This window comes from Ruegeria sp. N10 (assembly GCF_056531545.1).
The window spans coordinates 1-54,104 of the sequence record NZ_JBQFLY010000020.1; the positions used below are offsets into that span (position 1 = coordinate 1).

Annotated in this window: 67 protein-coding genes, 1 tRNA gene and 1 pseudogene (1 of these 69 running past the window's edge); 43 read left to right on the top strand and 26 right to left on the bottom strand. The window is 58.0% G+C overall.

The window, feature by feature from the left end:
* The 3 genes from ACR0JI_RS19010 to ACR0JI_RS19020 form a co-directional block, all read left to right on the top strand.
* The coding region (locus ACR0JI_RS19010; RefSeq protein ID WP_480495988.1) for an isocitrate/isopropylmalate family dehydrogenase at positions 1-963 on the top strand (963 nt) is incomplete at its 5' end.
* Positions 964-974: 11 nt separating this feature from the next.
* The gene (locus ACR0JI_RS19015; protein ID WP_480495990.1) at positions 975-1,313 is read left to right on the top strand and encodes a tRNA-binding protein; all 339 of its coding nucleotides are present in this window, start codon (positions 975-977) and stop codon (positions 1,311-1,313) included.
* Entirely contained in the window at positions 1,313-2,197 is an 885-nt protein-coding gene (locus tag ACR0JI_RS19020) for a DMT family transporter (RefSeq protein WP_480495992.1), read from the top strand. The genes ACR0JI_RS19015 and ACR0JI_RS19020 overlap by 1 nt, the downstream gene beginning before the upstream one ends.
* Before the next feature lie 671 nt (positions 2,198-2,868).
* Here the strand turns inward: ACR0JI_RS19020 and ACR0JI_RS19025 are convergent.
* On the bottom strand, positions 2,869-3,891 hold the full coding sequence (locus tag ACR0JI_RS19025; protein WP_480495994.1) for a helix-turn-helix domain-containing protein: 1,023 nt from the start codon (positions 3,889-3,891) through the stop codon (positions 2,869-2,871).
* 155 nt (positions 3,892-4,046) lie between these two features.
* Between ACR0JI_RS19025 and ACR0JI_RS19030 the strand changes: the two genes are divergently transcribed.
* Genes ACR0JI_RS19030 through ACR0JI_RS19055 form a run of 6 tightly spaced genes read left to right on the top strand, consistent with a single transcriptional unit; the run spans position 4,047 to position 9,408 of the window.
* Positions 4,047-4,259 carry a YMGG-like glycine zipper-containing protein gene (locus ACR0JI_RS19030; RefSeq protein ID WP_480495996.1) on the top strand — a complete coding sequence of 71 codons (213 nt, stop codon included), beginning with the start codon at positions 4,047-4,049 and terminating at the stop codon, positions 4,257-4,259.
* Positions 4,260-4,297: 38 nt separating this feature from the next.
* The gene (locus tag ACR0JI_RS19035) at positions 4,298-4,678 is read left to right on the top strand and encodes a hypothetical protein (RefSeq protein ID WP_480495998.1); all 381 of its coding nucleotides are present in this window, start codon (positions 4,298-4,300) and stop codon (positions 4,676-4,678) included.
* Complete coding sequence (locus ACR0JI_RS19040) at positions 4,675-5,511, top strand: transporter family protein (protein WP_480496000.1); 837 nt, start codon at positions 4,675-4,677, stop codon at positions 5,509-5,511. Before ACR0JI_RS19035 ends, ACR0JI_RS19040 begins: the two co-directional genes overlap by 4 nt.
* Before the next feature lie 45 nt (positions 5,512-5,556).
* Positions 5,557-6,615 (top strand): DUF1254 domain-containing protein, encoded by a 1,059-nt coding sequence (locus ACR0JI_RS19045; RefSeq protein WP_480496002.1) that lies wholly within the window; start codon positions 5,557-5,559, stop codon positions 6,613-6,615.
* 17 nt (positions 6,616-6,632) lie between these two features.
* Positions 6,633-7,634 carry a DUF1214 domain-containing protein gene (locus tag ACR0JI_RS19050; RefSeq protein ID WP_480496004.1) on the top strand — a complete coding sequence of 334 codons (1,002 nt, stop codon included), beginning with the start codon at positions 6,633-6,635 and terminating at the stop codon, positions 7,632-7,634.
* 55 nt (positions 7,635-7,689) lie between these two features.
* Positions 7,690-9,408 carry an alkaline phosphatase family protein gene (locus tag ACR0JI_RS19055; RefSeq protein WP_480496006.1) on the top strand — a complete coding sequence of 573 codons (1,719 nt, stop codon included), beginning with the start codon at positions 7,690-7,692 and terminating at the stop codon, positions 9,406-9,408.
* Between the two features lie 546 nt (positions 9,409-9,954).
* Here the strand turns inward: ACR0JI_RS19055 and ACR0JI_RS19060 are convergent.
* From ACR0JI_RS19060 to ACR0JI_RS19075, 4 genes are all read right to left on the bottom strand, one after another.
* Positions 9,955-10,031: transfer RNA gene (locus ACR0JI_RS19060), tRNA-Arg, on the bottom strand.
* 64 nt (positions 10,032-10,095) lie between these two features.
* Positions 10,096-11,478 carry an ATP-binding protein gene (locus ACR0JI_RS19065; RefSeq protein ID WP_480496008.1) on the bottom strand — a complete coding sequence of 461 codons (1,383 nt, stop codon included), beginning with the start codon at positions 11,476-11,478 and terminating at the stop codon, positions 10,096-10,098.
* Positions 11,479-11,496: 18 nt separating this feature from the next.
* Positions 11,497-12,915, bottom strand: a complete 1,419-nt coding sequence (locus tag ACR0JI_RS19070; protein WP_480496010.1) for a dihydrolipoyl dehydrogenase family protein — start codon at positions 12,913-12,915, stop codon at positions 11,497-11,499.
* 3 nt (positions 12,916-12,918) lie between these two features.
* Positions 12,919-13,650 (bottom strand): TVP38/TMEM64 family protein, encoded by a 732-nt coding sequence (locus tag ACR0JI_RS19075; RefSeq protein ID WP_480476831.1) that lies wholly within the window; start codon positions 13,648-13,650, stop codon positions 12,919-12,921.
* Between the two features lie 296 nt (positions 13,651-13,946).
* Here ACR0JI_RS19075 and rpmH point away from each other — a divergent pair, with 296 nt between their 5' ends.
* The 3 genes from rpmH to yidD are packed head-to-tail and all read left to right on the top strand — an operon-like array spanning position 13,947 to position 14,763.
* Complete coding sequence (gene rpmH / locus ACR0JI_RS19080; protein WP_005980833.1) at positions 13,947-14,081, top strand: 50S ribosomal protein L34; 135 nt, start codon at positions 13,947-13,949, stop codon at positions 14,079-14,081.
* A gap of 26 nt (positions 14,082-14,107) precedes the next feature.
* The gene (gene rnpA, locus ACR0JI_RS19085) at positions 14,108-14,533 is read left to right on the top strand and encodes a ribonuclease P protein component (RefSeq protein ID WP_480474021.1); all 426 of its coding nucleotides are present in this window, start codon (positions 14,108-14,110) and stop codon (positions 14,531-14,533) included.
* Positions 14,530-14,763 carry a membrane protein insertion efficiency factor YidD gene (gene yidD, locus ACR0JI_RS19090; RefSeq protein ID WP_480474022.1) on the top strand — a complete coding sequence of 78 codons (234 nt, stop codon included), beginning with the start codon at positions 14,530-14,532 and terminating at the stop codon, positions 14,761-14,763. The genes rnpA and yidD overlap by 4 nt, the downstream gene beginning before the upstream one ends.
* Here yidD and ACR0JI_RS19095 read toward each other — a convergent pair.
* A complete protein-coding gene (locus tag ACR0JI_RS19095) occupies positions 14,760-15,695 on the bottom strand; it encodes an alpha/beta fold hydrolase (protein WP_480496012.1) in 936 nt (311 codons plus the stop codon). The two genes, yidD and ACR0JI_RS19095, sit on opposite strands and share 4 nt — an antisense overlap.
* Positions 15,696-15,809: 114 nt before the next feature.
* Between ACR0JI_RS19095 and ttcA the strand changes: the two genes are divergently transcribed.
* The 8 genes from ttcA (at position 15,810) to ACR0JI_RS19135 (ending at position 23,771) form a co-directional block, all read left to right on the top strand.
* The gene (gene ttcA, locus ACR0JI_RS19100; RefSeq protein ID WP_480496014.1) at positions 15,810-16,703 is read left to right on the top strand and encodes a tRNA 2-thiocytidine(32) synthetase TtcA; all 894 of its coding nucleotides are present in this window, start codon (positions 15,810-15,812) and stop codon (positions 16,701-16,703) included.
* A gap of 44 nt (positions 16,704-16,747) precedes the next feature.
* Positions 16,748-18,304, top strand: a complete 1,557-nt coding sequence (locus tag ACR0JI_RS19105) for a putative bifunctional diguanylate cyclase/phosphodiesterase (RefSeq protein ID WP_480496016.1) — start codon at positions 16,748-16,750, stop codon at positions 18,302-18,304.
* 126 nt (positions 18,305-18,430) lie between these two features.
* Complete coding sequence (gene yidC, locus ACR0JI_RS19110) at positions 18,431-20,260, top strand: membrane protein insertase YidC (protein ID WP_480496018.1); 1,830 nt, start codon at positions 18,431-18,433, stop codon at positions 20,258-20,260.
* Positions 20,257-20,994, top strand: coding sequence for an MOSC domain-containing protein (locus ACR0JI_RS19115; protein ID WP_480496020.1), 738 nt, complete (start codon positions 20,257-20,259; stop codon positions 20,992-20,994). The genes yidC and ACR0JI_RS19115 overlap by 4 nt, the downstream gene beginning before the upstream one ends.
* Complete coding sequence (gene yihA / locus ACR0JI_RS19120; RefSeq protein WP_480474029.1) at positions 20,991-21,644, top strand: ribosome biogenesis GTP-binding protein YihA/YsxC; 654 nt, start codon at positions 20,991-20,993, stop codon at positions 21,642-21,644. The genes ACR0JI_RS19115 and yihA overlap by 4 nt, the downstream gene beginning before the upstream one ends.
* 60 nt (positions 21,645-21,704) lie before the next feature.
* Positions 21,705-22,568: an acetylglutamate kinase gene (argB, locus tag ACR0JI_RS19125; protein ID WP_480474030.1), complete on the top strand. Its 864-nt coding sequence runs from the start codon at positions 21,705-21,707 to the stop codon at positions 22,566-22,568.
* Positions 22,569-22,590: 22 nt separating this feature from the next.
* A complete protein-coding gene (locus ACR0JI_RS19130; RefSeq protein WP_480496023.1) occupies positions 22,591-23,277 on the top strand; it encodes a ferredoxin in 687 nt (228 codons plus the stop codon).
* Positions 23,274-23,771, top strand: coding sequence for a SixA phosphatase family protein (locus tag ACR0JI_RS19135; RefSeq protein WP_480474032.1), 498 nt, complete (start codon positions 23,274-23,276; stop codon positions 23,769-23,771). Before ACR0JI_RS19130 ends, ACR0JI_RS19135 begins: the two co-directional genes overlap by 4 nt.
* A gap of 44 nt (positions 23,772-23,815) precedes the next feature.
* Here ACR0JI_RS19135 and ACR0JI_RS19140 read toward each other — a convergent pair whose 3' ends face one another.
* The 18 genes from ACR0JI_RS19140 to rplO form a co-directional block, all read right to left on the bottom strand.
* Positions 23,816-24,607, bottom strand: a complete 792-nt coding sequence (locus ACR0JI_RS19140; RefSeq protein WP_480474033.1) for an amino acid ABC transporter ATP-binding protein — start codon at positions 24,605-24,607, stop codon at positions 23,816-23,818.
* A 12-nt stretch (positions 24,608-24,619) separates the two neighbouring features.
* Positions 24,620-25,924 (bottom strand): amino acid ABC transporter permease, encoded by a 1,305-nt coding sequence (locus ACR0JI_RS19145; protein WP_480484763.1) that lies wholly within the window; start codon positions 25,922-25,924, stop codon positions 24,620-24,622.
* Between the two features lies 1 nt (position 25,925).
* On the bottom strand, positions 25,926-27,194 hold the full coding sequence (locus ACR0JI_RS19150; RefSeq protein ID WP_480474035.1) for an amino acid ABC transporter permease: 1,269 nt from the start codon (positions 27,192-27,194) through the stop codon (positions 25,926-25,928).
* Positions 27,195-27,322: 128 nt separating this feature from the next.
* Positions 27,323-28,339, bottom strand: coding sequence for an amino acid ABC transporter substrate-binding protein (locus tag ACR0JI_RS19155; protein ID WP_480474036.1), 1,017 nt, complete (start codon positions 28,337-28,339; stop codon positions 27,323-27,325).
* A 205-nt stretch (positions 28,340-28,544) separates the two neighbouring features.
* Positions 28,545-29,252, bottom strand: coding sequence for an ATP12 family chaperone protein (locus ACR0JI_RS19160; protein WP_480474037.1), 708 nt, complete (start codon positions 29,250-29,252; stop codon positions 28,545-28,547).
* 3 nt (positions 29,253-29,255) lie between these two features.
* A complete protein-coding gene (locus ACR0JI_RS19165) occupies positions 29,256-29,927 on the bottom strand; it encodes an HAD-IA family hydrolase (protein WP_480496025.1) in 672 nt (223 codons plus the stop codon).
* The gene (locus ACR0JI_RS19170; protein ID WP_480474039.1) at positions 29,924-30,967 is read right to left on the bottom strand and encodes an RluA family pseudouridine synthase; all 1,044 of its coding nucleotides are present in this window, start codon (positions 30,965-30,967) and stop codon (positions 29,924-29,926) included. The genes ACR0JI_RS19165 and ACR0JI_RS19170 overlap by 4 nt, the downstream gene beginning before the upstream one ends.
* A gap of 186 nt (positions 30,968-31,153) precedes the next feature.
* Complete coding sequence (locus tag ACR0JI_RS19175) at positions 31,154-32,464, bottom strand: replication-associated recombination protein A (protein WP_480496027.1); 1,311 nt, start codon at positions 32,462-32,464, stop codon at positions 31,154-31,156.
* 3 nt (positions 32,465-32,467) lie between these two features.
* The gene (locus ACR0JI_RS19180) at positions 32,468-33,853 is read right to left on the bottom strand and encodes a trypsin-like peptidase domain-containing protein (protein ID WP_480496029.1); all 1,386 of its coding nucleotides are present in this window, start codon (positions 33,851-33,853) and stop codon (positions 32,468-32,470) included.
* 65 nt (positions 33,854-33,918) lie between these two features.
* Positions 33,919-34,326: a glycosyltransferase gene (locus tag ACR0JI_RS19185; protein ID WP_480496031.1), complete on the bottom strand. Its 408-nt coding sequence runs from the start codon at positions 34,324-34,326 to the stop codon at positions 33,919-33,921.
* Between the two features lie 109 nt (positions 34,327-34,435).
* Positions 34,436-34,858 (bottom strand): 50S ribosomal protein L17, encoded by a 423-nt coding sequence (gene rplQ, locus ACR0JI_RS19190; protein ID WP_480474043.1) that lies wholly within the window; start codon positions 34,856-34,858, stop codon positions 34,436-34,438.
* A gap of 175 nt (positions 34,859-35,033) precedes the next feature.
* The gene (locus ACR0JI_RS19195; RefSeq protein ID WP_480474044.1) at positions 35,034-36,050 is read right to left on the bottom strand and encodes a DNA-directed RNA polymerase subunit alpha; all 1,017 of its coding nucleotides are present in this window, start codon (positions 36,048-36,050) and stop codon (positions 35,034-35,036) included.
* A gap of 114 nt (positions 36,051-36,164) precedes the next feature.
* The gene (rpsK, locus tag ACR0JI_RS19200; protein WP_170462414.1) at positions 36,165-36,554 is read right to left on the bottom strand and encodes a 30S ribosomal protein S11; all 390 of its coding nucleotides are present in this window, start codon (positions 36,552-36,554) and stop codon (positions 36,165-36,167) included.
* Positions 36,555-36,569: 15 nt separating this feature from the next.
* Positions 36,570-36,938, bottom strand: a complete 369-nt coding sequence (gene rpsM, locus ACR0JI_RS19205; RefSeq protein ID WP_209505862.1) for a 30S ribosomal protein S13 — start codon at positions 36,936-36,938, stop codon at positions 36,570-36,572.
* Between the two features lie 192 nt (positions 36,939-37,130).
* Positions 37,131-37,508, bottom strand: coding sequence for a hypothetical protein (locus tag ACR0JI_RS19210; RefSeq protein WP_480496033.1), 378 nt, complete (start codon positions 37,506-37,508; stop codon positions 37,131-37,133).
* The gene (locus ACR0JI_RS19215) at positions 37,505-38,149 is read right to left on the bottom strand and encodes an adenylate kinase (protein ID WP_267363761.1); all 645 of its coding nucleotides are present in this window, start codon (positions 38,147-38,149) and stop codon (positions 37,505-37,507) included. The genes ACR0JI_RS19210 and ACR0JI_RS19215 overlap by 4 nt, the downstream gene beginning before the upstream one ends.
* Positions 38,146-39,510, bottom strand: coding sequence for a preprotein translocase subunit SecY (secY, locus tag ACR0JI_RS19220; protein WP_480496035.1), 1,365 nt, complete (start codon positions 39,508-39,510; stop codon positions 38,146-38,148). Before secY ends, ACR0JI_RS19215 begins: the two co-directional genes overlap by 4 nt.
* 110 nt (positions 39,511-39,620) lie before the next feature.
* Positions 39,621-40,094, bottom strand: coding sequence for a 50S ribosomal protein L15 (gene rplO / locus ACR0JI_RS19225; protein WP_480496037.1), 474 nt, complete (start codon positions 40,092-40,094; stop codon positions 39,621-39,623).
* A gap of 319 nt (positions 40,095-40,413) precedes the next feature.
* On the opposite strand from rplO, the gene ACR0JI_RS19230 reads away from it, so the two are divergent.
* A complete protein-coding gene (locus ACR0JI_RS19230) occupies positions 40,414-41,448 on the top strand; it encodes a fatty acid desaturase (RefSeq protein WP_480487316.1) in 1,035 nt (344 codons plus the stop codon).
* Positions 41,447-41,545, top strand: a pseudogene (locus ACR0JI_RS19235) (50S ribosomal protein L23); the annotation flags it as partial. The gene ACR0JI_RS19230 and the pseudogene ACR0JI_RS19235, both read left to right, overlap by 2 nt.
* A 74-nt stretch (positions 41,546-41,619) precedes the next feature.
* Here ACR0JI_RS19235 and ACR0JI_RS19240 read toward each other — a convergent pair.
* Entirely contained in the window at positions 41,620-42,741 is a 1,122-nt protein-coding gene (locus tag ACR0JI_RS19240) for a hypothetical protein (RefSeq protein ID WP_480496039.1), read from the bottom strand.
* A 295-nt stretch (positions 42,742-43,036) separates the two neighbouring features.
* Here ACR0JI_RS19240 and rplB point away from each other — a divergent pair, with 295 nt between their 5' ends.
* The 21 genes from rplB (at position 43,037) to ACR0JI_RS19345 (ending at position 53,664) form a co-directional block, all read left to right on the top strand.
* On the top strand, positions 43,037-43,879 hold the full coding sequence (gene rplB / locus ACR0JI_RS19245; RefSeq protein ID WP_480474051.1) for a 50S ribosomal protein L2: 843 nt from the start codon (positions 43,037-43,039) through the stop codon (positions 43,877-43,879).
* A 3-nt stretch (positions 43,880-43,882) separates the two neighbouring features.
* A complete protein-coding gene (gene rpsS, locus ACR0JI_RS19250; protein WP_005980699.1) occupies positions 43,883-44,161 on the top strand; it encodes a 30S ribosomal protein S19 in 279 nt (92 codons plus the stop codon).
* A 3-nt stretch (positions 44,162-44,164) separates the two neighbouring features.
* Complete coding sequence (gene rplV, locus ACR0JI_RS19255; protein WP_209505855.1) at positions 44,165-44,545, top strand: 50S ribosomal protein L22; 381 nt, start codon at positions 44,165-44,167, stop codon at positions 44,543-44,545.
* Positions 44,545-45,255 carry a 30S ribosomal protein S3 gene (gene rpsC / locus ACR0JI_RS19260; RefSeq protein ID WP_209505853.1) on the top strand — a complete coding sequence of 237 codons (711 nt, stop codon included), beginning with the start codon at positions 44,545-44,547 and terminating at the stop codon, positions 45,253-45,255. The genes rplV and rpsC overlap by 1 nt, the downstream gene beginning before the upstream one ends.
* Positions 45,256-45,267: 12 nt before the next feature.
* A complete protein-coding gene (gene rplP / locus ACR0JI_RS19265) occupies positions 45,268-45,681 on the top strand; it encodes a 50S ribosomal protein L16 (protein WP_267364819.1) in 414 nt (137 codons plus the stop codon).
* Between the two features lie 235 nt (positions 45,682-45,916).
* Positions 45,917-46,537, top strand: a complete 621-nt coding sequence (locus tag ACR0JI_RS19270) for a 2OG-Fe(II) oxygenase family protein (protein WP_480496041.1) — start codon at positions 45,917-45,919, stop codon at positions 46,535-46,537.
* Positions 46,538-46,790: 253 nt separating this feature from the next.
* The gene (locus ACR0JI_RS19275) at positions 46,791-46,997 is read left to right on the top strand and encodes a cold-shock protein (RefSeq protein WP_480474053.1); all 207 of its coding nucleotides are present in this window, start codon (positions 46,791-46,793) and stop codon (positions 46,995-46,997) included.
* Positions 46,998-47,181: 184 nt separating this feature from the next.
* On the top strand, positions 47,182-47,685 hold the full coding sequence (locus tag ACR0JI_RS19280; RefSeq protein WP_480496043.1) for a hypothetical protein: 504 nt from the start codon (positions 47,182-47,184) through the stop codon (positions 47,683-47,685).
* A gap of 202 nt (positions 47,686-47,887) precedes the next feature.
* Positions 47,888-48,094, top strand: a complete 207-nt coding sequence (gene rpmC / locus ACR0JI_RS19285) for a 50S ribosomal protein L29 (protein WP_209505847.1) — start codon at positions 47,888-47,890, stop codon at positions 48,092-48,094.
* 4 nt (positions 48,095-48,098) lie between these two features.
* On the top strand, positions 48,099-48,329 hold the full coding sequence (gene rpsQ, locus ACR0JI_RS19290; protein ID WP_209505845.1) for a 30S ribosomal protein S17: 231 nt from the start codon (positions 48,099-48,101) through the stop codon (positions 48,327-48,329).
* 75 nt (positions 48,330-48,404) lie between these two features.
* On the top strand, positions 48,405-48,773 hold the full coding sequence (rplN, locus tag ACR0JI_RS19295) for a 50S ribosomal protein L14 (RefSeq protein WP_005621870.1): 369 nt from the start codon (positions 48,405-48,407) through the stop codon (positions 48,771-48,773).
* 2 nt (positions 48,774-48,775) lie between these two features.
* On the top strand, positions 48,776-49,087 hold the full coding sequence (rplX, locus tag ACR0JI_RS19300) for a 50S ribosomal protein L24 (protein WP_480484776.1): 312 nt from the start codon (positions 48,776-48,778) through the stop codon (positions 49,085-49,087).
* The gene (gene rplE / locus ACR0JI_RS19305) at positions 49,080-49,640 is read left to right on the top strand and encodes a 50S ribosomal protein L5 (protein ID WP_480484777.1); all 561 of its coding nucleotides are present in this window, start codon (positions 49,080-49,082) and stop codon (positions 49,638-49,640) included. The genes rplX and rplE overlap by 8 nt, the downstream gene beginning before the upstream one ends.
* A gap of 19 nt (positions 49,641-49,659) precedes the next feature.
* Positions 49,660-49,965 carry a 30S ribosomal protein S14 gene (rpsN, locus tag ACR0JI_RS19310; protein ID WP_142639784.1) on the top strand — a complete coding sequence of 102 codons (306 nt, stop codon included), beginning with the start codon at positions 49,660-49,662 and terminating at the stop codon, positions 49,963-49,965.
* 13 nt (positions 49,966-49,978) lie between these two features.
* Positions 49,979-50,371 (top strand): 30S ribosomal protein S8, encoded by a 393-nt coding sequence (rpsH, locus tag ACR0JI_RS19315; protein ID WP_209505841.1) that lies wholly within the window; start codon positions 49,979-49,981, stop codon positions 50,369-50,371.
* Positions 50,372-50,382: 11 nt separating this feature from the next.
* The gene (gene rplF / locus ACR0JI_RS19320; protein WP_039523384.1) at positions 50,383-50,916 is read left to right on the top strand and encodes a 50S ribosomal protein L6; all 534 of its coding nucleotides are present in this window, start codon (positions 50,383-50,385) and stop codon (positions 50,914-50,916) included.
* An 11-nt stretch (positions 50,917-50,927) separates the two neighbouring features.
* Positions 50,928-51,287, top strand: a complete 360-nt coding sequence (gene rplR, locus ACR0JI_RS19325) for a 50S ribosomal protein L18 (protein WP_010437103.1) — start codon at positions 50,928-50,930, stop codon at positions 51,285-51,287.
* A 186-nt stretch (positions 51,288-51,473) separates the two neighbouring features.
* On the top strand, positions 51,474-52,043 hold the full coding sequence (gene rpsE / locus ACR0JI_RS19330) for a 30S ribosomal protein S5 (RefSeq protein WP_480474056.1): 570 nt from the start codon (positions 51,474-51,476) through the stop codon (positions 52,041-52,043).
* A 12-nt stretch (positions 52,044-52,055) separates the two neighbouring features.
* Positions 52,056-52,244, top strand: a complete 189-nt coding sequence (rpmD, locus tag ACR0JI_RS19335; protein WP_480496045.1) for a 50S ribosomal protein L30 — start codon at positions 52,056-52,058, stop codon at positions 52,242-52,244.
* Between the two features lie 132 nt (positions 52,245-52,376).
* The gene (locus ACR0JI_RS19340) at positions 52,377-53,204 is read left to right on the top strand and encodes a VOC family protein (RefSeq protein ID WP_480496047.1); all 828 of its coding nucleotides are present in this window, start codon (positions 52,377-52,379) and stop codon (positions 53,202-53,204) included.
* Between the two features lie 247 nt (positions 53,205-53,451).
* The gene (locus tag ACR0JI_RS19345) at positions 53,452-53,664 is read left to right on the top strand and encodes a DUF1127 domain-containing protein (RefSeq protein ID WP_209505835.1); all 213 of its coding nucleotides are present in this window, start codon (positions 53,452-53,454) and stop codon (positions 53,662-53,664) included.
* Positions 53,665-53,945: 281 nt separating this feature from the next.
* Here ACR0JI_RS19345 and ACR0JI_RS19350 read toward each other — a convergent pair whose 3' ends face one another.
* Positions 53,946-54,104 carry the 3' portion of a 50S ribosomal protein L23 gene (locus ACR0JI_RS19350; protein ID WP_170609990.1) on the bottom strand. 138 nt of this gene lie beyond the right edge of the window, so 159 of the gene's 297 nt are visible here — the last part of the coding sequence; its start codon lies beyond the right edge, outside the window; it ends in the stop codon at positions 53,946-53,948.

The window sequence follows — 54,104 nt, forward strand, 5'->3', positions numbered from 1 at the left end:
ACGAAAACGTCGGGGCAATGTGCTCACATGGGTCAATTCTCAGTGAAAATTATCTGGCTTACCGGGTCACTTCTCAGCGGAAATCAACAGATCAAGACCTTCGACAGTATCTATCTGGGCGCAGTTGGCTATCCTGGCGTGCCCGATCACGTTTCCCTTTGGGGTTTGCTGATCCCATTGCGGAGAGAGCTGGATCAATATGCCAATGTGCGTCCTGTGCGGCTTTTGAAGGGGATCACCTCTCCACTCGCAAGCCGCGGGCCCGAGGACATCGATTTCATCGTCGTGAGGGAAAACGTCGAAGGGGAATACTCCGAGATTGGCGGGCGTGTCTATCAAGGCACCGAACACGAAGCTGCAATCCAGGAAAGCATCCTAACGCGTCGCGGTACAGACCGGATCATGGATTATGCCTTTGAACTGGCCAAGACGCGCAAACGCAAGCACGTGGCTTCAGCTACCAAATCCAACGGCATTATTCATACGATGCCTTTCTGGGACGAGCGTTTCGCGGCTGCTGCGCAACGCCACCCGGGCGTCGAAACTGCACAGTTCCACATTGACATTATGACAGCCCATTTCGTCCTGCATCCCGATTGGTTCGACGTGGTGGTCGCCTCGAACCTCTTTGGTGACATCCTCTCGGATCTCGGGCCCGCTGTCGCCGGGTCGATCGGCATCGCACCCTCGGCAAATATCAATCCGGAGGGCAAGTTCCCTTCGATGTTTGAGCCTGTCCACGGGTCCGCTCCCGATATCGCAGGCAAGGGCGTAGCTAACCCTGTTGCGGCTGTGTGGACCGCCGCCATGATGCTGGATCACTTGGGCGAAACAGAAGCCGCCGCAGAAATCGAACATGCAATCGAAACTTCGCTGGAACACCCGGATACCAAGACCCGCGACTTGGGCGGCACTGCTGATACCTCCGGGTCCGAAGCCGCCATTCTGGCAGCTCTTTCATAAGGAGAACAGACATGCAGAAAGCTGAGATCGTCTATGACGACTTCGCCAAAGTGGAAATGCGCCTTGGCAAGATCGTGGAGGTCAAAGATTTCCCCCGCGCCCGCAACCCGTCCTACAAGGTTTGCGTCGATTTCGGAGAGTTGGGGCAACGATGGTCGAGTGCTCAGATCAAGAATTACTCCGAAAGCGAGCTGATCGGTCGCCACGTGGTGTGCGTCGTTAACATGCCGCCCAGAAATATCGCTGGGTTCAAGTCGGAAATCCTGATCATGGGTGTTCCCAACGACGCCGGAGAAACCATCCTCTTGCAACCGTCTGCAGACGCAGTGCTCGGAAGTGAAGTCTTTTGATGTCAGCGAAGCATACAGGACTCGGCGCTTTGGCTATTCTGTTATGGGGCACTTTGGGGGCCCTCGGTGCCCTTTCAGCATCGTTGCCTCCCTATCTGGTTCTGACCTTCTGCTTCGCAATAGCGGCAGGTCTGGGGCTAATTATATGCGTCGTCACAGGGCGCGAGCCTGCGCGCATTTGGGATCGTCGTACGAGCCTGTTTGCTGGCCTTTTGGCTGCCTACCATCTTGCATACCTTGAAGCCTTTCACCACGCAGCGCCCATTCCAGTATCACTCATAAACTACCTTTGGCCTGCCTGTTTGATCATTCTTGGAAACTTATTCTTTCATCTGCGTAGTGGAACGTCGGGATATGTCGGAGCCGCGCTTGGCTTTATCGGCGTTCTGATATTGATCGGCAAAGATGGTTTTGCACTCCAAATATCGGAAGCATTTGGCTATGGTCTTGCATTCCTTGGAGCCATTTTGTGGGCGTTGTTTTCTAACCTGAGACGTCACGATCAGTCTGACGCCATATCCGCAATGACGACAATCTGCTTTGTATCCTCATTGTTTTGCCTGCTTTGGTGGATAGCAAAAGGGATGAATATACCAACATTCAGCGCTTTGGATGTTTGGGTTATCCTTGCGCTCGGCTTGGGGCCAGCGGGTGGTGCTTTTTTCCTTTGGGACTTAGGGATGCGCCACGGCAACGCGGCTTTGCTTGGTGTTTTAGGTTACTCCGCGCCAGTAGTTTCCACCATTCTCATGCTGGCTCTGGGTTTGGGTCAACCGGGATGGGAAGTATTTGCAGCGATAGGATTGATAACTTTGGGCGGTATAGTGGTTCAAAGGGGTTCCAAAGGTGCCGAACCATACGAACCGGCAAAAACCGCAGAGTGACGAGAAAATGGAGCAACGACCAAGGTTACCACAAGACCAAATCCCAATACCAAGGAAGAGAGACAAGGCGCTATGTTTGGTTTTCTGCGTCTTAGTTTTGGCGTCCGTGAGTTTTGCTGTTTTTGTTTAACTTTTTCGAAGCTGATCGCTTCTCGGTTGGTATTCTCTTCGGCCCTTTCCGGACCTTCACCCCGTTTGCAGTCTCCGCGGTGCGGCATCACCGGGCCAGCCATTCGCCGCGACCGCAAAATCTCAAGAACGGCAAGTTGACAGACCGTCCGCGCATCCGAGTCGAAACGAAGGGCCTGATACCTAAGACCTTCTTCCAGACACCGTCGAGGCAGCAGGAGCATGCAACGTAACCCCGGATCAACTTGGGGCTGGAATGCGTAGGGCTCTGTAGTCGTTCTAGGAATGACCTTTGCCACTGCCCTCCTCGGTTTCTTCATCGCGAAACCGGAAATCTTTACGGAATGGAAGGGACTGAGCCAATGCTTCTCCCCACTCAGCGGCTGCCGGGGCGTCTTTCAGGGCCGCAGGCATCCCACCTGGCAGAGGTCGTCGAGGGGCGAGTTCCTTGGCACAGTGGATCGCTTTCCCATTCGGCCAGAGGGACGTTTGTATCTACCTGTGCTTCGAAAACCGGGCGCCGCCGGCAATGTGAAACCAAGCTATTCGCCTGACTCCCTGTTTTCCTGAAACTCCCCTTCGGACCGGTATCGCATCGGTGACACCCCGACCCAGCGCTTGAAAGCACGCCTGAAACTCTTGGGTTCGGCGTATCCAAGGCGCGCGCCGATTGCCTCGATCGGCAATTCAGTCTCGCGCAGGAGTTCGAGCGCGCGTCGCTGGAGCACTTCTGCGCGAATCTTGCGGAAGGACACGCCTTCGGTCTTCAGCGCGCGCTGCAAGCTTCTGGGTCCAACGGCCAGAAAGCGCGCCGCAGCTTCTTCCGATAGAATGACGTTAGGATGCATGATGTCCATGATCTGTCCGACGGATTCTCGCATCGTTTGAACCGGTTTGACCCCCATAAGCGCTCCCAGTTCCTCCAGCGACAAGTCGCGGTCCGATCTGGCTCTCCCGGGATTGAGCGCGGCCAAGTCGGACCTTCGGATTGCGATGCCCGGCACAGCGCATCCCAGGCGGACCGGAGCCCCTGTCAATTCTTCAAGAGCTTTTACTTCACCAGCATCGGTCTCGGGGAGCTCGACCCAGTCAGGTCGCCAATCGGGGCCTAGGAAATAACGCGCCACATGGCCGATCACGAACAGTGCGCCTTCGTCGAGATGCCTGTGTCCGATCACTGAAAACTCGCGGGAATCACGACCAACAACGAGGTGCGCGTGGGTTTCCCGAAGCACTATTGTCGATCCAGGATGGGTCAGGCACAACGCCCGCCGTCCCCGGTCAAGTGCCGTTGCCAGGTCGGGGGCGCCCAAAACATAGCTGGAATAGGCCCCATAGGTCCCATAATCGAACTCGCGCCCAAGCCGCGCCCCCAGGTACCGGTCGCCGATAGAACGCGCAACGGATTCGACCACGATGGCTTCGGATGCATAAGGCAAGAAACCTTTCGCTTTCAGAAACATGCCCCGGTTAAGCCCCTCGGACTGCAACGCCCTGTCGACTATGTCGCGAGGGGCGTAGCGATCCAGCAATTCGATCACGTGGCCGACTTCGATAAGGTTCACCAGATTTCTTTGCATGCCTCGACATTGTCGGAAAATGACCGGTAGGACAATGTTAAGATTCTCCTTGAAATAGAGTCCCACCCTCTCGCAGGACCGACCGGTGACGGAAAGGTCGGCTGACGGGCGAAACACCAAGCAAGAAGGAGATAAGAGGAATGGGTATGAATCGAAAAAACCTCATCGCAACGTTCGGCGTTGCCTTGGCCTTGCTCATGGCAATGCCCATGCCGGCGGATGCAAACCGACAGCGCGCCAAGAACACGATCGGCGGCGCGGTCATCGGGGCTGGCGTCGGATCTCTGGTTGGGGGCAGCAGCGGTGCCCGGGCCGGAGCGATTGTCGGCGCCATCGCAGGCGCCACGAAATAAACCGGGGACCTGAACTGGTCGGGAAAGGAAGTTTTTTAATGCCGAATTCTGTTTTGAAACACGCGGTCGTTGCCGCCTGTCTTGTCACTCTCGCAGGCGCGGCCCAGGCCGATGAAGAGATGGAGCGCATGCTCGACGAGGCGATGCCGCACATGCATCACAGCTGTGAAAGTGTGCTGGAAACCTATAGCAACGATGAAGAGGCGGTTGCCGGAATCGTCCGCCTGATGGTTGCGGTCTCGCTCTACAACCGCCAGATCGACGTGATTGCCATGGTTCCCGACGAAGCAAAGCGCGCCCAGCTCCGGGACGAATTCACCGAAGAGCTAGAGGACGCCTGTGACGATGATCCCGGTCGGCTTCTTGCTGGCGCGGTGGATGATGCCGTGAAGAACACGATGGCGGCCTTTGATGGATGACCGGCCAGCCTGACCCGAAAAACGCTTCCCTGAAGGCGTATCTGATGTCTATGTGTCTGCTTTTGCACCGCTGTCTTCTCGCGGCCTGCACGCTATTTCCAGTTGCCGCCGCTGCGCAAGACACAGCTGATTTGGCGCAGGATCTTGCGAACCCGCTGGCCGCCATCATCTCGGTGCCGCTTCAGCTGAACTATGACCAGAACATCGGCGTCGCCGGTCAGGGAAGCCGGACGACGCTGAACCTGCAGCCGGTGATCCCCTTTGCGTTGGACAATGGGGCGAACATCGTGACGCGCACGATCATCCCCTATGTCTGGCAGGAGGACGTGATCCCCGGCACGTCGCAGAGCGGCATCGGCGACGTGCTCTTTAGCGCGTGGTATTCGCGAACGACCGAGACGGACCTGACATGGGGAATCGGCCCCGTTGTCCGCATCCCGACAGGGTCCGACGTGTCCACGGACACCTGGGCGGCGGGCATCACCGGCATCGCCCTTCAGCAGACCGGCCCATGGACCTATGGCGCCCTGGCCAACCATCTTTGGGATGTCGAAAGCAATCCCACGACGCCCACCAGCGCCACCTTCTTGCAGCCGTTCGTCGCCTATTCGACCGAAGACGCCTGGACTTTCTCTCTGCAGAGCGAGTCAACCTATGACTGGAAGGCCGACGCCTGGTCTGTGCCGATCAACGCGTCGGTCTCGAAACTCGCCCTCATTGCCGGGCGGCCCGTCAATTTCCAGGCCGGCGCCGGCTATTGGCTTGAGAGCCCGGCCGGCGGGCCCAAGGGCTGGCGGTTCCGCCTGCAGGTCCAGTTTGTGTTCCAAAGATGACGGGAAGCGCATGTCTGCCCAAACACTTCTGAGAAGGAAAATCCGATGAAGAAACAAATTCAGAGCATTGCCATCGCGGCCGCTGTCGCAAGCCTGTGCGCCGCCCCCGCCTCGGCCCAGTTCGCCGATGACAACCTCGACGCCCTCGTGGACGCCCGCGAGATCCCGGTTAACGTCGACAACTTCATCCGCGCCGCCACCGATATCGAGTTCGGCAAATATGTTGCCCTCGCCGGAGGGGTGAACAGGTTCTACCACTTCCGCGAGATGATGCCCGTCGACAATCAGACGACCGTCAGCGCGAACCGAGATACGCTCTACAGCACCGCGATCATCGATATCAGCGAGGGCGCCACATTCACCCTTCCGGATGTCGGCGACCGCTACATGTCGGCGATGGTCATCAACCAGGATCACTACCTCAACGAGGTGTTCCACGGTGGCGGCACCTACACGCTGAATACGGAGACCTTCGATACCGACTACGTCGCGGTCTATCTGCGCATCCTCGTGGATGCGACCGACCCGGCGGACATGGCCGCCGTGCACGCGATCCAGGACCAGATGTCGATTGACGCAGCATCGTCCGAACCCTTTGTCGTACCGCCCTATAACGAAGCGAGCTACACGGGCCTCGTGAGGGCCACCGTCGGTGTTGGCGCTTACCTTCCAGACAGTTTCCGCATGTTCGGCAAGAAGGAGGATGTCGACCCGGTGCGGCATTTCATCGGCACGGCCGGAGGCTGGGGCGGTTTACCCGAGGATGAGGCGCTCTATCTCGGGATCGTGCCGGGACTTTCCGTAGGCGAGTACAAGATCGAGGTGCCTGCAGAAGTCCCGGTCAAGGATTTCTGGTCGGTCAGCCTCTATGATGCGAACCGCTATTTCGCGCCAAACGCCCTTGGTGCCTATGTCGTCAATTCCGTCAGCGGGACGTACAATGACGACGGCTCGATGACCGTGCACCTGGGCGGTTGCGAGGACGGGCGCGTGAACTGCCTGCCGCTTGTCGAGGGTTGGCAATACACCGTGCGGCTCTATCGGGCGGCGCCGGAAGTCCTCGACGGATCGTGGACCTTCCCCGGCGTCGAGCCAGCAAACTAACGGAAAGGACAATGAACATGAGATATCTTCTTCTTGCCATTGCGCTTTGTGCACCTGCGCCAGTCCTCGCCGAGGACATTACGATCCAGAACCTTATGCGTGCCGAGAGCGATACGATGTTCCGGCTCACCATGCAGGGCAACGGAACCAGCGTCGGCGAGATTGCCCACGAGCGCCAGGTTGCCTCAGCCGACGCGCCGCAACCGATCATCCGACCCAATCAGGACACCATGTATTCGGCCGCCATTATCGACCTGTCCGAGCCGGTAACGGTGACGCTACCCGAGGGCGACGGGCGGTTCCAGTCGGTGCTGGTGATCAGTCAGGACCATTACAACTTCGCCTATGCTGAACCCGGTGCCTATGAACTGACAGAGGACGAAGTCGGGACTCGCTTCGCGATGCTCCTGTTCCGCACCTTTGTTGACGCGGGAGATCCCGACGATGCCACGCGAGCCCATGCCGTGCAGGACGGAATACGCCTCGAAGGCGGCGGAACCGGCCCTTTTGAGGCTCCAAACTGGGACCTTGAAAGCCTTGAGGCCGCGCGGAAGGCGGTCAGCGACCTCGCCGCTGCCGTCGGCCTTGATGCCAGCATCGCCTTTGGCCGTCGCGGTGAGGTGGACCCCCTGGGCCATCTGATCGGGATGGCAGGCTGGGCGGGGCAGCCGGCCACGACGGCCAGTGCGTTTGTCGACGCCGTCGATATGAATGACGGCGAGACCCCCCATGCCGTGACGTTGCATGACGTGCCGGTGGACGCGTTCTGGTCGATCACCGTCTACGACGCCGACGGTTTTCTCGCGCCCAACGATCTGGGGCGGAACAGTTATAACAACACCTCGGCCACCCCAAACGAAGACGGCTCTTACACCATCCATTTCGGCGGCTGCGAGGACGGCCGGATCAACTGCATCCCCCTCACGCCGGGCTGGAACTACACGATCCGGCTCTACCAGCCACGTGCCGAAATCCTCGACGGAAGCTGGACCTTCCCGGATGTCGTGCCCGTAAACTGATGACGCAACGGCCCGCGCACCGCGCGGGCCGACCGACGAGAGCAAGGAGTCTTTGATGTCGAAAAAGCCACTTGTCCAAACGGCCAGTTGCGCCGTCTTCCTGGCGTTTTCCTTGGCGAACGCGGCAATAGCCGAGGGCAAGCCGCGCCTCATCCTCCAGATCACTGTAGATCAGCTGCGGGGCGATCTGCCCTTCCGCCACTACGACCAATTCGGCCCGGGCGGTTTCCGCTATCTGATGGATCAGGGCGTCTACTATGACAACGCCCACCACGCCCACGCCAACACCGAAACCGTTGTCGGCCATACCACGCTGGCCACCGGCGCGCATCCCGCCGCTCATGGCATGGTCGGCAACCTCTGGTACGACCGCGCCACCGGGCGCACCATCTACAATGTCGAGGACGCCGATTATCCGCTCCTCACCCAGGGCGCCGACGTCAACCCCGAGACCGAGGTCGACCCCACCCAGCTTGCCGCCAGCTCGGATGGCCGTTCGCCCCGCGCCATCCTGACCACCACCTTTTCCGATGAACTCACCATCGCCACCCAGGACCGCGCCAAGGTCTTTGGCGTCTCGGTCAAGGATCGCGGCGCCGTCTCGATGGCGGGCCACACCGGCAAGGCGTTCTGGTTCTCCAAATCCGCCGGCGAATTCGTCACCTCCAGCTACTACTACGACAGCTACCCCTCTTGGGTGACCGACTGGAACGCCAAGGATTTCCTGCAGAATTATCTCGGCACCTCGTGGGAGCTGATCCATCCCATCGACACCTACCTCTTCGGCGACCGAGACGATCAGGAATGGGAAACCGATCTTGCCGGGTTCGGCCGCACCTTCCCCCACCCCTATTCCACCGTCGACCCGCTGTCGTGGAAGAACGATCCCTATTTCGCCACGCTCCTCACATTCAGCCCCGCCGGAGACGAGATCACCGCCGATTTCGCCAAGACTCTGATCACTGCCGAGGGCCTGGGCCAGGATGACGTGACCGATTACCTCTCGGTCAGCTTCTCGGCGACCGATTACGTCGGCCACGGCTTCGGCCCCTCCAGCCTCGAGGCCGAGGAAAACCTGCTGCGGCTCGACCGCACCCTGGCCGATCTCTTCGCCTTCATTGACGCCGAGATCGGGCTTGAGAACACCCTGATCGCCCTCTCCGCCGATCACGGCACCCCCGAGGCGCCGGGATACCTTGCCGAGCTGGGAGAGATGGGCGGCTACGTCAGCCCCGAGCACTGGGCCACCCAGCCCGCCGCCGACCGCATCCGGGCGCGCTTTGGCCTTACCGGTCCACTGATCGCGGGCTATGACCACCCTTATCTCACCCTCTCGGACGAGGTGCACAGCCGCACCGACATCGACCTTGTCGCCCTGGAAACCGCCATCGCCGAAGAGCTTTCGGCCTTCGAAGGCATCGCCTTCGCCGTGCCCTCATCCCGCATTCGCACAGGCGCCCTGCCCGACAATGCGCTGATGCGCGCGGTCGCCAACAACTACAACCCCGACCGCTCGGGCGACATCTATCTGGTGACCAGTCCCGGCTGGTTCATCAACGATTTCGACGGCCTATCCGTCACTGTCACCCACGGCTCGCCCTGGCGCTATGACACCCACGTGCCCATCGCCTTTGCCGGGTTCGGCCTCGCGCCTCAGCGGGTCTCGCGCCGGGTGCACACGGTCGACCTAGCGCTGACGCTTGCCGCGATCGCAGATACGCGCCCACCCGACGGCGCCGCAGGAGAAGTGTTGGGGGAAGTCATCGGGTACTAGGCGCCTCGCGGCGATGCAGAGTGGAGACAGTGATTGGGTTAGATTGAACGTCGGCTTCCAGCTTTTCGAGCTGACGGGTTCGAGGTAGCAGAGAAGGACCGCTTCCCGCCCAACGTGCTGATCAAGCATGACCGCTTTGGGCTGATTGCCTCCATCGTTCTCGGCAATGGGAGCGGCGGATTTGTCCCGCATTGCGGATAATCATCGGAATGGATCGGGTGTCTGCGTGGACTTCAAAGCGGTCTTTCGTGCTAAGTGCGCCAAATGGCCAAGCAGCTGATGTACTCTCGGCGTAACGAGTTTGTAGCCGCGCGGGAGTGGCCATATCTCACCTGACCTATCAGTCAAAAAGTCCAGATACCCCGCGCTTGGTATGCGTGGGGTATAAACAAAACCGTGCGGCGTCCGGGTGAGGCCGGGGGGTGGGGTGCGACATTCGGACTCACTCGGCATCGCAGGGGTAAACCGGCAAGCGTTTCGAATTTAGTGGCAGATCAGGGGCAGGAAAACGTTGATCGGAATTTCGTCAATGTTTTCAGTACCAAATGGCGGACCGAGGAGGATTCGAACCCCCGACCCCTTGATTCGTAGTCAAGTACTCTATCCAGCTGAGCTATCGGTCCGCGTTGGTGAGGCGCTGTTTAGACCTGTGGTCAAAGACGTGCAAGCCGATTCTTCAAAAAAAAATCAAAAAGTCATGTCTCCGCGCGGAAGCCTTATTTCAAAGATCGTTCCTTCGGGCCCGGTCTCTTTCAGTGTCAGGTTACCGCCATGCCCGCGCACCAGTTCCTGAGAGATTGCAAGGCCCAGGCCAGAGCCTCCTTTGCGGACCCCACCCTGAAACGGTGTGAACAGGTTTTCACGTGCTTTTGGCGGAAGACCCGGCCCGGTGTCGCGAATTTCAAGACACCAGGCGTCCTGATATTCACACCCGTCGATGGTGATATGACCCGGCTTACCCGAAGCTTCCAACGCCTGTCTTGCGTTACGCACGAGGTTCATGATGACACGAAACAACTGCTCGGGGTCGGCGCGGGCGATCAGATCTTCAGGCACTTCGTTCACGATCTCGACGCAGCCCCCCGCGACTGCCAGCTGTTCGCTGGTAGCGACGTCAGCCGCAATTGCCCGTAGGGGCACCATCGTCAAGGTCGGCGCAGGTTCTTCTGCACGGCCGAATGCCAATGTGCTTTCACACAGCGATACAGCACGGGTGATCGAATTCACCAACTTCGGAGCCATTCGCCGGACCAGCGGGTCATCACTGGATTCGATCCTGTCCGTGAACAGCTGCGCCGATGTCAGGATGTTACGCAGGTCATGACTGACCTTTGCAACCGCCCCACCCAGTTGCGCCAGCCGCTCGCGCTGTTTGAGCGCCTGCGTCAGTTCCGTTTGCAACATCTTCAGCGCTTCTTCGGCCTCGCGCAATTCCGTCACTCTGGAATTCGGCGAGATGATGCCGCGCGCATCCTCGGGTGCGCTGGCATAGCGCTGCATATATCCCACTACGCTTTTGATTGGGCGAACAAGAACCACGCGCACCGCAAGGAACAGTAAGGACGCCGTGATGATTGAGATGACAAAGGACAGCCCCAGAATGCGCAGGCCGTAGTCAACCATCGCCATACGCAGGGGGGCGCTGTCGATCGTGACCTCAATCAGCAACCCCGCGCCCTTGACCGGCTCGCCAATGATACGGATGACTTCATTTTCGGGTATGAATATCCGGCTCACCGCATCCCGGATCAAAATCCACGGACCGGCATCCCGTAGATCGAATGTTTTGGTGATTGCCTCGGGAATTGGTGACGACAGCATGAGTTGGCGGACTTCATCCCGACGCAACACAACGTTGTAGACACCGGCATTCGCCAGCAGTTCTGCCTCAAGATCTTCGGCCAGCATATCGTCAGCCAGCAACGCCAGCGATGCGATCTGGGCGCGTTCCAGACGGTTTAGCAGGAAATCCTCGCGGAACCGGGCAATCGACGGGACAAAGATCAAGATTTCGGCCAACATAACGAAGACCGTCGTCAGGATCAGAAATCGGCCCGACAGCGAGTTCAAATTACGCTCCTCTTCAGGTCAGGGAATCCAGCGCTGGACGAACCTGACCACACGTTTAACTGTCTGATTCTCAAACAGCCTTGGAGAGAAATAAGCGCCAGCAACGCGTTTGTTAAGCTCTCCGATCGTTGGATAGGGTGAAACCATAGCAGCGATCTGTCCCATCTTCAGATTATTGGCCAAAGCCAGCGACCACATGTTGATCAACTCGCCCGCCTGATGGCCCACAATCGTGGCACCGACGGGCCTGCCCTTCACCACCATGACCTTGATGAACCCTTTAGTTTTGCGCTCGGCCAAAGCGCGGTCATTGTGGTGATAGTCAAAGCGCGCAACCTGCACCCTGTCGCCATGCCGGTCGCGGGCCTGAGTTTCGGTCAGACCAACCTGCGCCAGTTCAGGGTCGGTGAACGTTGCCCATGGGATATGCGCCGTTTTCGCCCTAGCGGGCAGGCCGAACAAGGCGGATCGAATGATGATACCCGCATGATACCCGGCTACATGGGTGAATTGCAGCCCCCCCAAGACATCGCCAATCGCATAGACCCGGCGGTTTGACGTCCGCAAGCTGTCATCCGTCTTGATCCCGGTTCGGGTGCGGTCAATTCCTGCCGCGGCCAAGTTCAGACGCTCGATATTGGCTTTGCGCCCTACGGCGATCAAAAGGTGAGAGCCCCTGTGAATATCGCCATTCTCGGTCACGATTTCCACAACGCCTTCCCTTCCGCGAATCTGGGCCACCACGGCATTTTCGTGGACCATAACACCTTCGCCGCGCAAAGCCTCCAGCACCACGGACGCGGCCTCGGGGTCGTCTTTGCCCAATGCCTTCTGCCCTTCAACAACTGTTACCTTGCTGCCCAACCTGACATGAGCCTGCGCCGTTTCCATACCCACCGGACCACCGCCAATGATCAGCAGGTGTTCCGGACGCTCGCGCAGATCGAAGATGGTTTCGTTTGTTTGATAAGGCACTGTGTCCAGTCCCGGGATCGGCGGAACCATTGGCGAGGACCCGGTTGCAATCACGATCCGGCGCGCGGTGATGACATGATCTCCGGCCTGCACCTTGGTCGGGGAGATAAAGCTGCCAAACTCGCGGATCACCTTGACACCCAAACCTTCGAAGCGTTCCTGGCTGTCCATCGGTTCGATCTGGGCAATCACATCCCGCACATGATCCTTCGCCGCCGCATAGTCGATCCGAGGGTTTACGTCGGCCACGCCAAACGCGGCGGAATGCGCCTGACCAAAGGCCGCTTTGCCGCTTGCAATCAGCGCTTTCGACGGGACGCAGCCGAAGTTCAGGCAGTCGCCGCCCATCTTGTACCCTTCCAGAAGGATCACCTTCGCACCCATCTGGCTGGCACCGGCCGCAACCGACAACCCTCCGGACCCGGCCCCAATGACCAGGATATCTGTCTTGAGGTGTTGCATGGGTCAGGCGTCCTTTCCGCCACGCAGGGACTTGATGACAATCGGCAAAGCAGCCAGCACACACAAGCCGACAATGGGGCCAATAACGAAGGGTTCCCACAACAAAGAAACGTCCGGTGTTTCACCACGGTCGAACACACCGCCCAGCCCAACGCCGATCCAGGTGTAAACGATACCCCCCGGGATAATGCCCAGCGCCGTCGTGATCAGAAAATTGCGAAATTTGACGCCCACCAGCGCAGGCACCAGATTGGCCACAAAGAACGGCACAACCGGGACAAGCCGCAGCAGGAACAGCACCGAGATTTCGTTCTCGCGCAACCTGTCCTTCAGCTTCCCAATCGTCCCCTTTGAGGCATCCAACCGGGCCGTCAATGCATTGCCCAACCCCCAGCGGGCGGCCAAAAAGATGGCCGATGCGCCTATAGTGGCCGAAAATACATTGAACACCGTTCCGGCAAACAGTCCAAACAGGAACCCACCGGTCATCGAGGCGACAGCTGCCCCGGGCAGCGAAAACGCGACGATCACGATATAGACGGCAACGAACCCGGCCACCATGGCCCAATAGTTTGCGTCCCGCCACGCCAGCAACGCTTCGCGGTTGTCGCGCAGGGTTTCGAAAGTCAGGTAATCACCCAGCGTGAAAAACCCCACCGCGGCGACACCGAGAATCACCAGCAAAGGGATTTGGCGCGCCAACCCGTTTCGTGGAACGTGGCTTGTTTCGGACATCTGGTCTTCCGGTTCTTCTTGTTTCATCTTACGCCCAACATGCGCTGCATGCGCTTTTGGCAACAGGGGGTTCACGGGGCCTTGATCTATGCGGCCGCGAACGTGACAGTTTCAGACGATAATCGACCGATTTGAAATCTTTTCAGCAATCGGTTTACAGAATTGTTGCAAAAGCCGCGAAAACCGGACCGTTGGGGTTTGACTTACACTTCGCTTGGCAGTAGAGGACGGGCTTCGAACACTAGGGCCAGGCGAATCCGCGCCGCACCCGACCGCTATAGATTGGAGACGGAGCGATGAAACGCACCTATCAGCCTTCGAACCTGGTTCGCAAACGCCGCCACGGTTTCCGCGCGCGCATGGCCACAAAAGCCGGCCGCAAGATCCTGAATGCGCGCCGCGCCCGCGGCCGCAAATCGCTGAGCGCGTAAAACCGCCCACTGATCAGGGTATGAACATGATGCCGCCGGAGGCCCCTGAGGATGGTAAGAACCACCCCGGGAATACGCCCCCGGCGGCTTCTGTTTGTCTACCCACATCTCTGACGATCCTAAAAAAAAGAGCCGATTTCCTGAAAGCCGCGCGCGCGCGCAGACAGGGAACGTCTTCGATGATGGTGCAGGCCCGCCGACGCGCTCCGGATGAAGCGGTCGGGCTGCGCGTTGGCTTTACCTGCTCAAAGAAAGTCGGAAATGCCGTGGCCCGCAATCGTGCCAAGCGCCGCCTGAGAGAAGTCGCACGGGCGGTCTTGCCTGTGTCCGGTCTTGAGGGATGGGACTATGTGCTGATCGGGCGGGCTGATGTAACCGCCGATCTCCCTTATGACGTCCTGCTGAGCGACTTGCGGTATGCGCTTCGCAAAGTGCATGCGGGCCACAAATGACCTTCCTGTCCCATATCGTCGCCCTGCCCGTTCGCGCGTACCGGCTGATTTTCAGCCCCTGGGTTGGTTTCAATTGCCGCTATCAGCCCACATGCTCGGCCTATGCGCTGGAAGCATTGGAAAAACATGGCGCGATCCGGGGATCATGGCTGGCTGCGCACCGGATATGCCGGTGCCATCCCTGGGGCAGTGACGGTTACGATCCGGTGCCCGACAATACAGACCCTTAAATCAACGCCAGATTGCCGCGGTCGGTGAAGCTGCGGGTCGGAATGACCTCTCGGTCCAGTTTTCCCATCAATGTATGGTGCAAGTATTCGAAAAACCGGGGCGAGTCAAAATACCAGTTGTGTGTCGCGGAAGGCCCGTCCCCGTATTCATCGCGGGTATTTTTGAAATAAGACCCGCAATACAGATTAACCGCTTTCTCGGGCCGGTCGTTTGGCATTCCGACACGGCCCAGTCGGCGCGATACTCCGACACGCTTAACCTCTGAAATCGACAAAACCTCGTCAAACGGGCTGTAATAGCATGTCAGCCTAGTACAACGTCGCATCAGAGAGGACGTCTTGGAACTGCCATCGCGGAACGATTTCGCGGATACATCCGCCGCGACAAACGCGATCTGGCTGGTCATCCAGCTGTGTTGCGCGGTTTCGTGGTCGTCATCGGCATAATCCATGGCTTCGCGCACCAAGAACGTGCCCATGGAATGTGCCAGAACATGGACGTTGTACCGGCAATCCGCAGTCTGCATGCGGGACAGCCGCGTGATCCCGTGACTGAACAATTTCTCAGCCGCACGCCGCGCGTCAGCCCGGTCAACGTTATAGCCCAGAACAGATCCATCGCTTGGCCAGTCATAACTGATGACCACACCGTTAAAGCCATGCATCTCAAGACCGGTGCGAATTTTGCGGTGACGTTCCAGCATCTGGTATTGCTCGGTATTGAACCCGTGCACGAAGACGACAATATGCCCGTTCTCGGTAGCCGTCGCCCCGGCTTCGGCCTGAATCCGGCTTATCCATTGAGATTGCGGTATTTCATGCTGCCGTGCCGGTTGCCCGACATTCCCCGGAATAGCCAGATATCGCGCGGCGCCCATCTTGTTTGAATAGTGATCGCCGCTTCGGGAGCGGACGGAAAAGAAATAGTCCATAATATACCTCCTGAAAAATACGCGCAGGGTAACACGGGTGTAACTACTCTCCAAATGCGGTTGATCCAGCTTCTACGCCTTGCCCGGGCCTTCGGTCCGCTGTAACCACGGCGCATGTTTGATGATGCAGACGATATCCACCCGCTGTTTGCCGGCGCGCCCTCGACAACCGAGTTCAAGAAGCTGCGTAAACGCATTGTGCGCCAGACCCGTGAAGCGATCGAGCAATACGGGATGGTGGATCCGTCCGCCCACGACAAGGAAGGCAAGCCTCCCCGCTGGCTGGTCTGTCTTTCGGGTGGCAAGGACAGCTATACATTGCTGGCCGTTCTCTACGAGCTCAAGTGGCGGGGCCTGTTGCCTGTCGATCTGCTGGCCTGCAATCTGGATCAGGGCCAGCCGGGCTTTCCGGCGACGGTCCTGCCCGAGTTTCTGGGTCGAATGGACGTGCCGCATCGGATCGAATATCAGGACACATATTCCGTTGTGATGGACAAGGTTCCGCAGGGCCGGACCTATTGCGCCCTGTGTTCCCGTTTGCGCCGTGGCAACCTCTATCGCATCGCGCGCGAGGAAGGGTGCTCGGCGGTCGTTCTGGGGCATCACCGCGACGATATCCTTGAGACGTTTTTCATGAACCTGTTCCACGGCGGCCGCCTGGCCACGATGCCACCGAAACTGGTGAACGAAGAAGGCGATCTTTTTGTATTCCGCCCGCTCGCCCATGTCGCCGAAGCCGATTGCGAGAAATTTGCCAAGGCGATGCAATACCCGATCATTCCCTGTGACCTGTGCGGCAGTCAGGATGGGTTGCAGCGCCAGCAGGTCAAACAGATTCTGGATCAATGGGAAAAGAACAGCCCGGGTCGGCGACAGGTTATGTTCCGAGCGTTAACAAACGCGCGGCCATCGCACCTTCTGGATGGAAAGCTGTTTGATTTCATTAACCTTTCACTAAATTCCGACGAAAAATCTGGGAACTTAGAAGAGATTCCGCTTCTGCGTTAACGACTGACTTAGACTGGTTTCATAGGCTTTGCCTTGTGCAGATCATGCCCAAAGCCAGAAAGCTGATGCGGAACCATCCCCTTACCGACCGTTTTGTCCATTCGTTGAAAACCGTTCTGGGCGGCCCAGCCGCGCTGGCCTTTGTTCCTGCGCTTTGTCTGAGTGCGTTCTGGATTGGGGGTGAACAGGCCCTGGTTGCACTGGCCCTGATTTTGCCTCTGATCGTCGCAGGCATCAATGCATTCGCAGCCAATCCGTCGCGTAAGGGGCTTTGGCGCCCCGGCGGTCTGCTGTCAAAGGACCAGTTTGAAACAGTTTTGGAGAAGGCATTTGCCGACGCCCGCCTGAAGGGGGAAAACTCGGCCTGTTTCGCGGTGGTTCTGGATGATTTCACGCAATTGCTTGATCTGCACGGACAGGCGGCGGCAAACCACGTTGCACAGCAATTCTGCTCGCGCATTTTGTCCATGATCCGCTCCAATGATTGCGCAACCCGGATGGGTGGAAACAGGATGATGGTTGTTCTGCACCCGGCACGGCAACTGGATCTGGAAGCATGTATTCAGATGTCGGGCCGTATGCAAAACGCCGTTGAAGACCCCATCATGTTGAATGGCACCGGCGTGTATATGTCCTGTTCCATTGGCTTTTGCCTGAGCAGCAATATCACTGACGGCTCGGCAATCGAATGGCAGGAAGCCGCAAATAACGCCCTTTTGGAGGCGCAACAAAATGGGCCTTCCACGATTCGCGCTTTTTCCTCTCAGACGCGCAGACGGGCGCAGGTCAGGATCAACTTGCGCAAAGAGTTCGAGGCGGCGCTGGACAGCGGTGAAATCCGCCCGTGGTTTCAACCCCAGATCTCAACCGATACTGGGCGTATCAGTGGGTTTGAGGCTCTGGCCCGCTGGGAACATCCGAAAAAAGGGGTTCTTGCTCCCAATGTGTTCCTGCCCTTTGCCGAACAGGCCGAACTGATGGACCGGCTGGGGCAGGCCATGCGGCATCATTCCTTCTCTGCAATGCGCGAATGGGATCGGTCCATGCTGTCGGTGCCGCGCATCGGGATCAATTTCTCATCTGACGAACTGCGCAATCCGGGCCTGATCGACCGTCTGAAATGGGAATTGGATCAATTCGATCTGACCCCTGACAGGCTGGCGGTCGAGGTGTTGGAAACCGTGTTCTCCAGACGGCCCGACGATGTCATCACCCGCAACGTCACCGGGCTTGCCGCAATGGGGTGCTGTATTGATCTGGACGATTTCGGGACAGGACATGCCTCGATCGGTTCTATCAAACGGTTCAACGTATCCCGCATCAAGATAGACAGGTCATTTGTTGCCAAAGCGGATCTGGACCCAAGCCAGCAACAGCTTGCCAGCGCCATTCTGATGATGGCGGAACGTTTGCATCTGGAAACTTTGGCCGAAGGTGTCGAAACACCGGGTGAACACGCTCTGATGGCCCAACTGGGTTGCGATCATGTTCAGGGGTTTGGCATCGGCAAGCCCATGCCATTTGAGAAAACCAAGGATTGGATCTCGTCTTACCGCAACAAGATCGAAGGAGTTCCTAAAATCGGGCGGCAAACGCGGTAGGGAACCGGAAATCGTGACAAAGAAGACCCCTCCGTGACGAAATGACGGGCGATTCCGCTTGACCTTTGGGTCTGCACTCTGTTGAACCCTGCGGGTGTCTTTCACTGCTCAAGGTGGCTGTCCCCGATGGACGATCAGAACAAGAACCTTATCCTCGCAACCGCGCTCAGCTTTCTCGTGATCCTGGTCTGGTTCGTGCTGTTCCCCCCTCCGGAACAGACGACAACGCCGGATCAGGCTGAAATAACCAGCGTCGAAGGCAATGAGGTTCAGACGCCCAGCACAGCCGATACCAGCACTGTCGGAGAGGCAACCGCGGCAGCTGCCGAAGCTGAGCCCGAGGCCGAAGCGCCCCGCATCAATATCGACACGCCCCGCCTGACCGGTAGCCTGTCCCTTGCTGGCGGTCGGATCGACGAGCTGTCTTTGAAAGACTACAAGGTCTCGCTGGCCGAGGATTCTCCTATTGTCGAGTTGTTGTCGCCGGTCGGATCGCAATCCGCCTATTACGCCCTCTATGGCTGGGCCCCCGGCGCGGGCCTGACCGGTACAGACGTACCCGGACCAAATACCATCTGGACGCTTGAGCAGGGTGAAACCCTGGGTGTTGACACGCCGGTGACGCTGGCCTGGGAAAACGGCAATGGACTGACATTCCGCCGCACCATCGCGGTTGACGAGAACTATATGTTCACGGTCACGCAATCTGTCGAAAACGCCACCGGAACCGAAGTTGGACTGGCACCTTATGGCATTCTTGCGCGCCACGGCATTGGCGAAGACGGCGACCTGCCGGACCTGAAAAACTTCTTCATTCTGCATGAAGGTGTGATCGGTATGGCCGACGGCACTCTGACCGAAGTGGATTATGGCGACGTTCGTGATTTCGATATCGATCCGGACGAACGCGCGCAGGCCGAGGTATTCCAGGTCAAGGAAAACGGCTGGATCGGGTTCACCGATCACTTCTGGATGACCACGCTGATCCCGGAACCCGGTTCTGCTTTCAAGGCGGCTGCCAAATACGACTCGCGTCGCAAGATTTACCAGACAGAAACGGTACTTCCGACGCTGACCGTGGCACCGGGAGCGACCGAGCAGGTGACAACGCAGCTGTTTGCTGGCGCAAAGGAATGGGAGACCATCCGCGAATACCAGGCTGACGGTGTGCAGAAATTCATCGACAGTATCGACTGGGGCTGGTTCTTCTTCCTGACCAAGCCGATTTTCTGGCTGCTGCACAACATTCATGCGCTGATCGGCAACATGGGTTGGTCCATTATTGGCCTGACGCTGATCATCAAGGCAATCCTGTTCCCGCTGGCCTTCAAGTCCTACGTCTCGATGGCGAAGATGAAGGAACTGCAACCGCAGATGGAAGCCCTGAAAGAAGCCGCGGGCGACGACCGCCAAAAGATGCAGCAGGGCATGATGGAGCTGTACAAGAAGGAAAAGGTGAACCCCGCTGCCGGTTGTTTGCCGATCCTGTTGCAGATCCCGATCTTCTTTTCACTGTACAAGGTGATCTTCGTCACAATCGAACTGCGTCAGGCACCGTGGTTTGGCCCCTTCCAGGACCTGAGCGCACCTGACCCGACCTCGATCATGAACCTCTTTGGCTTGCTGCCCTGGGCCGGCCCGCAACCGGATACCCTGATGGCGCTGATCTTTATCGGTATTCTGCCGCTGCTGCTGGGGATCTCGATGTGGCTGCAACAGAAACTGAACCCGGCACCAACCGATGCCACACAAGCGATGATCTTCGCGTGGATGCCCTGGGTCTTCATGTTCATGCTGGGCGGCTTTGCCAGCGGTCTGGTCGTGTACTGGATTGCGAACAACACGATCACCTTTACCCAACAGTATCTGATCATGCGCAGTCAGGGCTATTCGCCGGACGTATTCGGAAACATCAAATCCGGATTTAAGCGATTGCCGAACACGGACAAGAAATGAGCGGAACTGTTTCAGGCCTTTGGCGTCACCCGATCAAAAGCCATGGGCGTGAAGCCCTGAGCCTGATTACCCTCAACCCCGGGCAGACCATGCCCGGGGATCGCGTTTGGGCGGTTGCCCATGAAGCGACCAAGACCGACGGAACGGAATGGGCCCCGTGTGTGAATTTCAGCCGCGGTTCAAAAGCTCCCAAGCTGATGGCAATTTGGGCGAAACTGGACGGCGAGCAGGTCACTTTGTACCACCCGGACCGCCCGGATCTGAGCTTTCACCCCGACACGGAGCAATCGGTTTTCCTAGATTGGGTAAAGCCGCTTATGCCCACAGACCGTGCTGCGTCTGCCCGAATTGTCCGGGTGCCCGGGCGCGGCATGACCGATACCGATTTCCCGTCAATCAGCCTGTGCAACATGGCCTCTCATCGCGCTGTTGAACAAAAGCTGGGCCAGTCTTTGTCTGCGGCGCGGTGGCGGGGAAACATCTGGTTCGAAGGCCTGCCTGAGTGGGATGAGTTCGACTGGCTGGGCCGTGACCTTCGCATTGGCGAAACCGTACTCCGGGTTCGCGAGCGTATCACCCGCTGTCTGGCCACGACCGCAAATCCGGAAACCGGCGAACGCGACGCGGATACTTTGGGCGCGCTGAACAGCTGGGATCATCAGGATTTCGGTGTTTATGCAGAAGTTGTTCAGGGTGGTGAAATCCGCCTGAATGATACGCTGGAGTTGCTATGACCACGCTTCCGTTTCCGCTGGCTGAAGAGCCGGATGACTTCGCCAAAGAACGCGGTCGCAAACTGTTTGCCGGCCCGTCTGAATTTATCAAAGGCGTGGTCGCCATGACGGGCCTGCCCGCCCCTGACCGGTTGGAGGTTTGCTTTGCCGGACGCTCGAATGTCGGCAAATCCAGCCTGATCAACGCGCTAACCGGAACCAAGGGTCTGGCGCGTGCCTCGAACACACCTGGCCGCACGCAAGAAATCAACTTCTTCACGCAAGGCCCCGACCTCTATCTGGTGGACCTGCCGGGCTATGGGTATGCGAATGCACCGGTTAACGTGGTGGAAAAATGGCAGAAGCTTCTCAAGCAATACCTGAGCGGTCGTCAGACACTGCGCCGTGCCTTTGTCCTGATCGACGCGCGACACGGGGTAAAACCGGTCGACGCTGAAATCATGAAATTGCTGGATACCAGTGCCGTGACCTTTCAATGCGTTCTCACCAAGGCTGACAAGGTCAAGGCCAACGAGCGCGAAAAGGTTCTGGAGCAAACCCGCGCGGCCTTGTCCAAACATCCCGCAGCATTCCCGGAAATCGTCCTGACTTCGTCCGAAAAAGGCGACGGGATTCCGACCCTGCGCTCGATCATTGCACATCTGGAATAGCTTCGCCCTTGGCAGCGCGGTGCAAAGGCCCTAACACGGACGGTCAGAGGGACCTTAGCAATGAAGACACGTGACATGAACCGGGACTGGATCGCCACCGCAGCAACCCTGAACAGCGCATTGCCCTATCTGCAGCGCTATGATGGAGCCATCGTCGTCATCAAGCTGGGCGGGCACGCCATGGGCAGTGACGAGGCGATGGAGAGCTTTGCGCGCGATGTCGTCTTGATGCGTCAGGTCGGCGTGAACCCCGTCGTTGTGCATGGCGGTGGTCCGATGATCAACGCGATGCTGGACAAGCTGAATATCCAGTCCGACTTTGTGAACGGCAAGCGCGTGACCGACACGGCAACCGTCGAAGTTGTCGAGATGGTTCTGTCTGGCCTGGTGAACAAGCGCATCGTTCAGGCGATCAATGGTCAGGGCGGTTCGGCCGTGGGTTTGTCGGGCAAGGATGCAAACCTGATGATCTGCGACCAGACGGATGCGTCGCTGGGTTATGTCGGCACCCCTGCCGAGATGAACCCGAAAATCCTGCATGATCTGTTCTCACATGATGTGATCCCGGTAATCGCCCCGCTGGGTGCGGGCCGTGAGGGTGAAACGTTCAACGTGAACGGCGATACAGCAGCCGGGGCGATTGCCTCGGCATTGAAAGCTGACCGCCTTCTGCTGCTGACTGATGTCTCGGGCGTCAAGAACGCGGCTGGTGAAGTGGTGACCGAGCTGAAAGCCGGCCAGATCCGCGAGATGACCCGCGAAGGCACCATCGCAGGCGGCATGATCCCCAAGACCGAAACTGCCCTCGACGCCCTGCGCAGCGGCGTTCGGGCCGTCGTGATACTTGACGGGCGTGCGCCAAATGCGGTTCTGCTTGAACTGTTCACAGAACATGGCGCCGGGTCTCTGATACGGCCGGACTGATCACTGCAACAGCCGAGGGAAGATGACAGATTTCGCGCAACCTTCCTCTGTCCCGGATGCGGGAACTTATGGCCGCGTTGAACACGCGGCGCGTCAGGCGGGGTTGATTGTCATGGGCGCGCTGCATCCCCATCACGTGGCAGCCCGGCAACTCGACACGGGCACGCTGATCTTGTTGGGCGCGGGTTCTGATTTTTGGCCTGCTCTGAAAGCCTCGCCCGAATGGCGGGGGCCTGATCCAGTAGACCGCTGGTCAACCAGAGTCTTCGGCCAGATGGCACATGCGTTCGGTGCACAGGCCTATTTCCCCTTTGGTGGTCCGCCCTATGCGCCATTCATCGACTGGGCCCTGAAATCGGGACGCACCTTCAGCAGCCCGGTGGGGGCTTTGGTACATGACACGGTCGGTATGATGATCTCATATCGCGGCGCACTGCATTTCGCCCATGAGTTTGCCATCCCAGAGACACCCGGCGTTTCCCCCTGTGACACCTGCGCCGCCCCGTGCACGACGGCCTGCCCTGTCGGCGCGCTGAACGCGCAAAACTTCTATGACCTTGCAGCCTGCCACGACCATCTTGATACCGCTGAGGGTCAAAACTGCATGACAGGCGGCTGTCTGGCCCGTCTCGCCTGCCCGCTCAGCGTGGGCGCAGGGCGCAACCCCGAACAATCAGCCCATCATATGAAGGCTTTTCATCCGTCATGACCCGCACCCTGATCCTGACGCGACACGCAAAATCCAGCTGGGAAAACCCAGGACTTGCCGATCATGAACGCCCCCTGAACAAGCGCGGGCGCAGGTCGGCCCCGGCCATTGGTGCATGGCTGCGCGAAAACGGCTGGATGCCGGATGAAGTGCTCAGCTCGACGTCTAACCGCACCCGCGAGACATGGGATGGAATGGGGTTAAAGGCCGATAAGGTCCGCTTTCACAAAGCGCTCTACCACGCCGACGCAGAAGACATGTTGCGTGAATTGGCAGGCGCTACGGAACCCGTAATATTGATGCTGGGCCATAACCCCGGCATCGCCGAGTTCGCCAGCCAACTTGTGCGACAGTCGCCGGATCACATGCGCTTTTTAGACTATCCGACTTGTGCAACAACTGTGATGACATTTGACGCCGACAGCTGGTCGGACGTGCGCTGGCATACGGGCACTGTGCTGGGTTTCACCACCGCGCGTGAGTTGCTGGAATAGAAAAAGGCGGGACAAAACCCCGCCTTTCCACCATCTTGAAACGTTCAGTGTCCCAGAATCTGGCTGAGGAACAGTTTGGTCCGCTCACTTTGCGGGTTGTTGAAGAACTCTTCCGGTTCGTTCTGTTCCACGATCTGGCCCGCATCCATGAAGATCACGCGGTTGGCAACCTGACGGGCAAAGCCCATCTCGTGCGTCACGCACAGCATGGTCATGCCTTCCTCGGCCAGTTCGATCATGGTGTCGAGCACCTCTTTGATCATCTCGGGGTCCAACGCCGAGGTCGGTTCGTCGAACAGCATGATGCGCGGTCGCATGCACAGCGAACGCGCTATCGCCACACGCTGCTGCTGACCACCCGAAAGCTGACCCGGATACTTCAGGGCCTGTTCCGGGATCTTGACCTTCTCCAGGAAATGCATCGCCGTTTCCTCGGCCTCTTTCCGGGGCGTCTTGCGCACCCAGATCGGCGCCAGCGTGCAGTTCTCCAGAATGGTCAGGTGCGGGAACAGGTTGAAGTGCTGGAACACCATGCCAACCTCGGACCGGATCTTGTCGATGTTCTTGAGGTCATTCGACAGCTCGGTCCCATCCACGATGATCGTGCCCTGCTGGTGTTCCTCCAGCGCGTTCAGGCAGCGGATCAGGGTAGATTTCCCTGACCCGGACGGACCCGCAATAACAATCCGCTCGCCCTGATTGACGGTCAGATTGATGTCGCGCAGCACGTGAAAGGAACCGTACCACTTGTTCATGTTGGTGATTTCGATGGCGACCTCGTCGCTCACCTGCATTTTGGAACGGTCGATTTCGCGGTCAATTGCAAGTTCAGACATGTGTTGAACTCCTTAACGGTGGCCAGTCTGAAGCTTGCGCTCCAGATACATGGAATAACGGGACATAGAGAAGCAGACGATGAAGAACAGGAACGCGATGAACGCGAACAGTTCCCAATAGATGCCGTTCCAGGCTGTGTCGGCGCGGATAGCAGATGCCAATCCGATCACGTCGAACAACCCGATAATCGACACCAGCGTCGTATCCTTGAAGATCCCGATGAATGTGCTCACGATGCCCGGAATTGAGATTTTCAGGGCTTGCGGCATGATGATCAGCCTTTGCGCCTGCCAGTAGTTCAGGCCCAGACTGTCGGCGCCTTCGTACTGTCCTCGTGGCAGGGCAGCCAGACCACCCCGGATCACCTCGGCCATGTAGGCCGCCGAGAACAGGGTCATCATGATCATCACCCGCAGGATGATGTCAAAGTTGGTGCCTGGCGGCAGGAACAGGTTCAGAAGCAGCGACGCCACGAACAACAAGGTGATCAGCGGCACACCGCGAATGAACTCGATAAAGCCCACGCACAGGTATTTGACGATTAGCAGGTCCGACTGACGCCCCAGCGCCAGAACGATACCGATCGGAAGTGAGACACCAATGGCCACAACGCCCAGCAGGATCGCCAGCATGAAACCACCGAACTGACGGCTTTCAACAGCTTCGATGCCAATCGGCAGAACCGAGTCCAACGCGCCCGTGAAATAGCTGGATAGCACCAGCCACCAGATCACTGCGGCAACGACCGCACCGATCATACCCACCAGTTCACTCACCTGCTTGCTGAGGACCGAATACACGAACCAACCGACGACAAACCCAAGCGCGGCCGAGATTGGCCCCCAGATGGTTCCGCCCCACATCAGGAACGGCATCAGGAACGGGTAGATTGCCGTGAAGATCAGCATCTTGGTTGGGACGCGGTCCGAATACAGAACCGGCGCCAATGCGACCAGCAACAGAACCAGCGCTAGGATCGGTCTCCAGTACAGATGGCTTGGATAGAAGCCGAACAGCAACTGTAACCAACGGTCATTGATAACCGCCCAGCAGGCGTGCCCATGGGTCGACCCCCAGGTGGCCATCATAATCTCGCGGCACTCGTTGAGAGAGTCGGCATTCCACACGGACTGGAAAATCCATGGCAGAACACCTGACAGCACGTAGTAGATCGCATAAAGCGAAACCACCGTCAGGATCGTGTTAAACCAACTTGAGAACAGGTTGTGCTTGACCCATCCCAGCGCACCGACCTCGGAAGCAGGCGGTGCCTGCTCGGGCAGCATTTCCGTGCGGACAAATGAAACATCACTCATATTACCGCTCCACCAGTTTTACACGGTTGTTGTACCAGTTCATCACCCCTGAGATGCTCAGCGAGATGGACAGATAGACCAGCATCAACAGCAGAACACATTCCAGCTCGCGACCGGTCTGGTTCATGGTGATGCCGCCAAGGGTCCCCGTGATGTCCATATATCCGACCGCGATCGCCAGTGACGAGTTCTTGGTCAGGTTCAGGTAGTTCGAGATCATGGGCGGAATGATCACCCGCAATGCCTGCGGCAGGATCACAAGGCGCATGGTCCGGCCCGGGCGCAGACCCAGCGCCGATGCGGCTTCGGTTTGGCCTTTTGAGATGGCCAGGATACCCGCACGAACGATCTCGGCGATGAAGGCCGCCGTGTAAAGCGACAAGGCCAGCCACAGCGCGATCAACGAGTTACGCAAATGTGTGCCGCCGGTAAAGTTGAAGCCTTTCAGCTCAGGGAAACCAAGGTGAAACCCCAGGATGGTGAGAAGGACAATCATCGGCACAAACAGAATACCCAGCTGGATGTGCCAGATCGTCGGACGATCACCGGATGCCTCTTGCTTGGCTTGTGCCCAGGCGGACACCTTGCGCATCGCAAAGATGCTGCCACCAAGCACGATCAGAATGGCGATCAGGTCCAGCGAGATATCGAACCGCAGGCTCGACGCACCGAAGATGTGTATATCACCCAGGCTGCGCGAGAACAGGAACTCCGGGATATAGACCCCGCGATTGGTCACCGCGACAGAATCGAACAGATTCATCGTGGCTTCTGGGTTTTCTCCGCGGAACGCCCTTGGTGCTGGCAGGCTTTCGATCAGAATGGCCATGGCCAGAACGATCCACAGCAGCACAGGTACGTTGCGGAACATCTCGACATAGACGGTCATGATCCGCGCAACCAGCCAGTTGTTGGACAGGCGCAGAACACCAACCAAAACACCGACTATCGTTGCTGTGATACAACCAAGAACCGCCACAACCAGCGTGTTCAGCAAGCCGATAAAGGCCGCGCGCAAGTGACTGTCGCGCGAATCGTATTCAAGCAAGCGCTGGTTGATATCGTAACTGGCCGGTTCTGCGAAAAAGCCGAACTCAACCGGTTTTCCAAGCGCTTCGAGGTTTTGGATGGTATTGGAAATGATCCAGGCTGCCAGAAGCATAAAACCAATCATTGCAATGACCTGGATGGTCGCAGATCGGTACCGCGTATCATAAAGGAGCATGGACAGCCGGAACTGCTCCTTCGGCGGGTCAGTGAGAGTCGTCATGACCTATGTATATCCCCGTGCATCCCGTAAATATGTCGGCAGAGTTGATCCCTGCTCAAAACCGTACGGGCGTGATTCTTATGGATGGAAAAAGGGCGCAGGTTGCCCTGCGCCCTTCTCCGTCGATATTAGCGGAACGGCGGCGAGTACAGCAGGCCACCTTCGGTCCACTGTGCGTTCAGGCCACGTGCCAGACCGATCGGAGTTTCTTCACCGATGTTCTTGGCAAACACTTCGCCATAGTTGCCGCCGGCTTTGATCGCCTTGGCTGCCCAGTCAGCGTTCAGACCCAGCATCTCGCCCAGGGTGCCTTCGGTACCCAGCAGGCGGTTGATTTCAGGGTTTTCGGTGCCAGCGGCCAGTTCATCGATATTGGCCGAGGTTACGCCCAGCTCTTCAGCCGAGATCAGCGCGTTCAGAGTCCAGCGCACAACGTCGCCCCACTCGTGGTCGCCGTGACGGACCAGCGGGCCCAGCGGCTCTTTCGAGATGATTTCGGGCAGCAGGATGTGATCACCGGGGTTTTCGAATGTGGCGCGAGTTGCCGCCAGACCCGAAGCGTCGGTGGTGTAAACGTCACATGCGCCAGCCAGATACTGCTGCTGTGCTTCGGCGTTGGTTTCGATCGGAACCGGTTCGTAGCTGATGTTGTTCGAACGGAAGAAATCCGCCAGGTTCAGCTCGGTTGTGGTGCCGGTCTGGATACAAACGGTTGCGCCGTCCAGTTCCTTGGCCGAGCTTACGCCCAGCGCCTTGGGAACCATAAAGCCCTGACCGTCATAATAGTTCACGCCGGTGAATTCGAACTTCAGGTCGACGTCGCGGCTGAAGGTCCAGGTGGTGTTACGCGCCAGCATGTCGATCTCGCCCGAAGCCAGAGCGGTAAAACGTGTCTTACCGGTGGTCGGAACGAATTCTACCGCGCTTGCGTCGCCCAGAACAGCAGCAGCAACGGCGCGGCACAGCGATACGTCAAAGCCCTGCCATTCGCCATTGGCATCGGGAGCAGCAAAGCCAACCAGACCGGTGGTCACGCCACAGTTCAGCTTGCCGCGCGCTTTAACGTCGTCAACGGTCCCTGCCACGGCTGCGCCAGCAGCAAGACCGGCAATCGTTGCCGCGCCCAAGATTACGGATTTTTTCATTTTTACCTCTTCCTGATTTCCCGCCCCATCAGAGGCGGCTCTGCCCGGCAAGTGGATGCCGGATAGGTTACTCCAAAGGTGTCTCCCCTTTAGTGGCACTGAGTTTGGGCGTATTCATAAACAAACGTCAAGGGTCGGATCATCGAAAACGATGGATCAGACCCCAACCAATTTGAACATTTGGCCAAAAATCGGAAAATAAGGATCAAACCGACATATCAAAGAAGCGTTTAGCATGCAGAAACGCGGCTTTCTTCGTTTCGGCGACCACATGGGCCTCGTCATCGTGACCCCATTGTTCGACCTGCCAGGTTTCGTCCAGCCGCGAAATGCGCCAAATTTCGGCTGGTTCGCGCCAATCCATGGCCGCCGCAAACCCGAGAATCAATGACCCCGACAAGCTGACCAGATCGTGGAACGCCGCCAGTTGAAACGCATCCAGCGCGTGGACGCGAGCACGCAGCGCCGACAGGGCAGCGGCAGATTGCGGCTTGTGCAGCACACCGATAACCGGCTGCAAGCGAGCAGACAGCGCAGCCTCGGCCCAGTCGAGTGCCGGGTCCCATTCGGCGCTTTGACGTTCCTGCAACTCTGTTGGATGTGTCGCCCGATAGCACAGCAGATCAGAATCGCCGTAATCCGCAAGCATATCGGCAACTTCCCCGTACTGGAACCGAACCTTGTCGATTGCCGCATTCGCCGAACGGGTGCATGGCATTGTCGACGGATCTACCTCTTTCTGCTGGGCATCCCATTCTGCCGCAACCGCTTCGGCCATGGCGCGGGTCGGCAGGATCAACGCCGCTTTGGCAGGGGTCTTGACGCGGCGGCCATCCAGTTCAACCGTAAACCCGCCGTCGACTTCGGTGATCCGGCTTTCCTTCCAGAAGCGTTTCGGTTTCCAGTCGCTCATGTTTCAGTTCCATATCCCGGCCAGCGCATTGGGCAACTGGTCAAAGGTCTCAATCACGCAGGTGGCCGAGGTCAAAGCAGACCGATCATGGTACCCCCATGCCACGCCGATGCCGCGCACCCCTGCGACTGCGGCCATGTCCATGTCATAGCTTGTATCGCCGACCATCACCGCGCAGTCGGGTTCGACACCGGTCTCGGCCAACGCGGTCTGCACCATGGATGGATGCGGTTTCGACGGATGGTGGTCGGCAACCTGCCGGGTGACGAAGTAGGGCTCAAGCCCATGCACTTCGATCAACGCATCAAGCCCGCGCTGGGATTTGCCGGTTGCCACCCCAAGAAGCACTTCGGGCACGGCGTGCAAGGCTTCAATCGCCTCTCTCGCACCGGGATAGAGCGGAGAGCTGGCCGCGCCCAAATCCAAGCGATGCGCGTGATAGGCTTCCTTATACCCTTCAACGAGATCGTTCTGGACCGAGGAAGGTTGGTCCGGCACCAACCGTGCGATAGCATGCGGCAGGGACAGCCCGACGATGGACAGGATCACCTCTCGCGTCGGTACAGGGACCGAAGCGGCCTGAAAGCTGGTGGTCATGGCGTGAACGATACTGCCCTGACTGTCGACCAGAGTGCCATCTACATCAAACAGAACCAGCCGCAGGGGTGCGCTCATTGCAGCGCCTCAAACGGGTCGTCGGCGGCCAGATCCTCGGTCCAGCCGAAGGTGTCCCAGCTGTGTTTCATATGTTCCGGCAAGGGCGCTGTCACGATCACAGGTTTGCGCGTTATCGGATGCAGGAATGACAGTCGCCGCGCGTGCAGATGCAGCTTTTTGCTGATGATCCCACCCAGTTGCGCGCCCCAGCCATCACCCAGGTTTTCCTGCCCCGAGCCACCGTATTTGCCGTCGCCGATGATCGGATGCCCGATCGCTGCCATATGCGCGCGCAGTTGGTGGGTGCGGCCCGTGATTGGCTCCATCGCGACCCAAGCGGCGCGCCCGGCCACACGGTAGAGGGTCGCATAATGTGTATGTGCCCGTTTCGCACCGGGGGTGCTGTCGATCTCGTTCATATGGACGGGGATCATCTTTTCACCCTCGCCGTGCGCGCCATGACCAGCTGCTTTCACAAGACCCGTCTTGATTTCACCCAGATATGGCGTGGGAACACCTGCAACCAGCGCCCAGTAAATCTTGCGCGTGTCGCGGTGACGGAAAGCGGCTGTCAGCCCCTTTGCGGCTTCGCGCGTGCGGGCCAGCAGCAGAACACCTGACGTGTCCTTGTCCAGGCGGTGAACCAGACGCGGGTTTTCGTCATACCCAAACCGCAACGCCTCGGACAGGCTGTCGACATGCCGGGTCTGCCCGCTGCCGCCCTGAACCGGCAGGCCCTGCGGCTTGTTCAGGGCCAGAATGTGATCATCACGGTAGATCACGCAGGACTGGATCATCTTGGCATCCGCATCCGAGATACGATGCCTGACCTCAACCGGTTTGTGATCAGGCCCCGGCAACGGCGGCACACGAACCACCTGCCCGACCTCCAATCGGGTCGAGGCCTTGGCCCGGCTGCCATCCACGCGCAGTTCTCCCTTGCGGCACATCTTTTCGATGCGGCCCTGGCTGACATGCGGGAACAGGCGGCGCAACCAGCGGTCCACACGCTGATCGCCGTCCCCTTCAGCGACTGTAATCATCTGTACGCCACTCATGCCATTGCCCCTTGCGCCGCGCGGGTGATCCGCCCGGATTGTGTCTTTGTCCGTGTCCCAGAAATCATGGGGGTCTCTCGCGCGCAACGCGGCAAGAGTCAAGGTATCAGACAGGAACCTTTAGTGTTCGAGGGGGCTCAGCGCCGACCGCCACTCCTCGGCGCAGTCAATACATTCCCAGCCAGCCTAGCTGTTGCGCTGGGTCCGAAGCTTGGCGAAGTAATCGAGGCGCTTTTTCAGCTCACGCTCGAACCCACGCTCGACCGGTTGATATAGAACCGGGCGTTTCATCGTTTCGGGGAAATAGTTCTGACCGGAAAACCCGTCTTCGGCGTCATGGTCATACGCGTAGCCGGCACCATATCCCTGATCCTTCATCATTGATGTAGGGGCATTCAGGATATGTTTGGGCGGTGGCTCGCTGCCCGATTGCTTGGCCAGCCGCATCGCTGCCTTATAGCCGACATAAGCACCGTTGGATTTCGGGGCCAGGGCCAGATAGACCAGCGCCTGCGCCAGCGCCAGTTCACCTTCGGGGGAGCCGAGCCGCTCATACGTTTCCCAGGATTGCAGGCAAATGGCCTGTGCCTGCGGATCGGCCAGGCCGATATCCTCGACCGCCATCCGTGTGATCCGACGCGCCAGATAGCGCGGGTCTTCGCCCCCTGTCAGCATTCGCGCGAACCAGTACAGCGCCGCGTCCGGGTCGGACCCGCGTACCGATTTGTGCAGGGCTGAAATCAGGTTGTAATGTTCATCGCCCGACTTGTCATATTTCGCCGCCCGCCGCATCAGACGCGTCGACAGCGCGTCCGTGTCCAACGGCGCATCAACCTTCCAAGCCGAAACCTGTTCGATCAGGTTCAACAACGCCCGTCCGTCCCCATCGGCCATTTCCTGCAACGCATCGCGGGCTGCGGGTGTCAACGGCAACGCGCGGCCCAGCTCTTTTTCGGCACGCTGGGTCAGGCGTTCAAGATCGGAAAGGCCAAGCCGTTCCAGCACCAGAACCTGCGACCGGCTGAGGACGGCGGCGTTCAGCTCAAAGGACGGGTTCTCGGTCGTTGCCCCGACCAGAAGGATCGTGCCGTCCTCCATATGCGGCAGAAACCCGTCCTGCTGCGCCTTGTTGAAGCGGTGGATCTCGTCCACGAACAGCAAGGTCCCCTGCCCGTTCTGGCGCCTGATCTTGGCCGCTTCGAAAACCTTCTTCAAATCCGGCACACCGGTGAAAATCGCACTGATCTGAACGAAATGCAGATCGGTTTCCTGCGCCAGCAACCGTGCGATCGTCGTCTTTCCGACACCGGGCGGCCCCCAGAAGATCAGGCTGGACAGACTGCCCGACGCCAGCATGACCCCCAGCGGCGCATCCGGGCCAAGAACCTGTTCCTGACCGATGACCTCGGCAAGAGTCTGCGGGCGCAACCGGTCCGCCAGGGGACGGTGTGGCGCAGCGGTGGGTTCCGTTGGCCCGGTATCGAACAGATCGCTCACGGGTTACAGCCGGAACCGCAATGAGACTGACCGGCCACCGCGCAGAAGACCCATCTGCACACGACGCCCCGGATCTGTCAGCGCATTCTCTACATCCCCAGGACGTTCGATGTCATTGGAATTGATGCTTTCAAGAATATCCCCCGATCGCAAACCCGCGCGTCCACCATAGGGACCGGGATCAACAACAACGACACCTGTCTGGGACAGTGGCAAGCCCATATCAGAGATCACCGCAGGGTTGACGCGGGACACCACCAGCCCCGGCAGGACAGTGTCTTCATCCAATGTCGTCTCTTCAGCCGCCGGGACTTCGGGCGCTTTGATCAGTGCCACCTCAACCTCTTCGCTCTGGGTGCCACGCAGCCGTGTCAGAACCGATGTTCCCCCAACCCCTGCGACAGACATGCGAAACTTCATCTCGGCAGGTGAGTTCACTTCGTCCCCGTCCACATGGGTCACGACATCCCCCACCTTAAGCCCCGCCTCGCGCAGCGGGCTAAGGTCATGCAGGTCCGAGATGACAACACCCAGTGGGATGGCAAGACCAAGGGATTCAGCAATATCCGCGCTCATATGCTGACCGGTCATGCCTGCCCAAGGGCTGACAAAACTGTCATTGCCCTGCTGTGCCTGTTTCAGAAACTCGGCCACAAGATTTGCGGGGATGGCAAAACCGATGCCATTCGACCCGCCCGAGCGTGTCAGAATAGAGGTGTTGATCCCGATCAGGTCCCCGTTCATATCAATCAGCGCACCGCCGGAATTCCCCGGATTGATCGCTGCATCTGTCTGAATGAAATACCCGCGTGCATTGCCTGTCGCCGTACCTGTGCGCGCCAAGCCCGAGATGATACCAGAGGACACCGTTTGCCCCACCCCGAACGGGTTGCCGATGGCAAGGGCCAGTTCGCCAACCTCGACCTGATCGGAATCGCGCAGGGTCAGGTAGGGCAGATCTTGCGCCTCTTCCAGACGCAGGATCGCAATGTCGCTTTCTTCATGCCCCAGTACGACCGTGGCAGAAAACTCGCGCCGGTCGGTTGTCACGACCCTGATCTCGGTCGCCGAGCCTACAACATGGTAGTTGGAAACAACGTAGCCATCTTCAGACAGGATGACCCCGGAGCCCAGCGAGTTCTGAACCCGCGGCTGCGGCGTTCCCAGGCTGCCGCCGAAGAAATCCCGAAAGAACGGGTCCGAATAAAATGGGCTGGCCCGCCCCTGCCGCACGATCTTGGCGTAGATATTCACCACCGCAGGCGAGGCCTTTTTGACCACCGGAGCAAAGCCCAGAGAGATTTCGGACTGTGATTGCGGGACGCGGGTTTCGGCAAATGCTGGCAGGGCCATGACAAGCATAAGAGAAATAATGGATGCGCGGATCATGGGGGCTCCGGATTAGATCATCCTTGGGATATGCGGGGCAAAGGCGATAAATGCAAGCCGCGCGCTCAGCTTCGGCGGCGCAGGAACTTGAGCCCGGACCAATCGGCGTCAACCGCGCAAACCTGCACGTCGACCCAGCCCAGCGGCAGGATTTCACTGCGCAGCATATCCTCGGTCACACCTGCGTGCAGTGGCGAAGATTTCTTGGCCCAGGACACCCACAGCATTCCTCCGGGCCGTATGTGGGCGATTTGCTCAGCGGCCATTTCGGCGATCTGGTCCGGGTGGTTCAGGAACATGTGAACCGCATCCGCGAGATCGGCTACGGGGTCGAACAGAACACCGTCGGCACCCGCTGTCAGGTTTGCATAATGGGCAGGGGCGTTGAGCGTACGGACCATGTATCCGGGCTTGAATCCCAGTTTCGCCCAGAGCGGTTTGCCCGAGTATCCTGCTGTGGATTCACTTGCCATAACAGCCTGAACTTATGGCGCAAATCGAATGAAGGCAATTGGTTGGCTGAGGCACAAAAAAGCCCGCCCGATTGCTCGGGCAGGCGCATCAGGTCGATGACCGTCGTGCTTATTCTTCGGCTGCGGCCTCTTCGGCGGCAGCGCGGGCTTTGTCCGCGGCGCCTTTGGCATCGATGTCGCGATCGACGAATTCGATGATCGCCATCGGAGCCATGTCACCATAGCGGAATCCGGCTTTCAGGATGCGGACATAACCGCCCTGACGCTCAGCATAGCGGGGGCCCAGAACTTCGAACAGCTTGGCGACGTCTTTGTCTTCTTTCAGCTGAGCTGCGGCCTGACGGCGGGCGTGCAGGTCGCCGCGCTTGCCCAGGGTGATCAGCTTTTCGATGATCGGGCGCAGTTCTTTTGCCTTGGGCAGAGTTGTCTTGATCTGCTCATGTTCGATGAGCGAGCCAGCCATGTTTGCAAACAGAGCCTTGCGGTGCTCATGAGTACGGTTCAGGCGGCGGTAACCACGTGCGTGACGCATTTTTCAATTCCTTCTTTCGCGTTTTGCTTTGTCCGGCCTCCGATGCGTGTCAGAGGCTCACCTTGGGGCGGGATTGCCCGGATTGTACGTTTTGTACCGGCTTTCAGACCCCATAGGCCCGAAATGTACAAAACCTGCGACGGCAGGTGGACCCCGCCGCCGCAGCCGAAGATGCTTAGAATGCGTCTTCGAATTTCTTTGCCAGATCTTCGATGTTGTCGGGCGGCCAATCCTCGACATCCATGCCGAGGTGCAGACCCATGCCGGACAGCACTTCCTTGATCTCGTTCAGCGACTTGCGGCCGAAGTTCGGGGTGCGCAGCATCTCGGCTTCGGTCTTCTGGATCAGGTCGCCGATATAGACGATGTTGTCGTTCTTCAGGCAGTTTGCCGAACGGACCGACAGTTCAAGCTCGTCCACTTTCTTGAGCAGCAGCGGGTTGAACTCCAGACCATCGTCTTCGTCCTGACGGTTTGCCGATTCCGGCTCGTCGAAGTTGACGAAGATCGACAACTGATCCTGCAGGATGCGCGCGGCGTAGGCCAGTGCGTCATCGGGAGTGATCGAACCGTCGGTATCGATCTTCAGGGTCAGCTTGTCATAGTCCAGAACCTGACCTTCGCGGGTCGGCTGCACGTCATAGGCGACTTTCTTGACCGGCGAATAGATCGCGTCGATCGGGATCAGGCCGATGGGCGCATCTTCCGGCTTGTTCTTTTCAGCCGAAACGTAACCCTTACCGGTGTTGACGGTCAGCTCCATGAACAGGTCGGCGCCGTCGTCCAGGTGACAGATGACGTGATCGCGGTTCAGAACCTCGATACCTGCGCTTTCGCTGATGTCACCTGCGGTAACGATTGCCGGACCTTTGGCATTGATCGACAGGCGCTTGGGGCCTTCGACTTCCATGCGCAGGGCAACCTGCTTGAGGTTCAGGATGATGTCGGTGACGTCTTCACGCACGCCCGCAACCGAGGAGAACTCGTGCAGGACGTTGTCGATCTGGACGCTGGTGATGGCCGCGCCTTGCAGCGAGCTCATCAGGACGCGACGCAGGGCGTTGCCCAGAGTCAGACCAAAACCACGCTCCAGCGGTTCGGCAACCAGAGTCGCCTGACGCGCAGGGTCGTTGCCCGGCTTGGCTTCCAGCTGGGTCGGCTTGATCAATTCTGCCCAATTCTTGTGGATCATGTAATCCCTCCATTCCTGCCCGCGCCCCATGACCAACAAGGTGCAGACGCCCGAGGTTCAAAATGACGTGCTGGGGCCGTGTAAAAACACAGCCCCAGCTTAATTTCAGATCGCTTAGACGCGACGACGCTTCGGCGGACGGCAGCCGTTGTGAGCAATCGGGGTCACGTCACGGATCGACGTGATGTTGAAGCCCACGGCAGCCAGTGCGCGCAGAGCCGATTCACGACCCGAACCGGGGCCCTGAACTTCGACTTCCAGCGTCTTGACGCCATGTTCCTGCGCTTTCTTGCCTGCGTCTTCCGCAGCCATCTGCGCGGCATACGGGGTAGATTTCCGCGATCCCTTGAAGCCCATGGTACCGGCAGACGACCACGAGATGGCGTTGCCCTGTACGTCCGAGATCAGGATCTTGGTGTTGTTGAAGGTCGAGTTCACATGGGCAACGCCCGATGCGATGTTCTTGCGCTCTTTGCGCTTGATGCGAGTCTTATCGCGTGCCATCGGTCAGACCCTCCCTTATTTCTTCTTACCGGCAATGGCCTTTGCGGGGCCTTTGCGGGTACGAGCGTTGGTGTGGGTACGCTGACCGCGAACCGGCAGGTTGCGGCGGTGACGCAGACCGCGATAGCAGCCCAGGTCCATCAGACGCTTGACGTTCATCTGAACTTCGCGACGCAGGTCACCTTCGACGGTGTAGTTGGCGTCGATATGTTCGCGGATGGCCAGAACTTCGGCATCCGACAGTTCATTGACGCGGCGGTGCGCTTCAATGCCCACGGCTTCGCAGATCGCGTTGGCCGAGGTGTTGCCGATACCGGTGATATATGTGAGGGCGATTGGAACCCGCTTTGCAGTCGGGATGTTTACGCCGGCAATACGTGCCACGTGTCACTTTCCTTTTTGTTGCGGTTCCGTAACTCCGGAACCTTTTTTCACAACACTTTACCGTGGCAGTGACGCCAGAGGGTCCAGTATTATTCGAGGTGGTCGGGGCATTTGGGACGAATCCCGCATGCGGTCTTGATTCCCTTTAGGGATGGGGGTGCGTAGAGAGTTTTTCAAAGGTCGTCAAGGCAATTAGATGATCTGACCGGGAACGATTTTCAATACATCAACTCGAAGCCCCGGATCATGGCAGATGTGCAGGCCACGGCGTCGAAACAGGTTAGAAATTTCGAAACGCTCCCGTTCGAGTTTTCTCCTCTTTAGATCAAGCGGAACCGCAAACAAAAAAGGAGCCCCAAACTGAAAAAAATAGAAGAGTGAATTAGCCGCATTTGGCCATATCGCAGGCAACACCCAAAGCGAAACGACTAATGATACAGGAGCCCCAACCAAGAGCACTAACAACATGCACCTGTAAAACAGCGGGCTCTCAGCGCGAATTACTTCGCCGTAACGCTCAAACGCACCGACCAATTCCTCTGGAACCACAACTGTGGTGCCTTGGCTCAACCCAGTATCGCCTCGATCGAGGCCGTCACTTCCTTGATATCCGCCAGCCCGTTGACGGGGCGCAGATCGCCCTTGGCGTAGTAATAGCCAATCAACGGCGACGTCTTCTTGTAGTATTCCATCAGGCGCGTGCGCAGGCTGTCTTCGTTGTCATCGGCGCGGCGCTGGAAGTCATTTTCCTTGCCGCAATTGGTGCATTTGCCATCCGCCGGAATTGGCTTGGTGTTGTCGTTATAGACTTCACCACATCCGCCACAGGTTGAGCGTGCGGTGATCCGGCCCACCAGCGCGTCGTCATCAACGCGCATCTCGATCACGGTGTGCAGCGACTGGCCCAGCTTGGCCAGCAAAGCGGCCAGAGCATCGGCCTGCGCCAGCGTGCGGGGAAAGCCGTCAAAGATGAAACCGGCCCCTGTTTCGGTGGTCAGTTTCTCTTCGATCAGGCCGATCACGATTTCATCAGTGACCAGCTTGCCCGCGTCCATGATCGCCGCAACCTTCCGGCCCATCTCGGTGCCCGAGGTCTTGGCTTCGCGCAGCATGTCGCCCGTGCTGAGCTGCACCATGCCGCGTGTTTCCACCAGGTGACGGGCCTGCGTTCCTTTCCCAGCCCCCGGGGGGCCCAACAGAATGATATTCATCGACGAGAGGGTCCCTTCCTGCCGCGTTTCTTGCTTTTGCCGCGCAGTTGAGACTTTTCGATAAGCCCTTCGTATTGATGCGCCAGAAGATGGCTCTGAACCTGCTGGATCGTATCCATGGTCACGGAGACGATAATCAGAACCGAGGTGCCGCCGAAATAGAACGGGATGGCAAACTGGTTGCGCAGAATCTCGGGCAGCAGGCAGACCAGTGCCAGATAGGCCGACCCCAGAACCAGCACGCGGTTGACCACGTATTCCAGATACTCGGCGGTTTTCTTACCCGGGCGGATACCGGGCACGAACCCGTTCTGCTTTTTCAGGTTGTCCGCCACATCATCCGGTTTGAACGACACGTTGAACGTGTAGAAATATGCAAAGAACACGATCATCGACGCGAAGAACAGCAGATACAGCGGCTGTCCGGGGCCGAAATTGGCCAGCAGCCACGACATGATCGGCCCATTTGCCGCGCCCGACGAGAAGGTCGAGATCGTCACCGGCAGCAGCAGCAGCGAGCTGGCAAAGATCGCCGGGATCACGCCCGCGGGGTTGACCTTGACCGGCAGGTGGCTGGAGCCGCCTTCGTAGATTTTCATCCCGGCCTGACGGCGCGGGTACTGAATATGGATCTTTCGCAGCGCCCGTTCCATGAAGACCACGAACATGATGACGGCAATCACCATCACGATCACGCCAACAATCACGGCGGGGCTGATTGCGCCCGAACGGCCCGACGCGAAGAACTGCGCCAGGGCGGCGGGGACCTCGGCGATGATGCCGACGAAAATGATCAGAGAGATACCGTTGCCGATGCCGCGTGCGGTGATCTGCTCACCCAGCCACATCAGGAACATGGTACCGCCAACCAGTGTGATCATGGTCGACATGCGGAAATACAGCCCCGGATCGGTCGCCAGATCGCCAGATTCCAGCGAAACGGCCAGACCATAGGCCTGGACGGTGGCCAGCGCCACGGTGCCGAAACGGGTGTATTGGTTGATCTTCTTGCGGCCCTGCTCGCCCTCTTTCTTGAGCTGTTCGAGCGCGGGAACCATCGATGTCAGCAGCTGCACGATGATCGAGGCCGAGATATAGGGCATGATGCCAAGGGCAAAGATGCCCATTCGGCCAAGCGCCCCGCCTGTAAACATCGAAACCATGCCGCCGATGCCCTGCCCCGCCTGTTCCATGAACTCGCGCAATGCTGCTCCGTCGATCCCCGGCACCGGAATGAAGGTGCCCAGACGATAGACGATCAGCAAACCCAGTGTGAACAGGATGCGGTTGCGCAGATCGGTGGCCTTGCCAAGGGCAGCCCAGCTTGTGTTGGCTGCCATTTGTTCTGCTGCTGATACCATAAAGTCGGTCTCTCTTATGCAAACGCCGCCCGGAACCGTTTTCCGGCTCGGACGGCGTCTTGGAAAACTCTGAAGTCTATGTAAGCGGGTCTTTGCCCGCTCACAAGCGCTTACTCTGCCGCAGCGGCTTTTGTGACTTTCAGTGAACCGCCCGCTTTTTCAACTGCCTCGACAGCAGCTTTCGACGCACCGGTCACTTCCAGATCAACCTTGGCGCTGATCTCGCCTTTGGCCAGAACGCGGATACCGTCCAGCTTGCGGCGGACCAGACCGGACGCAACCAGAGCGTCTTCGGTGATCGCAGCCTTGGCGTCCAGCTTGCCGGCTTCGACGAATTTCTGGATCAGGCCCAGATTGATGACGGCGAATTCCTTGCGGTTGGGCTTGTTGAAGCCACGCTTGGGCAGACGCTGGTACAAGGGCATCTGACCGCCTTCATAGCCGTTAATGGCCACACCCGAGCGGGATTTCTGGCCTTTGATACCACGGCCACCCATTTTACCTTTGCCGGAACCCGGACCACGGCCAACGCGGGTGCGTTTTGGGGCGGCGCCAGGATTGTCGCGCAATTCGTTCAGTTTCATTTCGCTTCTCCTAAGCCGGATATGACCCCCGAAGCGTGATGGGCCAAACACGGCATTTCTTGGTTTTGATTCTCGCGGCCAAAAAGCCACCGCAGGCGTATAGGCCCGATGGCAGGGCTTGGCAAGACTGTAGATCGCCAGCCGCTTGTCATGACCGGCAAAAGCCCCGGGACCGGCCCCGCGGGTGAACCCAAAAGGACACCTTCACCGGGGTCTGACCGAAAATTGAGCACGAAATATGGCGATTTTGGCAAATATCGCTTGCCATGACCGGGCGGTAGTCTATCCGGATTGCCACAAACAAGAACTTGGCAGGCGCATGACTGAAACCACTCTCTCGACCCGGAAACAGCCGGAGACTACCGCTGCACGTGACTGGGTAACAACGCTTGCCAAATATCGCGAACCCGACCAGCTGCGCAGCGCGTTTGAGCTGGGCGTCAGTATCATCCCCTTCTTCGCGCTCTGGGCTTTGTCCTGGATGTCGCTGTCGGTCAGCTATTGGCTGGCTTTTGCGATCTCTGTTCTCAACGCGGCCTTTCTGTTGCGCCTGTTTGCCATCCAGCATGATTGCGGGCACGGCGCGTTCTTCAAGAACCGGACGGTCAGTGACTGGGTTGGACGCGCGATCGGAGTTCTGACGCTGACACCTTATGATGTCTGGCGCCGCACGCATTCCACACATCACAACAGTTCCGGCAATCTGGGCAAACGCGGGATGGGCGATATCCACACCCTGACCGTGGCCGAATATCAGGCGAAAACCCCGATGAACCGGTTCTGGTATCGTGTGTATCGAAACCCGATCACCCTGTTCGTCTTTGGCCCCGGATATCTGTTCCTGTTTCAGAACCGCCTTCCACTGGGTCTGACCGACAGCGTCCGGTTCTGGGTCAGCGCGATGGCCACCAATCTTGCCATTCTGGTTGCGCTTGTGGCCATCTACTATTTTGGCGGGCTGATGCCGATGGTGCTGATCTTCCTGCCCTCGACCCTGATTGCCGCCACCGCCGGGGTATGGCTGTTCTATGTGCAACACCAGTTCGAGGACACACATTGGGACGCCGATGAAGACTGGCAGTTGCACGAAGCGGCGCTGCACGGAAGCTCTCATTATATATTGCCGTCCGTGTTGCAGTGGTTCACCGCCAATATCGGCATCCACCACGTGCATCACCTGTACAGCCGCATTCCGTTCTATCGCCTGACCGAAGTGCTGCGCGACCATGATGAACTGGCCAACAGCAACCGGATGACCATCCGCGAGAGCCTCGCCAACGCGCGCCTGCACCTTTGGGATGAGCAAAGCCGCCGACTGCTGTCCTTTGCCGAGGCCCGCGCGCTTTACGGGTGAGGAGTTCCTTGGCCGGTTGAGCTGTCGGAAAGACGTCAAGAAATCCTATGTGACCCTGGAAAAGGGCAGCTCCATCGACGTGTCCACCGGTCTCTGATCGAACCCGTCTTTGGAGAGAGATAAAGGCCCCCGCGAAAGCGGGGGTTTTTTGTTTTCGTGAACATTGCGAAACTACGTGTAATGTTTCTTAGGAGATTTAATTTCTTGGATTTCATCAATTGACCCAAAAAATGTTCCATCTGACATGAGGCTGCCATTTGGCCGTTGCCCGAAGTCATCAGGTTCCCACTCCACCTGCTCGTAGCCCAATAGTGCGTCTTCCGAGCCATTTATCGTATCGCGAATGAGAGAATATATACTCAAATCGATTCCGACGTAGATATCTTCCATCTCAGAAATTTCAGGGTGAAACCGGGTAACAACAAACGCTCGATCCCTGATTGTAGCTAGGTCAATGTCATGGGACCGACTTTCTGTGATATCTGCTCCAATAAGCTGTTGGGCTGTTTCAATCATTCCCATTGCGGCAAGCCAAGAACTATAATTTCTACGAAGAACCCAACTAGGTGGCAACTTCATTCCTGTTACGGTTTCATCCCCTGGTGGGTCTACAAAAACCAGGGCGCTCTGCGTATTGCTCGATGCCTCGCGAAAACACGTAAGGGTGGCGTATCCTTTACTGGCAGGTGGGGAAATTGCGCTAAGCCACGGTGCAACTTGTTTCTCAAGGGCGGGTTTAAGCACTTGCTTCACCCCGGAAGGATTGTTTTCTTGCAGCGCAAAAGAGGCCTTCGCTTCAAGTATCATACGCTCCCGAGAGGAGTTTTCGAAAAGAAAATCTGCTACTGTGCCAATTTTATTGGTCTTCTTGTGCACTATGACGTCCGGGTCGGTAGCTAGATGACTGACAAAATCGTATCCTAAGTTCTGAGCGAAAAGAACAGAGATACCTTGCCCTAGGCGAGCGCTCATGCTGGTTTGAGAAACATCGCTAAGCAGGCCGGATCCACCGTCTACAAGCCTCAAATTTCCACCCATGTTTGGGTTAAGAACGTGGTGGCATTGGAGGAGAAACCCAAGGCTTTGCAAATATCTACTTTTTGTTATCAGGAAATCTGTTTTAACAACTGCCTGCGCAAGCTGCCAGCCTGAAAACTCAAGTGCTGGTCTGGCATTTGCGAAGTGAGCCCACTGGGGTCGATCCGGCAGCCTCTTCATCAAAATGTCATTTCTGTCCCATTCATATACTTCGAGCTCCTTTCTCCCAAATTGGCTGATTAGTGTTTTTAACATCAACGCGTTACCCGCTTTCTAGACTGGATTCTTTCACCTTTTGAGGTAGTAGAGTTGAAAAGTGTGAGCAACTCCCTCAGTGTGTTGTCAGCAACGCTAAGATAATCTGCCGCACCCTATAGACACCAACTCCCAACACTGCTAAACGCACCCAATCTTGCGGCCTCGGATTCGTTCCGGGGCCTTAGATATTTTGCAACCGGGGACCTTCGGGGCCCTATACCTTTGGCACCTACGGGGGCCTATCACATAGCGGGGGACCTCCCCTGCACTTGCTAAACGGAAGACAGAAAGCATGGCACTCAAGTCGTACAAGCCGACGACGCCGGGCCAGCGCGGGCTGGTGCTGATCGACCGTTCGGAGCTTTGGAAAGGACGTCCGGTCAAGTCTCTCACAGAGGGTTTGACCAAATCGGGCGGCCGGAACAACACCGGACGGATCACTTCACGCCGCCGCGGCGGTGGCGCAAAGCGTCTCTACCGGATCGTTGACTTCAAACGGAACAAATTTGATGTCGCGGCAACCGTCGAGCGGATCGAATATGACCCGAACCGGACCGCGTTCATCGCACTGGTGAAATACGAAGACGGCGAGCAGGCGTATATCCTGGCTCCGCAGCGTCTGGCTGTTGGTGACAAGGTCATCGCGTCGGCAAAGGCCGATATCAAGCCGGGCAACGCAATGCCGTTCTCGGGCATGCCCATCGGTACCATCGTCCACAACATCGAGATGAAGCCTGGCAAAGGCGGTCAGATCGCACGTGCGGCCGGTACTTACGCTCAGTTTGTTGGCCGCGATGGCGGTTACGCCCAGATCCGTCTGAGCTCGGGCGAGCTGCGCATGGTCCGTCAGGAATGCATGGCCACCATCGGTGCCGTGTCCAACCCCGACAACAGCAACCAGAACATCGGTAAAGCCGGTCGTATGCGCCACAAGGGCGTGCGTCCGTCGGTTCGTGGTGTTGCTATGAACCCGATCGACCACCCGCATGGTGGTGGTGAGGGTCGTACCTCGGGTGGCCGTACGCCGGTTACGCCGTGGGGTAAGGACACCAAGGGTAAGCGTACCCGCAACAAGAACAAAGCGTCCCAGAAGCTGATCATCCGCTCGCGGCACGCCAAGAAGAAGGGACGTTAATCCATGTCTCGCTCTGTTTGGAAGGGTCCTTTCGTCGATGCTTACGTGCTGAAAAAAGCCGAAGCAGCGCGCGAGTCGGGCCGCAACGAAGTCATCAAGATCTGGTCGCGTCGTTCCACCATCCTGCCCCAGTTCGTGGGTCTGACCTTTGGTGTGTACAACGGCCAGAAGCATATCCCGGTAAACGTCTCGGAAGACATGATCGGTCAGAAGTTCGGTGAATATTCGCCGACCCGGACCTATTATGGCCACGCCGCAGACAAAAAAGCGAAGCGGAAGTAAGTCATGGGCAAGGAAAAGAACCCCCGCCGCGTGGCTGAAAACGAAGCAATGGCGAAAACGCGCATGCTTCGCACCAGCCCGCAGAAACTGAACCTGGTAGCAGCTATGATCCGCGGCAAGAAAGTCGAGAAGGCCCTGACCGACCTGACTTTCTCGAACAAGCGTGTCGCGCAGGACGTCAAGAAGTGCCTGCAGTCCGCAATCGCGAATGCCGAAAACAACCACAACCTGGACGTTGACGAGCTGATCGTCGCCGAAGCCTGGGTTGGCAAGAACCTGGTCATGAAGCGCGGTCGCCCGCGTGCCCGTGGCCGTTTCGGCAAGATCATGAAGCCGTTCTCGGAGATCACCATCAAGGTGCGTCAAGTTGAGGAGCAAGCCTAATGGGACATAAAGTCAATCCGATCGGCATGCGCCTTCAGGTCAACCGCACCTGGGACAGCCGCTGGTACGCAGATACCAAGGACTACGGTGATCTTCTGCTGGAAGACCTCAAGATCCGTGAGTTCATCCAGAAAGAGTGCAAGCAGGCCGGTGTTGCCCGTGTGATCATCGAACGTCCGCACAAGAAGTGCCGCGTTACGATCCACACGGCACGTCCGGGTGTCATCATCGGCAAGAAAGGTGCGGACATCGAAGTCCTGCGCAAGAAGCTGGCTGCGATGACCGACAGCGAACTGCACCTGAACATCGTCGAAGTGCGCAAGCCCGAACTTGACGGTCAACTGGTTGCCGAGTCGATCGCTCAGCAGCTGGAACGCCGTGTTTCGTTCCGCCGCGCGATGAAGCGCGCCGTACAGAACGCCATGCGCATGGGCGCCCTGGGTATCCGGGTGAACGTCGCTGGCCGTCTGGGTGGTGCCGAAATCGCACGGACCGAATGGTACCGCGAAGGCCGTGTGCCGCTGCACACGCTGCGCGCCGACATCGATTACGCACATGCCGAAGCGATGACCCCCTACGGGATCATCGGGATCAAGGTCTGGATCTTCAAAGGGGAGATCATGGAGCACGATCCGCAGGCACGTGACCGTAAAGCACAGGAACTCCAGGACGGCCCTGCACCTCGTGGTGCTGGTGGCGGTCGTCGCTAAGGAGGGAAAGATATGCTTCAACCAAAGCGTACAAAATTCCGCAAGTTGCACAAAGGCCGGATCAAGGGCGAAGCCAAGGGCGGCTCTGATCTGAACTTTGGCACCTACGGCCTGAAAGCGATTGAGCCTGAGCGTGTAACCGCACGCCAGATCGAGGCTGCACGTCGTGCCATGACGCGTCACATGAAGCGTCAGGGCCGTGTCTGGATCCGCATCTTCCCCGACACTCCGGTCACGGCAAAGCCGATCGAAGTTCGTATGGGTAAAGGTAAGGGTTCGGTCGACCGCTGGGTTTGCAAGGTCAAGCCCGGTCGCGTGATGTTCGAGATCGACGGCGTCAATGACGACATCGCCCGCGAGGCCCTGCGCCTGGCTGCGATGAAGCTGCCGATCAAGACCCGCGTCGTGGTTCGCGAAGACTGGTAAGCGATCCGGGGCACCCCCGCTCGTGACTAGATTGACCCCCGTCGAAACATCGGCGGGGGTTTTTCTTTAGGGGGCTCTGCCCCCGCCGCGCGTGCCGCGCGCCTCCCCCGGGATATTTTGGGCCAGATGAAGCAGGGGATCCGTTCTTCATCTGGCTGCAAATATCCCGGAGCGCGAGGCAGAGCCTCGCAAAACAGCCATCGCCTTCACCGCGCGGCTGGTTTAAGACAGCGCCATGCCACAGATTGAATCACTCTTCGTCACCCGCCTCTATCGTGCCTCTTTGTCCGAGTTCGGTCCCCCGATCGATGCGGAGGAGTTGGAAAGCTCGTGCCTTGTCATCGCCGAGGATGACGAGGCCGGTCAGGACTGGTGCGAAGAAAACGGCTATCCCGGTTACACCAGCTATGCTTCGCTGACCGACCTGCCCTGGCGGTTTCCGATATTCGCCGATCTGGTCAAAGCGCTGGACAGCCATGTGGCGGCTTTTGCCAAGGATCTGGAGTTTGATCTGGGTGAGGGTGAGCTGAAGCTGGAAGACCTGTGGATCAACATCCTGCCCGAGGGTGGCATGCATTCCAGCCATCTGCACCCGCACAGTGTGATTTCCGGCACCACCTATGTGGCGATGCCCGAAGGCGCGAGCGCGCTGAAGCTGGAAGACCCCCGCTCAGGCCGCATGATGGCCGCGCCGACGCGGCTGAAAGGCGGGCGACGCGATTTGCAGCCCTTCATCTATGTGAAGCCGCAGGTGGGCGATGTTCTGCTGTGGGAAAGCTGGCTGCGCCACGAGGTGCCGATGAACATGGCCGAGGAAGAGCGGATTTCAGTGAGTTTCAACTATAAGTGGGAGTGAGCATCAGCTCATTGCACAGTAGTTGTTCAGTGTAGCGTTTGCGAGACGAACGGGCGGCCCCCTACCAATCACGATTCACAAAGAGTTTTCGATAACACTTGCAATATGTGCCGACATGGACCATGTGAGGCACGCTTACGTTTTTCTTTTTCGACCACTGTCTCCCGATATTCGGCGTTCAGTCTCTCGATCCAGACCGACCACGCCGCGCTGTCGCAATTCCGCGGACAGCAATTATTTGGAGAATACGGATATGGCCAATGGCACCGTAAAATGGTTCAACACAACTAAAGGTTTTGGCTTCATCGCACCGGAGACCGGTGGCAAAGACGTGTTTGTACACATCTCTGCTGTCGAACGCTCGGGTCTGACCGGTCTGGCCGACAACCAGAAAGTAACATTCGACATCGAGCCCGGCCGTGACGGCCGCGAGTCGGCTGTGAACATCGCTCTGGCGTAAGTCGCCCAGACTTAGACAGTTGCAGACGCGGTCTCGTGCAAACGGGGCCGCGTTTTTCGTAAAAGCGAATTTGAGCCATCTGATCTCAATCATTCCATTGGGTTCAGACACACGATAGAATCCAAGCTATGCACCCGCCCGTCATGTTGAGGTGTATTGTTCAGGCTTTGGTCAGGCATTTACGATGCAAGCCCTATTCTCATTCGTTCTGGTTGCGACAATTGCCTGCACGACAAGTGCTGTGGGGCAAGTTGCGAACCCGCACCGCATCTACGAAGACAGCTGTGCCGGATGCCACGCCCCCCATTCCGGTGATTTCGTTTGGGATGAGCTTGGTGTGTCAGATGGTGTGCTGGTCGGAGCCCGGTCCGGACGGGCGGTCGAAAATTACTTGCGCTCCGGTCATGGCGGGGTGACTACGGACAAGGCCGAGGTACTGCTTGCTCATTTCCGGATTATCCGGGACTCGGGCGGTGTCTTCATCGAGAAATGCCGTATTTGCCATGTGACCGCCGTGGAGCTTGCGCGAAACAATCTGATCCTTGACGAAGGGAAGCTGACGGGGCGATATACCGGGCGTGACATCGGAGCGTTCCTGGACGGTCATGGCCGTCTTTCGCCGGAAGAGGTTTCCGAGATGCTGTCCGTATTGACCAGAGTGGCAAATAGCCAGGGTCTGACACGGTGACACAAGCGGGTTTTTGATTTCGGGAAATTCCCTGTTCCCGCATGGCAAACTTTCCCTTGCCACCCCACCCCTAACCCCCTATAGAGCGGCATCTTGCGGTCTCCCGGCGTTGTCGGGCGATTCGTATGTCTATCATTCATCCACCAGGTCAAAGGTGACCCGAGTACGGGGCCTTCTGGTGTTTTGAGCAAAGGAAAAGGCGATGAACGCCCAAGAACTGCGTGACAAGACCCCTGATCAGCTCCGCGAGGAACTGGTCAACCTGAAGAAAGAAAGCTTTAACCTGCGCTTTCAACAGGCAACCGGTCAGCTGGAAAACACTGCTGGCATCAAAGCGGCCCGCCGCAACGCTGCCCGCGTCAAAACCATCCTGAACGAAAAGGCCGCTGCTGCGGCATCCGAGGAGTAATCAGATGCCCAAGCGTATCCTGCAAGGCACCGTGACCAGCGACGCCAACGAACAGACCATCACCGTGCTGGTCGAGCGCCGTTTCAAGCACCCGCTGCTGCACAAAACCGTTCGTAAGTCCAAGAAATACCGGGCTCATGACGAAAAGAACGCCTTCAAGGTCGGCGACTCTGTACGCATCATCGAATGCGCGCCGAAATCGAAGACGAAACGTTGGGAAGTTCTGGAAGCGTAAGCTTCCGGGATTTTTCATTTGTCGAAACCCTGGGGGATTTAATCAGACCAGCCCCCACAGGTCGGGAGAAACCACATGATCCAGATGCAGACCAATCTGGATGTCGCTGACAACTCTGGCGCACGCCGAGTTCAGTGCATCAAGGTCCTGGGTGGTTCCAAGCGTAAATACGCCTCCGTTGGCGACATCATTGTCGTCTCGGTGAAGGAAGCCATCCCGCGCGGCCGCGTAAAGAAAGGTGACGTCCGTAAGGCCGTCGTCGTACGCACCGCCAAGGAAGTCCGTCGCGAAGACGGCACCGCGATCCGTTTCGATCGCAACGCCGCCGTCATCCTGAACAACAACAACGAGCCCGTAGGTACCCGTATCTTTGGCCCCGTTGTTCGTGAACTGCGCGCGAAGAACTTCATGAAAATCATCTCGCTGGCTCCGGAGGTGCTGTAATCATGGCTGCTAAACTCCGCAAAGGCGACAAGGTCGTCGTGCTGTCCGGCAAGGACAAGGGCAAAGAGGGAACTATCACCTCGGTTGACCCCAAAGCCGGTAAAGCTGTGGTCGATGGCATCAACATCGCCATCCGCCACACCCGCCAGTCGCAAACCTCGCAAGGCGGCCGCCTGCCCAAAGCTCTGCCGGTCGATCTTTCGAACCTGGCACTGCTGGACAAGAACGGCAAAGCAACCCGCGTTGGCTTCCGCGTGGAAGGCGACAAGAAAGTTCGCTTCGCCAAGACCACAGGGGACGTGATCGATGCTTGATAACGCAACCTACACCCCGCGTCTGAAAGCTCAGTACGCCGAGACCATCCGTGCCGCTCTGAAAGAAGAGTTCGGCTACAAGAACGACATGCAGCTGCCCAAGCTGGAAAAAATCGTTCTGAACATCGGTTGTGGTGCCGAGGCCGTCAAAGACTCGAAGAAAGCGAAAGCTGCTGTCGAGGATCTGACTGCAATTGCCGGTCAACAGGCCGTTTCAACCAAGGCGAAGAAGTCGATCGCGGGTTTCCGCGTCCGGGAAGACATGCCGCTGGGTGCGAAAGTGACCCTGCGCGGTGACCGGATGTACGAATTCCTGGATCGTCTGATCACGATCGCAATGCCGCGTATTCGTGACTTCCGCGGTGTTAAGCCTTCTTTCGACGGTCGTGGCAACTTTGCCATGGGCATGAAAGAGCACATCGTGTTCCCGGAAATCGACTTCGACAAGGTCGACGAGGTCTGGGGCCTGGATATCGTAATTGCCACCACAGCGAAAACCGACGCTGAAGCAAAGGCATTGTTGAAAGCATTCAACATGCCGTTCAACGCGTAAGCGCCGGGAGGATTGAGACATGGCTAAAAAAGCAATGATCGAACGCGAGAAGAAGCGCGAACGCCTGGTGGCCAAATATGCCGCAAAGCGTGCCGAGCTGAAAGAAATCGCGAATGACGAGAGCAAGCCGATGGAAGAGCGTTTCAAAGCGCGTCTGAAACTGGCGAAACTGCCGCGCAACAGCTCGGCTACCCGTCTGCACAACCGTTGTCAGCTGACCGGTCGTCCCCACGCTTACTACCGTAAGCTGAAGGTCAGCCGTATCATGCTGCGCGAGCTGGGTTCTGCTGGTCAGATCCCCGGCATGGTGAAATCGAGCTGGTAAGGGAGACATAGATATGAATGATCCTATCGGCGATATGCTCACCCGTATCCGCAACGCGCAAATGCGCGGCAAATCCACCGTATCCACTCCGGCGTCAAAGCTGCGTGTTTGGGTTCTGGACGTGCTGGCGGACGAAGGCTACATCCGTGGCTATGAAAAGACGACCGGCGAAAACGGTCATCCGGCCATCGAAATCAGCCTGAAATACTACGAAGGCACCCCTGTCATTCGCGAACTGAAGCGGGTTTCGAAACCCGGTCGCCGCGTATACATGGGCGTCAATGACATCCCGCAGGTCCGTCAGGGTCTGGGCGTGTCGATTGTCAGCACTCCGAAAGGTGTGATGTCGGACGCAAACGCTCGCTCCAACAATGTTGGCGGCGAAGTGCTCTGCACCGTCTTCTAAGGAGGTCTGCAATGTCTCGTATTGGTAAAAAACCGGTCGAGCTGCCCAGCGGCGTAACCGCCTCTGTGTCGGGTCAGACCATCGAAGTCAAAGGTCCGAAAGGCACCCGCAGCTTCACCGCCACCGACGACGTGACGCTGTCGGTTGAAGACAACGTGGTCAAGATCGACCCTCGCGGCATGTCCAAGCGTGCCCGCCAGCAGTGGGGCATGAGCCGCACCATGGTTGCCAACCTGGTAACCGGTGTGACTGAAGGCTTCAAAAAAGAGCTGGAGATCCAGGGTGTTGGTTACCGGGCGCAGATGCAGGGCAACACCCTGAAGCTGAACCTGGGCTATAGCCACGATGTTGATTTCACGGCTCCGGAAGGTGTCACCATCACCGCACCGAAGCAGACCGAAATCGTTGTGGAAGGTATCGACCAGCAGCTGGTGGGCGAAACCGCGGCCAAAATCCGCGAGTGGCGCCGCCCCGAGCCGTACAAAGGCAAGGGCATCCGCTATAAGGGCGAGTTCATCTTCCGCAAGGAAGGCAAGAAGAAGTAAGGACGCAGACAATGGCAAACAGCAAAAGAACCCTGTTTCTGAAGCGCCGCCTGCGCGTTCGGAACAAACTTCGCAAGGTCAACGCGGGTCGTCCGCGCCTGTCCGTACACCGTTCGAACAAGAACATCTCTGTTCAGCTGATCGACGACGTACGTGGCGTGACCCTGGCCTCGGCCTCGACCCTGGAAAAAGATCTGGGTGTTGTTGGCAAGAACAACGTCGAAGCGGCGACGAAAGTCGGCGCGGCCATCGCCGAGCGTGCCAAGAAGGCAGGCGTCGAAGAGGCCTATTTCGATCGTGGCGGCTTCCTGTTCCACGGCAAAGTGAAGGCTGTCGCCGACGCTGCGCGTGAAGGTGGCCTGAAGATCTGATGGTGTGCCGGGCTGAAGCCCGGCCTACCGGATACGACGCCGTAGGACGGGCTTCAGCCCGGCTCCGGCACTTTGAAGGCGGGTCCGCCCGCCTCGATGATCGGGGAGCCCCAGAATGTCATTCACGGGTTCACTTCGATTGAGTAATTGGCGCCGCAAGCGCCTCTAGAGGAAAAGGGATGCCAAATGGCAGAACGTGAAAACCGTCGGGGCCGTGGCCGCGACCGTGAAGAAACACCGGAATTTGCAGATCGCCTGGTCGCAATCAACCGCGTGTCGAAAACCGTAAAAGGTGGTAAGCGCTTTGGCTTCGCCGCTCTGGTGGTTGTCGGCGATCAGAAAGGCCGCGTCGGCTTTGGCAAGGGTAAAGCGAAAGAAGTACCTGAGGCCATCCGCAAGGCGACTGAGCAAGCCAAGCGTCAGATGATCCGCGTGCAGCTGCGCGAAGGTCGGACCCTGCACCACGACATCGAGGGCCGTCACGGCGCCGGTAAAGTGGTTATGCGCGCCGCGCCTGAAGGTACCGGTATCATCGCCGGTGGTCCGATGCGTGCCGTGTTCGAAATGCTGGGCGTCAAGGACGTTGTGTCCAAGTCGCTGGGCTCGCAGAACCCGTACAACATGATCCGCGCCACCATCGACGGCCTGCAGAAAGAGCAGAGCCCGCGTTCGGTTGCCGCACGTCGTGGCAAAAAGGTTGCTGACATCCTGCCCAAGCGGGACGAAGCACCGGCTGCTGCTGAAGCAGAAGCATAAGGAGAGCACGTCATGGCAAAAACCATCGTCGTCAAACAGGTCGGTTCGCCGATCCGTCGCCCCGCCGAACAGCGCGCAACCCTGATCGGCCTGGGCCTGAACAAGATGCACAGAACCCGTGAGCTGGAGGATACTCCTTCGGTGCGCGGCATGATCCGCAAGATCCCGCATCTGGTAGAGATCGTCGAAGAGCGCGGTTAAGCCCGCAGCTTCGAAGACTTAGAAACGCCTCCGGTAAATTCGGGGGCGTTTATTGTTGGCACTTCAGCTTCTTGGGGATTCCTTCCTCCAACCCGGATTTCTGGAGCGCCATGTTCAGATTGATCTGTATCAATGACCAATTGGATTATGATGGGCTATCCAGCGTGTTTCACGCAGGAGGTTCTTGAAGTGAGTGCGGATAAGACAGGACGGATCGTTTGGCATGACCTCTTTACGCCTGATCTGAACGCTTCCGAGGCTTTCTATGGCCGTGTAGCATCGTGGGATTTCATTAAGGAAAGCACAGAAGACTATGTCTGGGGCCGGGGAAAGGGGGAATTCACTCTTGCTCTTTTGAATGGGGAAGCCGGATGTGGATTTACCAAGACTCCAGCGGGCTTTGATGCCGGCTGGCTTCCCTATTTCGAGGTTCCCGATGTTGACAAGTATTCAAAGCGTGCCGAGAAGCTGGGCGCACATATCATTCGGCGCCCCTTTGATGTGCCCGGCGTCGGTCGAAACTGCCTATTGTTGGACCCCTTGGGAGCCAGGTTTGGCATTTCCGTTTCACAACACGATTACCCGATACCTACACAACAGTTCACAACAGAGGTTTATCTGAGCGAAGGCCCAGAGTTTCCAGTTGAATTCTACCAATCGTTGTTTGATCGAACATCTTCGAAAACGGATGGCCCAGGCGCGGCCGGGCCAGGTCCGTGGCTTACACATATTCCTGTGGTTGCTTCACCAGATATTAAGATACGTGAAAGATGCGCCTGGCTACCCGGAATTAAGGTCACCGCTATCGAGGATGCGGTACGTGATGCTTTGACGCTTGGAGCGTCCGAAGTGCGTGTTCGATCACGGCAAAGCGCGCAGCATGCACCGCGTGTGTTTCGTGATCCGACGGGACTTTATTTTGCATTTCAGCAGGTGGGTCCGGTTTTGGGAACAAACTGAAAGTCGCTGCAAACCGCAGATGGCCATCGCGTCAATCCGCAGGTCAACTGCAAAATCCATGCCAATAGGAATAGGAACCAGGCTACGAACAATCCAGCCAGCAAAAGTTATTCGCCGCATGCATACCGGCTAGACCAAAATCTGCGTTGTTAGCGATAGCAAACGCTCCTATCTCTGCCTTGTCCAATGAAGGAACTCAAAAGGAAACGTCAGGGAATACGCCCTGATACGAGAAAGGAAAACAGAGATGACAACTGCGACACTGACCCATACCGGCTTCAACTTCGGCACCCGGATCGCTGACATGATCACACGGATCAAAACAGCCCGCGCACGTGCTGCTGAGTATCAGCGCACCTATACCGAGTTGCAGCGTCTGAGCAACCGTGAGCTGGACGATATCGGCATCCGCCGCTGCGACATCGCAGATATCGCGCACCGGCACGTATATTGCTCATAACCACGCACACAATTGAAACGACCCAAAGGCGCCTTAACGGCGCCTTTTCTATATCCGTTGCTGGCTCTGCCCCGCTTGCAGGCCGCTCAGAGGCCGCCAGAGGGTGCGATGGCTGTTGAGGCGGCCAATGAGCCCGAAACGTCAGAACCGCCCTGAGGCGACCGCTGGAGGGCTTGTGACCGCCCTGCCCTGACGCGCGTCCCCAGCTTCGACGCCTGAAACGAAATCGGCCCCGGCGGAGTGATCCACCGGGGCCGTAAAGTGTCGCTGTAAGCGTCGGATCAGAGACCGGTGCTTACGTCGATTGTGTTACCCTCTTCCAGGGTCACATATGCTTTCTTGACGTCCTTCCGACGGCCCAGCTGGCCGCGGAACCGCTTGACCTTGCCTTTGGTCACGGTGGTGTTCACCGCCTTGACCTTCACACCAAACAGCGCCTC

Coding starts and splice junctions, on each gene's coding strand:
- ACR0JI_RS19180 (WP_480496029.1), bottom strand. CDS start 33,853: ATGATCCGCGCATCCATTATTTCTCTTATGCTTGTCATGGCCCTGCCA.
- rpsC (WP_209505853.1), top strand. CDS start 44,545: ATGGGACATAAAGTCAATCCGATCGGCATGCGCCTTCAGGTCAACCGC.
- ACR0JI_RS19105 (WP_480496016.1), top strand. CDS start 16,748: ATGCCCAAAGCCAGAAAGCTGATGCGGAACCATCCCCTTACCGACCGT.
- ACR0JI_RS19185 (WP_480496031.1), bottom strand. CDS start 34,326: ATGGCAAGTGAATCCACAGCAGGATACTCGGGCAAACCGCTCTGGGCG.
- ttcA (WP_480496014.1), top strand. CDS start 15,810: ATGTTTGATGATGCAGACGATATCCACCCGCTGTTTGCCGGCGCGCCC.
- ACR0JI_RS19215 (WP_267363761.1), bottom strand. CDS start 38,149: ATGAATATCATTCTGTTGGGCCCCCCGGGGGCTGGGAAAGGAACGCAG.
- ACR0JI_RS19165 (WP_480496025.1), bottom strand. CDS start 29,927: ATGAGCGCACCCCTGCGGCTGGTTCTGTTTGATGTAGATGGCACTCTG.
- rplO (WP_480496037.1), bottom strand. CDS start 40,094: ATGAAACTGAACGAATTGCGCGACAATCCTGGCGCCGCCCCAAAACGC.
- rplE (WP_480484777.1), top strand. CDS start 49,080: ATGCTTGATAACGCAACCTACACCCCGCGTCTGAAAGCTCAGTACGCC.
- rplQ (WP_480474043.1), bottom strand. CDS start 34,858: ATGCGTCACGCACGTGGTTACCGCCGCCTGAACCGTACTCATGAGCAC.
- ACR0JI_RS19145 (WP_480484763.1), bottom strand. CDS start 25,924: ATGAGTGATGTTTCATTTGTCCGCACGGAAATGCTGCCCGAGCAGGCA.
- secY (WP_480496035.1), bottom strand. CDS start 39,510: ATGGTATCAGCAGCAGAACAAATGGCAGCCAACACAAGCTGGGCTGCC.
- ACR0JI_RS19135 (WP_480474032.1), top strand. CDS start 23,274: ATGACCCGCACCCTGATCCTGACGCGACACGCAAAATCCAGCTGGGAA.
- ACR0JI_RS19095 (WP_480496012.1), bottom strand. CDS start 15,695: ATGGACTATTTCTTTTCCGTCCGCTCCCGAAGCGGCGATCACTATTCA.
- ACR0JI_RS19020 (WP_480495992.1), top strand. CDS start 1,313: ATGTCAGCGAAGCATACAGGACTCGGCGCTTTGGCTATTCTGTTATGG.
- ACR0JI_RS19280 (WP_480496043.1), top strand. CDS start 47,182: ATGCAAGCCCTATTCTCATTCGTTCTGGTTGCGACAATTGCCTGCACG.
- yihA (WP_480474029.1), top strand. CDS start 20,991: ATGACCACGCTTCCGTTTCCGCTGGCTGAAGAGCCGGATGACTTCGCC.
- ACR0JI_RS19050 (WP_480496004.1), top strand. CDS start 6,633: ATGAGATATCTTCTTCTTGCCATTGCGCTTTGTGCACCTGCGCCAGTC.
- ACR0JI_RS19150 (WP_480474035.1), bottom strand. CDS start 27,194: ATGACGACTCTCACTGACCCGCCGAAGGAGCAGTTCCGGCTGTCCATG.
- ACR0JI_RS19030 (WP_480495996.1), top strand. CDS start 4,047: ATGGGTATGAATCGAAAAAACCTCATCGCAACGTTCGGCGTTGCCTTG.
- ACR0JI_RS19230 (WP_480487316.1), top strand. CDS start 40,414: ATGACTGAAACCACTCTCTCGACCCGGAAACAGCCGGAGACTACCGCT.
- yidC (WP_480496018.1), top strand. CDS start 18,431: ATGGACGATCAGAACAAGAACCTTATCCTCGCAACCGCGCTCAGCTTT.
- rpmC (WP_209505847.1), top strand. CDS start 47,888: ATGAACGCCCAAGAACTGCGTGACAAGACCCCTGATCAGCTCCGCGAG.
- ACR0JI_RS19240 (WP_480496039.1), bottom strand. CDS start 42,741: ATGTTAAAAACACTAATCAGCCAATTTGGGAGAAAGGAGCTCGAAGTA.
- rpsS (WP_005980699.1), top strand. CDS start 43,883: ATGTCTCGCTCTGTTTGGAAGGGTCCTTTCGTCGATGCTTACGTGCTG.
- ACR0JI_RS19170 (WP_480474039.1), bottom strand. CDS start 30,967: ATGAGTGGCGTACAGATGATTACAGTCGCTGAAGGGGACGGCGATCAG.
- ACR0JI_RS19055 (WP_480496006.1), top strand. CDS start 7,690: ATGTCGAAAAAGCCACTTGTCCAAACGGCCAGTTGCGCCGTCTTCCTG.
- ACR0JI_RS19340 (WP_480496047.1), top strand. CDS start 52,377: ATGACCAATTGGATTATGATGGGCTATCCAGCGTGTTTCACGCAGGAG.
- rpsE (WP_480474056.1), top strand. CDS start 51,474: ATGGCAGAACGTGAAAACCGTCGGGGCCGTGGCCGCGACCGTGAAGAA.
- ACR0JI_RS19130 (WP_480496023.1), top strand. CDS start 22,591: ATGACAGATTTCGCGCAACCTTCCTCTGTCCCGGATGCGGGAACTTAT.
- ACR0JI_RS19275 (WP_480474053.1), top strand. CDS start 46,791: ATGGCCAATGGCACCGTAAAATGGTTCAACACAACTAAAGGTTTTGGC.
- rpsH (WP_209505841.1), top strand. CDS start 49,979: ATGAATGATCCTATCGGCGATATGCTCACCCGTATCCGCAACGCGCAA.
- argB (WP_480474030.1), top strand. CDS start 21,705: ATGAAGACACGTGACATGAACCGGGACTGGATCGCCACCGCAGCAACC.
- yidD (WP_480474022.1), top strand. CDS start 14,530: ATGACCTTCCTGTCCCATATCGTCGCCCTGCCCGTTCGCGCGTACCGG.
- rplP (WP_267364819.1), top strand. CDS start 45,268: ATGCTTCAACCAAAGCGTACAAAATTCCGCAAGTTGCACAAAGGCCGG.
- rplB (WP_480474051.1), top strand. CDS start 43,037: ATGGCACTCAAGTCGTACAAGCCGACGACGCCGGGCCAGCGCGGGCTG.
- ACR0JI_RS19035 (WP_480495998.1), top strand. CDS start 4,298: ATGCCGAATTCTGTTTTGAAACACGCGGTCGTTGCCGCCTGTCTTGTC.
- ACR0JI_RS19270 (WP_480496041.1), top strand. CDS start 45,917: ATGCCACAGATTGAATCACTCTTCGTCACCCGCCTCTATCGTGCCTCT.
- rpsQ (WP_209505845.1), top strand. CDS start 48,099: ATGCCCAAGCGTATCCTGCAAGGCACCGTGACCAGCGACGCCAACGAA.
- ACR0JI_RS19075 (WP_480476831.1), bottom strand. CDS start 13,650: ATGTCCGAAACAAGCCACGTTCCACGAAACGGGTTGGCGCGCCAAATC.
- ACR0JI_RS19345 (WP_209505835.1), top strand. CDS start 53,452: ATGACAACTGCGACACTGACCCATACCGGCTTCAACTTCGGCACCCGG.
- rpmD (WP_480496045.1), top strand. CDS start 52,056: ATGGCAAAAACCATCGTCGTCAAACAGGTCGGTTCGCCGATCCGTCGC.
- ACR0JI_RS19040 (WP_480496000.1), top strand. CDS start 4,675: ATGACCGGCCAGCCTGACCCGAAAAACGCTTCCCTGAAGGCGTATCTG.
- ACR0JI_RS19160 (WP_480474037.1), bottom strand. CDS start 29,252: ATGAGCGACTGGAAACCGAAACGCTTCTGGAAGGAAAGCCGGATCACC.
- ACR0JI_RS19115 (WP_480496020.1), top strand. CDS start 20,257: ATGAGCGGAACTGTTTCAGGCCTTTGGCGTCACCCGATCAAAAGCCAT.
- ACR0JI_RS19155 (WP_480474036.1), bottom strand. CDS start 28,339: ATGAAAAAATCCGTAATCTTGGGCGCGGCAACGATTGCCGGTCTTGCT.
- rpsK (WP_170462414.1), bottom strand. CDS start 36,554: ATGGCACGCGATAAGACTCGCATCAAGCGCAAAGAGCGCAAGAACATC.
- rplN (WP_005621870.1), top strand. CDS start 48,405: ATGATCCAGATGCAGACCAATCTGGATGTCGCTGACAACTCTGGCGCA.
- rplR (WP_010437103.1), top strand. CDS start 50,928: ATGGCAAACAGCAAAAGAACCCTGTTTCTGAAGCGCCGCCTGCGCGTT.
- rplF (WP_039523384.1), top strand. CDS start 50,383: ATGTCTCGTATTGGTAAAAAACCGGTCGAGCTGCCCAGCGGCGTAACC.
- rplV (WP_209505855.1), top strand. CDS start 44,165: ATGGGCAAGGAAAAGAACCCCCGCCGCGTGGCTGAAAACGAAGCAATG.
- ACR0JI_RS19015 (WP_480495990.1), top strand. CDS start 975: ATGCAGAAAGCTGAGATCGTCTATGACGACTTCGCCAAAGTGGAAATG.
- ACR0JI_RS19140 (WP_480474033.1), bottom strand. CDS start 24,607: ATGTCTGAACTTGCAATTGACCGCGAAATCGACCGTTCCAAAATGCAG.
- rpmH (WP_005980833.1), top strand. CDS start 13,947: ATGAAACGCACCTATCAGCCTTCGAACCTGGTTCGCAAACGCCGCCAC.
- ACR0JI_RS19195 (WP_480474044.1), bottom strand. CDS start 36,050: ATGATCCACAAGAATTGGGCAGAATTGATCAAGCCGACCCAGCTGGAA.
- rplX (WP_480484776.1), top strand. CDS start 48,776: ATGGCTGCTAAACTCCGCAAAGGCGACAAGGTCGTCGTGCTGTCCGGC.
- rpsN (WP_142639784.1), top strand. CDS start 49,660: ATGGCTAAAAAAGCAATGATCGAACGCGAGAAGAAGCGCGAACGCCTG.
- rnpA (WP_480474021.1), top strand. CDS start 14,108: ATGATGCCGCCGGAGGCCCCTGAGGATGGTAAGAACCACCCCGGGAAT.
- ACR0JI_RS19070 (WP_480496010.1), bottom strand. CDS start 12,915: ATGCAACACCTCAAGACAGATATCCTGGTCATTGGGGCCGGGTCCGGA.
- ACR0JI_RS19045 (WP_480496002.1), top strand. CDS start 5,557: ATGAAGAAACAAATTCAGAGCATTGCCATCGCGGCCGCTGTCGCAAGC.